The organism is Pseudomonas sp. IT-P12, from assembly GCF_949767465.1.
Lineage (GTDB): Bacteria > Pseudomonadota > Gammaproteobacteria > Pseudomonadales > Pseudomonadaceae > Aquipseudomonas.
Genome location: NZ_CATKPY010000024.1, coordinates 110,793 through 168,463, shown reverse-complemented (window position 1 = coordinate 168,463; position 57,671 = coordinate 110,793). Strand labels below are relative to the sequence as shown.

The 57,671-nt window shown below is 60.6% G+C and carries 50 protein-coding genes and 1 pseudogene (2 of these 51 cut by a window edge); 18 read left to right on the top strand and 33 right to left on the bottom strand.

Annotation, left to right across the window (positions count from 1 at the left end; genetic code table 11):
* Window positions 1–112: the final stretch of a His/Gly/Thr/Pro-type tRNA ligase C-terminal domain-containing protein gene (locus tag ACM6IM_RS21675; RefSeq protein WP_414866276.1), read on the top strand. 794 nt of this gene lie to the left of the window's left edge; only the last 112 of its 906 coding nucleotides appear in the window; its start codon lies off the left edge, out of view; it ends in the stop codon at window positions 110–112.
* Window positions 113–181: 69 nt separating this feature from the next.
* On the opposite strand, the gene ACM6IM_RS21670 is transcribed toward ACM6IM_RS21675, so the two are convergent.
* Complete coding sequence (locus ACM6IM_RS21670) at window positions 182–703, bottom strand: DUF3617 domain-containing protein (protein ID WP_192307208.1); 522 nt, start codon at window positions 701–703, stop codon at window positions 182–184.
* A gap of 131 nt (window positions 704–834) precedes the next feature.
* On the opposite strand from ACM6IM_RS21670, the gene cls reads away from it, so the two are divergent.
* A complete protein-coding gene (gene cls / locus ACM6IM_RS21665; protein WP_414866275.1) occupies window positions 835–2,274 on the top strand; it encodes a cardiolipin synthase in 1,440 nt (479 codons plus the stop codon).
* On the opposite strand, the gene cfaB is transcribed toward cls, so the two are convergent.
* The 5 genes from cfaB to hflK (ACM6IM_RS21640) form a co-directional block, all read right to left on the bottom strand.
* The gene (gene cfaB / locus ACM6IM_RS21660; protein WP_414866274.1) at window positions 2,271–3,458 is read right to left on the bottom strand and encodes a C17 cyclopropane fatty acid synthase CfaB; all 1,188 of its coding nucleotides are present in this window, start codon (window positions 3,456–3,458) and stop codon (window positions 2,271–2,273) included. The two genes, cls and cfaB, sit on opposite strands and share 4 nt — an antisense overlap.
* A 172-nt stretch (window positions 3,459–3,630) precedes the next feature.
* Window positions 3,631–5,556 (bottom strand): heavy metal translocating P-type ATPase, encoded by a 1,926-nt coding sequence (locus tag ACM6IM_RS21655; protein ID WP_414866273.1) that lies wholly within the window; start codon window positions 5,554–5,556, stop codon window positions 3,631–3,633.
* On the bottom strand, window positions 5,553–6,611 hold the full coding sequence (gene hflK, locus ACM6IM_RS21650; RefSeq protein WP_414866272.1) for a protease modulator HflK: 1,059 nt from the start codon (window positions 6,609–6,611) through the stop codon (window positions 5,553–5,555). The genes ACM6IM_RS21655 and hflK (ACM6IM_RS21650) overlap by 4 nt, the downstream gene beginning before the upstream one ends.
* On the bottom strand, window positions 6,608–7,651 hold the full coding sequence (gene hflC / locus ACM6IM_RS21645) for a protease modulator HflC (protein WP_414866271.1): 1,044 nt from the start codon (window positions 7,649–7,651) through the stop codon (window positions 6,608–6,610). The genes hflK (ACM6IM_RS21650) and hflC overlap by 4 nt, the downstream gene beginning before the upstream one ends.
* A complete protein-coding gene (gene hflK / locus ACM6IM_RS21640) occupies window positions 7,648–9,606 on the bottom strand; it encodes a protease modulator HflK (RefSeq protein ID WP_414866270.1) in 1,959 nt (652 codons plus the stop codon). The genes hflC and hflK (ACM6IM_RS21640) overlap by 4 nt, the downstream gene beginning before the upstream one ends.
* Before the next feature lie 227 nt (window positions 9,607–9,833).
* On the opposite strand from hflK (ACM6IM_RS21640), the gene lpdA reads away from it, so the two are divergent.
* On the top strand, window positions 9,834–11,234 hold the full coding sequence (gene lpdA / locus ACM6IM_RS21635; protein WP_414866269.1) for a dihydrolipoyl dehydrogenase: 1,401 nt from the start codon (window positions 9,834–9,836) through the stop codon (window positions 11,232–11,234).
* A gap of 107 nt (window positions 11,235–11,341) precedes the next feature.
* On the opposite strand, the gene ACM6IM_RS21630 is transcribed toward lpdA, so the two are convergent.
* Window positions 11,342–11,815, bottom strand: a complete 474-nt coding sequence (locus ACM6IM_RS21630; RefSeq protein ID WP_007969928.1) for an Lrp/AsnC family transcriptional regulator — start codon at window positions 11,813–11,815, stop codon at window positions 11,342–11,344.
* A gap of 146 nt (window positions 11,816–11,961) precedes the next feature.
* On the opposite strand from ACM6IM_RS21630, the gene ACM6IM_RS21625 reads away from it, so the two are divergent.
* Complete coding sequence (locus ACM6IM_RS21625) at window positions 11,962–12,591, top strand: LysE family translocator (protein WP_414866268.1); 630 nt, start codon at window positions 11,962–11,964, stop codon at window positions 12,589–12,591.
* Here the strand turns inward: ACM6IM_RS21625 and ACM6IM_RS21620 are convergent, their stop codons facing one another.
* The 4 genes from ACM6IM_RS21620 to ACM6IM_RS21605 form a co-directional block, all read right to left on the bottom strand.
* Window positions 12,592–14,712: a hypothetical protein gene (locus ACM6IM_RS21620; protein ID WP_414866267.1), complete on the bottom strand. Its 2,121-nt coding sequence runs from the start codon at window positions 14,710–14,712 to the stop codon at window positions 12,592–12,594.
* A complete protein-coding gene (locus tag ACM6IM_RS21615) occupies window positions 14,699–15,895 on the bottom strand; it encodes a DUF3142 domain-containing protein (protein ID WP_414866266.1) in 1,197 nt (398 codons plus the stop codon). The genes ACM6IM_RS21620 and ACM6IM_RS21615 overlap by 14 nt, the downstream gene beginning before the upstream one ends.
* A gap of 111 nt (window positions 15,896–16,006) precedes the next feature.
* On the bottom strand, window positions 16,007–16,633 hold the full coding sequence (locus tag ACM6IM_RS21610; protein WP_192307219.1) for a glutathione S-transferase family protein: 627 nt from the start codon (window positions 16,631–16,633) through the stop codon (window positions 16,007–16,009).
* A 130-nt stretch (window positions 16,634–16,763) separates the two neighbouring features.
* Window positions 16,764–17,666 carry a LysR family transcriptional regulator gene (locus ACM6IM_RS21605; RefSeq protein WP_192307220.1) on the bottom strand — a complete coding sequence of 301 codons (903 nt, stop codon included), beginning with the start codon at window positions 17,664–17,666 and terminating at the stop codon, window positions 16,764–16,766.
* A 263-nt stretch (window positions 17,667–17,929) separates the two neighbouring features.
* Between ACM6IM_RS21605 and ACM6IM_RS21600 the strand changes: the two are divergent.
* The 5 genes and pseudogenes from ACM6IM_RS21600 to ACM6IM_RS21580 all read left to right on the top strand — a co-directional run.
* Window positions 17,930–18,946 (top strand): annotated as a pseudogene (locus ACM6IM_RS21600) (methyl-accepting chemotaxis protein); the annotation flags it as partial.
* Between the two features lie 39 nt (window positions 18,947–18,985).
* A complete protein-coding gene (locus tag ACM6IM_RS21595) occupies window positions 18,986–19,849 on the top strand; it encodes a methyl-accepting chemotaxis protein (RefSeq protein ID WP_414866432.1) in 864 nt (287 codons plus the stop codon).
* A gap of 322 nt (window positions 19,850–20,171) precedes the next feature.
* Window positions 20,172–21,650: an APC family permease gene (locus tag ACM6IM_RS21590; protein ID WP_192307222.1), complete on the top strand. Its 1,479-nt coding sequence runs from the start codon at window positions 20,172–20,174 to the stop codon at window positions 21,648–21,650.
* Between the two features lie 56 nt (window positions 21,651–21,706).
* Window positions 21,707–22,900, top strand: a complete 1,194-nt coding sequence (locus ACM6IM_RS21585; protein ID WP_414866265.1) for an iron-containing alcohol dehydrogenase — start codon at window positions 21,707–21,709, stop codon at window positions 22,898–22,900.
* Complete coding sequence (locus ACM6IM_RS21580; RefSeq protein ID WP_414866264.1) at window positions 22,897–24,330, top strand: aldehyde dehydrogenase family protein; 1,434 nt, start codon at window positions 22,897–22,899, stop codon at window positions 24,328–24,330. The genes ACM6IM_RS21585 and ACM6IM_RS21580 overlap by 4 nt, the downstream gene beginning before the upstream one ends.
* Before the next feature lie 8 nt (window positions 24,331–24,338).
* On the opposite strand, the gene ACM6IM_RS21575 is transcribed toward ACM6IM_RS21580, so the two are convergent.
* The 17 genes from ACM6IM_RS21575 to mnmG form a co-directional block, all read right to left on the bottom strand.
* The gene (locus tag ACM6IM_RS21575) at window positions 24,339–25,235 is read right to left on the bottom strand and encodes a LysR family transcriptional regulator (protein WP_192307225.1); all 897 of its coding nucleotides are present in this window, start codon (window positions 25,233–25,235) and stop codon (window positions 24,339–24,341) included.
* Window positions 25,236–25,317: 82 nt separating this feature from the next.
* Window positions 25,318–27,150 (bottom strand): glutamine--fructose-6-phosphate transaminase (isomerizing), encoded by a 1,833-nt coding sequence (glmS, locus tag ACM6IM_RS21570; RefSeq protein WP_192307227.1) that lies wholly within the window; start codon window positions 27,148–27,150, stop codon window positions 25,318–25,320.
* Window position 27,151: 1 nt separating this feature from the next.
* Window positions 27,152–27,928 (bottom strand): DeoR/GlpR family DNA-binding transcription regulator, encoded by a 777-nt coding sequence (locus ACM6IM_RS21565; protein WP_192307228.1) that lies wholly within the window; start codon window positions 27,926–27,928, stop codon window positions 27,152–27,154.
* A gap of 236 nt (window positions 27,929–28,164) precedes the next feature.
* Window positions 28,165–29,532 (bottom strand): bifunctional UDP-N-acetylglucosamine diphosphorylase/glucosamine-1-phosphate N-acetyltransferase GlmU, encoded by a 1,368-nt coding sequence (glmU, locus tag ACM6IM_RS21560; protein WP_414866263.1) that lies wholly within the window; start codon window positions 29,530–29,532, stop codon window positions 28,165–28,167.
* A gap of 117 nt (window positions 29,533–29,649) precedes the next feature.
* Window positions 29,650–30,075 (bottom strand): F0F1 ATP synthase subunit epsilon, encoded by a 426-nt coding sequence (locus ACM6IM_RS21555; RefSeq protein WP_192307230.1) that lies wholly within the window; start codon window positions 30,073–30,075, stop codon window positions 29,650–29,652.
* A gap of 45 nt (window positions 30,076–30,120) precedes the next feature.
* Window positions 30,121–31,497, bottom strand: a complete 1,377-nt coding sequence (gene atpD, locus ACM6IM_RS21550) for a F0F1 ATP synthase subunit beta (protein ID WP_192307231.1) — start codon at window positions 31,495–31,497, stop codon at window positions 30,121–30,123.
* Window positions 31,498–31,524: 27 nt separating this feature from the next.
* Window positions 31,525–32,385: a F0F1 ATP synthase subunit gamma gene (gene atpG / locus ACM6IM_RS21545; RefSeq protein ID WP_192307232.1), complete on the bottom strand. Its 861-nt coding sequence runs from the start codon at window positions 32,383–32,385 to the stop codon at window positions 31,525–31,527.
* Window positions 32,386–32,435: 50 nt separating this feature from the next.
* Window positions 32,436–33,980, bottom strand: coding sequence for a F0F1 ATP synthase subunit alpha (atpA, locus tag ACM6IM_RS21540; RefSeq protein WP_192307233.1), 1,545 nt, complete (start codon window positions 33,978–33,980; stop codon window positions 32,436–32,438).
* Window positions 33,981–34,001: 21 nt separating this feature from the next.
* Window positions 34,002–34,538, bottom strand: a complete 537-nt coding sequence (locus tag ACM6IM_RS21535; protein WP_192307234.1) for a F0F1 ATP synthase subunit delta — start codon at window positions 34,536–34,538, stop codon at window positions 34,002–34,004.
* 12 nt (window positions 34,539–34,550) lie between these two features.
* Window positions 34,551–35,021, bottom strand: coding sequence for a F0F1 ATP synthase subunit B (locus ACM6IM_RS21530; protein WP_192307235.1), 471 nt, complete (start codon window positions 35,019–35,021; stop codon window positions 34,551–34,553).
* Between the two features lie 58 nt (window positions 35,022–35,079).
* Entirely contained in the window at window positions 35,080–35,337 is a 258-nt protein-coding gene (gene atpE, locus ACM6IM_RS21525) for a F0F1 ATP synthase subunit C (protein WP_003097235.1), read from the bottom strand.
* A gap of 133 nt (window positions 35,338–35,470) precedes the next feature.
* On the bottom strand, window positions 35,471–36,340 hold the full coding sequence (gene atpB / locus ACM6IM_RS21520; protein ID WP_192307236.1) for a F0F1 ATP synthase subunit A: 870 nt from the start codon (window positions 36,338–36,340) through the stop codon (window positions 35,471–35,473).
* A 16-nt stretch (window positions 36,341–36,356) separates the two neighbouring features.
* Entirely contained in the window at window positions 36,357–36,764 is a 408-nt protein-coding gene (locus ACM6IM_RS21515) for a F0F1 ATP synthase subunit I (protein WP_192307237.1), read from the bottom strand.
* 148 nt (window positions 36,765–36,912) lie between these two features.
* A complete protein-coding gene (locus tag ACM6IM_RS21510) occupies window positions 36,913–37,785 on the bottom strand; it encodes a ParB/RepB/Spo0J family partition protein (protein WP_192307238.1) in 873 nt (290 codons plus the stop codon).
* A 9-nt stretch (window positions 37,786–37,794) separates the two neighbouring features.
* A complete protein-coding gene (locus ACM6IM_RS21505) occupies window positions 37,795–38,592 on the bottom strand; it encodes a ParA family protein (protein ID WP_192307239.1) in 798 nt (265 codons plus the stop codon).
* A gap of 18 nt (window positions 38,593–38,610) precedes the next feature.
* Window positions 38,611–39,255, bottom strand: a complete 645-nt coding sequence (gene rsmG, locus ACM6IM_RS21500) for a 16S rRNA (guanine(527)-N(7))-methyltransferase RsmG (RefSeq protein WP_414866262.1) — start codon at window positions 39,253–39,255, stop codon at window positions 38,611–38,613.
* Window positions 39,252–41,144, bottom strand: coding sequence for a tRNA uridine-5-carboxymethylaminomethyl(34) synthesis enzyme MnmG (gene mnmG / locus ACM6IM_RS21495; RefSeq protein ID WP_192307241.1), 1,893 nt, complete (start codon window positions 41,142–41,144; stop codon window positions 39,252–39,254). The genes rsmG and mnmG overlap by 4 nt, the downstream gene beginning before the upstream one ends.
* Before the next feature lie 574 nt (window positions 41,145–41,718).
* On the opposite strand from mnmG, the gene ACM6IM_RS21490 reads away from it, so the two are divergent.
* The 3 genes from ACM6IM_RS21490 to ACM6IM_RS21480 all read left to right on the top strand — a co-directional run bounded on the left by ACM6IM_RS21490 (window position 41,719) and on the right by ACM6IM_RS21480 (window position 45,728).
* Window positions 41,719–42,225, top strand: a complete 507-nt coding sequence (locus ACM6IM_RS21490; RefSeq protein WP_414866261.1) for a sigma-70 family RNA polymerase sigma factor — start codon at window positions 41,719–41,721, stop codon at window positions 42,223–42,225.
* Window positions 42,225–43,172: a FecR domain-containing protein gene (locus tag ACM6IM_RS21485; RefSeq protein ID WP_414866260.1), complete on the top strand. Its 948-nt coding sequence runs from the start codon at window positions 42,225–42,227 to the stop codon at window positions 43,170–43,172. The genes ACM6IM_RS21490 and ACM6IM_RS21485 overlap by 1 nt, the downstream gene beginning before the upstream one ends.
* A 120-nt stretch (window positions 43,173–43,292) precedes the next feature.
* A complete protein-coding gene (locus ACM6IM_RS21480; protein WP_414866259.1) occupies window positions 43,293–45,728 on the top strand; it encodes a TonB-dependent siderophore receptor in 2,436 nt (811 codons plus the stop codon).
* Between the two features lie 42 nt (window positions 45,729–45,770).
* On the opposite strand, the gene mnmE is transcribed toward ACM6IM_RS21480, so the two are convergent.
* From mnmE to rpmH, 5 genes are all read right to left on the bottom strand, one after another.
* Window positions 45,771–47,141, bottom strand: coding sequence for a tRNA uridine-5-carboxymethylaminomethyl(34) synthesis GTPase MnmE (gene mnmE / locus ACM6IM_RS21475; RefSeq protein WP_414866258.1), 1,371 nt, complete (start codon window positions 47,139–47,141; stop codon window positions 45,771–45,773).
* Window positions 47,142–47,220: 79 nt separating this feature from the next.
* Window positions 47,221–48,900 carry a membrane protein insertase YidC gene (yidC, locus tag ACM6IM_RS21470; RefSeq protein ID WP_192307246.1) on the bottom strand — a complete coding sequence of 560 codons (1,680 nt, stop codon included), beginning with the start codon at window positions 48,898–48,900 and terminating at the stop codon, window positions 47,221–47,223.
* A gap of 2 nt (window positions 48,901–48,902) precedes the next feature.
* A complete protein-coding gene (gene yidD, locus ACM6IM_RS21465) occupies window positions 48,903–49,148 on the bottom strand; it encodes a membrane protein insertion efficiency factor YidD (protein ID WP_010207715.1) in 246 nt (81 codons plus the stop codon).
* Window positions 49,141–49,542: a ribonuclease P protein component gene (gene rnpA / locus ACM6IM_RS21460; RefSeq protein ID WP_003187205.1), complete on the bottom strand. Its 402-nt coding sequence runs from the start codon at window positions 49,540–49,542 to the stop codon at window positions 49,141–49,143. The genes yidD and rnpA overlap by 8 nt, the downstream gene beginning before the upstream one ends.
* Window positions 49,543–49,558: 16 nt before the next feature.
* Window positions 49,559–49,693: a 50S ribosomal protein L34 gene (gene rpmH, locus ACM6IM_RS21455; RefSeq protein ID WP_003213577.1), complete on the bottom strand. Its 135-nt coding sequence runs from the start codon at window positions 49,691–49,693 to the stop codon at window positions 49,559–49,561.
* Between the two features lie 565 nt (window positions 49,694–50,258).
* On the opposite strand from rpmH, the gene dnaA reads away from it, so the two are divergent.
* The 6 genes from dnaA to ddpX form a co-directional block, all read left to right on the top strand.
* Window positions 50,259–51,782 carry a chromosomal replication initiator protein DnaA gene (dnaA, locus tag ACM6IM_RS21450; RefSeq protein ID WP_414866257.1) on the top strand — a complete coding sequence of 508 codons (1,524 nt, stop codon included), beginning with the start codon at window positions 50,259–50,261 and terminating at the stop codon, window positions 51,780–51,782.
* 39 nt (window positions 51,783–51,821) lie between these two features.
* Complete coding sequence (gene dnaN, locus ACM6IM_RS21445; protein ID WP_192307249.1) at window positions 51,822–52,925, top strand: DNA polymerase III subunit beta; 1,104 nt, start codon at window positions 51,822–51,824, stop codon at window positions 52,923–52,925.
* A gap of 14 nt (window positions 52,926–52,939) precedes the next feature.
* Complete coding sequence (gene recF / locus ACM6IM_RS21440) at window positions 52,940–54,043, top strand: DNA replication/repair protein RecF (protein ID WP_192307250.1); 1,104 nt, start codon at window positions 52,940–52,942, stop codon at window positions 54,041–54,043.
* A 5-nt stretch (window positions 54,044–54,048) separates the two neighbouring features.
* Window positions 54,049–56,466 carry a DNA topoisomerase (ATP-hydrolyzing) subunit B gene (gene gyrB / locus ACM6IM_RS21435; RefSeq protein WP_414866256.1) on the top strand — a complete coding sequence of 806 codons (2,418 nt, stop codon included), beginning with the start codon at window positions 54,049–54,051 and terminating at the stop codon, window positions 56,464–56,466.
* A 186-nt stretch (window positions 56,467–56,652) separates the two neighbouring features.
* Window positions 56,653–57,513, top strand: a complete 861-nt coding sequence (locus ACM6IM_RS21430) for a MurR/RpiR family transcriptional regulator (protein WP_192307252.1) — start codon at window positions 56,653–56,655, stop codon at window positions 57,511–57,513.
* Window positions 57,514–57,534: 21 nt separating this feature from the next.
* A protein-coding gene (gene ddpX / locus ACM6IM_RS21425) for a D-alanyl-D-alanine dipeptidase (protein ID WP_201191268.1) crosses the window boundary here: on the top strand, window positions 57,535–57,671 show its start. 424 nt of this gene lie beyond the right edge of the window; 137 of the gene's 561 nt are visible here — the first part of the coding sequence; its start codon is at window positions 57,535–57,537; its stop codon lies off the right edge, out of view.

The window sequence follows — 57,671 nt, the reverse complement described above, 5'->3', positions numbered from 1 at the left end:
AAAACAAGGTGGGTTTGTCACGTTGCGCAGCCGGACCGGAGAGGACTTCGGCACGATGGCGGTTGAAGCGGTGTGCGCCTGGTTGCGGTCAACCGGGGCGGTGGTGGTGTGAACAGTTTGTCGCGAGTCTGCCCGCTTCCACGTTCGTTACCTTGTGGGAGCGGGCCTGCTCGCGATGCTGTCAGGCCCTGGGCTTCACCGTTCCACAATCCTGCCCCAACCAGACTGCACGGGTATCGAGGCTGCCCTTTTGCTGGATGCCCGTGGCGTTGAACGTGCCGTTCACCTTGGTGGTGAACTCGCGATCACTCAGGAACGTCGCCACCCCTGCGCCCTGCGCCTTGGGACAACTGAATCGGAACTTCCACTGATTGCCGGTACGCTCGGTGATTTCCTGGCGGCAGCCCGACTGAGGGTCCGTCAGAGGAATGTTGTCACTCTTGACCTGTTCCGGCGTCAGGCAGGCGCGAATTCCCTTGCCGCCCATGGTGATGCCCTGCTTCTCCAGCTGCGCGCGCTGCTCGGGCGTCATCTGGCTCTGAATCTGGCCCAGAATCAATTGCAGATCCGGCAGGTTCTGGTCATCCACCTTCATGTTGCTCGAGGTCAGCTCCCACAGGCCGGGCTGCAGCATCTGCGCCTGAGCGGCCACGGGAAGTGCCAAACCAAAAGCCACGGCCAAGCCCAGCAGACGAACGTTCATCGTGTCACTCCTGATCAGTAGTGGCCGTTAGACGTCAGCCAGGGGCTTCGGTTCAGGGGCCAATTAAATAGCGACATTCTGCACGGAACATGGTCTGTTAAGCATTGAATCTTCAGGAGCAAGGCTGTCCCATGGATTACTTTGGACCGCACCTTTTCGGTTATCTGATCGCGTTGTTGCATTCCCTGGGGCTGATCGCCGCCATCCATGCCGTGTTGACCGTAAGGACCGCCCAGGGATCCATCGCCTGGGCCTTGTCGTTGCTGTTCATGCCTTACCTCACGCTGATCCCGTACCTGGTCTTTGGCCGCAGCACATTCGATGGCTACATCAAGGCGCGACGACAGGCCAACGAGGAAATGCGCAAGGCCATTTCCGAGTTGAACTGGCGTCCCTGGGTGGAAGAAGCCCTGACAGCCCGCGCCTCCAACGCCTATGCATCATTGCGGGCGATGCCCAAGCTGGGACGCATGCCATGCCTTGCCAACAATGAAGTGCGGCTGTTGATCAACGGCCCGGCCACCTTCGAAGCGATTTTCGACGCCATCAGCCAGGCCCGGGAGGCGGTGCTGATCCAGTTCTTCATCATTCACGACGACCACCTCGGTCAACGCCTGCGAACACTGTTATTGAAGAAAGCCGCCGAAGGCGTCGCGGTCTATCTGCTGTACGACCGCATCGGCAGCCATTCCCTGCCCCACAGTTACGTGCAGTCATTGCGTGATGCGGGCGTCGAAGTCAAAGCCTTCGCAACGCGCAGCGGCTGGCTTAACCGCTTCCAGGTCAACTTTCGCAACCACCGCAAGATCGTGGTGGTCGATGGCGTGCTCGGATTCGTGGGCGGGCATAACGTCGGCGACGAATACATGGGCGAGAAGCCGCCTCTGGCACCCTGGCGCGACACCCATGTCGGGGTGCGCGGGCCCGTGGTGGCCTGCATGCAGGAGTCCTTCGCCGAAGACTGGTTCTGGGCGGCGCGATCGTTGCCACCCTTGATACTGCCGGATGTGTATCCGGACGACGGCGTGCTCTGCCAATTGCTGGCCAGCGGCCCGGCGGACCCCTACGAAACCTGCTCGCTGTTCTTCGTCGAAGCCATCCATGCGGCCTCCGAGCGCGTGTGGATCACCAGCCCGTATTTCATCCCTGACGAAGCCGTGTTCTCAGCGTTACGCCTGGCGGTGCTGCGCGGTGTCGATGTGCGGATTCTGCTGCCGTCGCGCCCCGACCACCGCATCGTCTACGCCGCGTCCAGCCTGTACGCCTTCGAGGCGGTACGCGCCGGCGTGCGGGTGTTCCGCTACGAACCGGGTTTCCTGCATCAGAAGGTGGTGTTGATCGACAGCGAAATCAGCGCCATCGGCAGCGCCAATCTGGACAACCGCTCGTTCAGGCTGAATTTTGAAGTGATGCTGTTGACGGTCGACAGCGCCTTTGCCGGCGAGGTCGAACAGATGCTCAACCAGGACTTCGCCCAGGCCCATGAAGTGGCCCAGCAGGAAAGCCGGGAGACCCATCGCCTGCAACAGGTCGGCATGCGGATCGCCCGGCTTATTTCGCCGATTCTTTAAGGCGTGTAGATGTCGTCGCGGGTCCAGGGCAGTTCATGGCTGCCATCGGGGTGGGCTTTCACGGCGAGGATCTGGTGCAGGTTGATCCAGCCCCTGGCGAACGCATAGGCGCATCCCGCCAGGTACAACCGCCAGATGCGCAACGCCTGCTCGGGCACCAGCTTGCCCGCCGCTTCCAGGTTGTCTTCCAGGCGCTCGCTCCAGTGGTCAAGCGTGCGCGCGTAATGCAGGCGCAGGCTCTCGACATCCACAACCTCCAGACCCGCCTCGCTGATTTCGGCGGAAATCATCGACAGGTGGGGCAGTTCGCCGTTGGGGAACACATACTTCTCGATGAAATCACCGGCACCGCGCCCCACCGGACGGCCGTCGGTGTGCTTGGCGGTGATGCCATGGTTCATCACCAGGCCACCCTCCTTCACCGCGCCAAACAGGGTCTTGCAGTACTCGGCGAGATTCGCGTGGCCGACGTGTTCGAACATCCCGACGCTGACGACCTTGTCGAACCGACCGTCCTGGGGCAGATCACGATAGTCGAGCAGCTGCAGTTCAATCTGGTCGTCCAGGCCTTCGGCGGTCACCCGTTCACGGGCCAGCGCCAGTTGCTCCTTGCTGAGGGTGATACCGAACACTTTCGCGCCGAATTCCCGCGCCGCATAACGCGCCAGACCGCCCCACCCACAACCGACGTCCAGCAGGTATTCACCGGGTTGCAGGCGCAGCTTGCGACACAGATGCCGGAACTTGGCCTGTTGCGCTTGTTCCAGGGTTTCGCTGCCGGTTTCGAAATAGGCGCAGGAGTACGCCATGTCACTGTCGAGCCACAGCTGATAGAACGCGTTGGACAGGTCGTAGTGATAGGAAATCGCCTTGGCGTCGGTTTCCTTGTCGTGCGCGACGCGCACCGGCTGGCTGTCTTCGTCCTCGCCCAACAGCGCCTGGCTCAAGTCATCGCAGACGCGAATCACGTCGCTCATCGAGCCTTCAAGCTCGAGCTTGCCTTCGACGAACGCCGCTCCGAGCGCGTCCAGGCTAGGATGGGTGAACTGGGAAACCATTTGTGGGTCCTTGACCACAATCGTGACGCTGGGCGTCGGTCCCAGATTGAATTCATGGCCGTCCCAGAGTCGCAGGCGTAATGGGAGCTGCAGATTCTGTAAGGCCGGTGGAAGTTGCGCGAGCATGGAATATCCCCCTGGTTTCAGACGTCTGAAATGAGGTTAGACCATCCTCGAAAAATAGCAGGCTATCGATTTGATAGCCCTTTTCTATGATCGGTCCGGGCTCAACTTTCGTCGTCAACGCAAAGAAGTGATGACCGTATCCAGATGACTGCGCAAATGTCCTACAGTTCGATCAGAGCGGTACGCTGTCGGACTCCCCTGCCAACTTGATTAACGGCTCCTGAAACCGCAGCAACCGCCCGGCATTGCCCAGCACCAGCAAAGTGCTCAGGTTGTGCAACAGCGCCGCGATCATCGCCCCGGCCGCACCCAGCCAGCCGAACGCGGCGAAGGCCACAATGGCCAGCGTCCAGCCCAGGCCTATGATCACGTTGATCTGCAAGGTGCGGCGGCACTGGCGACTCAGGCGCACGCAGGTGCCGAGGCGCCGCAAGTCACTGCCAATCAGCACGATGTCCGCCGACGCCAGGGCAATGTCAGCCCCGCCTGCCCCCATGGCGACGCCGACCACACCCGCCTTGAGGGCCAGCGAATCATTGATGCCGTCGCCGACCACCATCGGCCGAAAACCGCTGTCGATTTCCTTGAGGACCCGATTGAGCTTGTCCTCGGGCAAGGCCTGGGCGTGCACATTCGGCAGACCGACATCCCGAGCCAGGGCATCCGCCACCCCCTGACGATCTCCCGTGAGCAACCATTGCCGGCCCAGCCCAAGCTCGCGCAATTCGCTCAAGGCAAACCGTGCCTCGGGTTTGACGCTGTCCGCCAGCAACAGCCAGGCGAGAAATTGCCCGTTGAGCGCGAGCCCGGCAATCGGTCCATCGTGCTGCGGAACCGCGGAAGTCGGAATACCCAACTGCGCAAACAACTCGGGTCGACCCAGTGCGGCTTTGCCCTGCCCGGTCATGGCCACCACACCGAGTCCCTGACGTTCGTGAATGTCCGAGAGCGGCAGCAAGTCATCCTGAGCGGCCAGGCCGGCGAGCGCACGACTGACCGGATGGCTGCTGGCAGAACCGAGGCTGGAAGCAAGCCTCAGCAGCTGACTCTGGTTCTGCGGCGGGCCGTCGATGGCTTGCAGGCGCAACGTGCCAAAGGTCAGGGTTCCGGTCTTGTCGATCACCAGCGAGGTCAGGTCGGCCAGTTCTTCAAGAAAAGCCGAACTGCGAATCAGCATCCCGTGACGGGCAGCCACCGCAACACCGGCAATGGCCGTGGCGGGGGCCGACAACACCAATGCGCAGGGGCAGGCGGCCACCAACACCGCGAGCATCGCCTGGGCGTCGTTGGTGATAAACCAGGTGACAGCAGCCAACAGCAAGACCAACACCCTGTAGCTGCCGGCATAGCGCTCGAGCAGTCGGGTGATGGGCGGCTTCGAACGTTCGGCGCTTTGCATCAGCGCAATGACTTTGCCGAGGGTCGACTCGCTGCCCGTGCGGGTCACTTCAATGCGCAGCAAGCCGTCGAGGTTGATGGCCCCACCGAATACGGACATGCCGACGCCCGCCTCCACCGGCACCGACTCCCCGGTGATCGATGCCGTGTCGAGGCTGGCCTGGCCCGACAGCACACGGCCATCGGCGGGCACCCGATCCCCGGCGCGAACTTCTACGCAATCACCCGGCCTGAGCGCGCCGTTGTCCACCTCGAGGATGGAGCCATCGGCCTGGACCTTGCGCGCATGGCTGCGTGTCAATCGACCCAGCGCGTGGATGGCCTCTTGGGAGCCGATCACACTGCGCTCCTCCAGCACGTGGCCGAAGATCATGATGACCGGCAGCAGGGCGGCAGTCAGCAGATCGCCGGTCGCCCAGGCGCCGAGCATGGCCAGAGCAATCAACTGGTCGGTAATCCCGTGCAGGCTTGGATAGCGCAGGCTGAACCACGCCGAGCGCATCACCGGCACCGCGACCAGTAGCGAAGCGCCCCCCAGCAACAATTGGCTGACACCCGTCTGCTGCGGTGCCCACCAGCGCCAGGCCAGACCCAGCGTCAGCAAGCCCAGGGCAAGCATGGCCAACGTCAGTTGGCGCGCGGCGCTGCGTTGTTCGGCCGACGACAACAGGCTCGGTGCAGCGGCGGTCGATGCAGTCATTGGGCAGCTCCCTGAATGATCAGGCGGGAATCGTCGTTGGGGTTGACGGTGGTGACCGAACCGGCCTGCCCCATGATTGTTGGCAGGCGCTCGCGATAAATACGCAGCAGCATCTGTGGATCGGTGCCCTGCCGTTGCGCCTTGGCCAGACTCAACACGGTGGCGGTATCCGCCGACGCTTTGGCCAGTCGTTCGCTTGCCTGGGCCTGGGCGAGCTGCACGGTCCGGTCGGCACGTTCGTTGGCCGACTGCGTGAGTTTCTCGGCGTCGGTGCGCGCGTTTGCGACCGTTTTGTCGGCTTGCTGACTGGCTGTCAGGACGGCATTGAAGGCGTTGACCGCCGGCGCCGGAAGGCTCGACTGCACATCCACTCGCACCACCTCGATCCCCAAGCCCTGCCCGGTCGCGGCCAGTTCCACGAGGCGGCGATTGATGCCCTGCACCAGATCACCCCGCAAGCGCTCACGCCGTTCAGCGGCCTGACTGACGGCGCCAACCAGCTCCGGTCGCGCCACCAGAATGGTGTCCAGATCCCGGGCGGCGCTCAGGGCGACTGCACTGCGCGTCACGAGTCGATCCAGTGCCGGCAACACATGCTCGCCCTGCAGCACGAAGGCGTAAGGCTCGATGACTTTGTAAAAAACCCGCACATCCAATTGCACGACACCCGCATCCCCGGTCAACAAGTAACCGGAACCCGCCAGCGCATCACTCAGTGGAGTGGCAAAGGAAGCCAGTCGATCGGCCTGCAACGCCGCGTCGCTTCGCAGCAGATTGTCGATCCGCCGCTCGATCACCCGGTCAGCTGCCGGCAGCAAAATCACCTGCTCGAACGGTCGTGGCCACGCCCACAGCAGGCCGGCATTCTGAATGCGGTCCAGCGCGCCAAAGTGCAACACCACGGCTCGGTTCTGCGGATCAATCTGCCGAACATTGGAAAACGCCCACGCCACGGCGGCCAGCAGCGTCACCGCAAACAGTGCAAGAAAGGCCAATTGCCCGGCCTGAATCCAGGGACTGCTCGATTCATGTGTTCCACGTGGAACGCGGCTCATGGCTTCGACCTGGGCAAGTTGTCGAGAGTCGGCGGGCCGTCAACCAAGACCCTGAATGGCGCGGCATCCGTGCGCAGGACCAGTTTTGTTCCCGGGCCGACGATGGTGCCCAAGGTGTCGAGGGAGCGCAGCAGGTTGTACAACTGGGGCGACCCCGCGTAGGCACGACCGTATATCTGCGCGGCTTCCACCCGAGACTGGGCTTCGATGCCGGCCGCTTTCACGGTGGCATCCGCCTGAACGATCCGCGCATCCCGCTCGGCGACGGAGCGAATCTGCGCGGCCTCGCGTTTGCCTATGGCCGTGCGTTCGGTGGCAATTGTTTCACGCTCGGCGCGCATGCGATCGACCGTGGCATTCAAGGTCACTGACGGCAAGGTCAACCGTTCGATGCCGACCTGCAACACCCTGACGCCATAGGTGGCCAACAGCTGCTGCTCGATCTGCTGCCGAAGCTGCGTTTCAAAGTCGCCGATGCGCACCTGACTGGCATCGGTGTTCACCAGGCTGGCCAAGTCGAAACTGCTGGCCGTGGTTTCCAGTGCAGAGCCGACAAACGTGCGAATCTGCCGCGCGGCTTCATCCGGCTGATTCTGCACAGCCCGCATGAAACGCTGAACATTGCCCGCATCGCCCTGAACCTGCCACACCACGTAGGCCTGGACGATGATGCGCAGCCCGTCCCGCGTGCCCACGTCCTGCAAGCCACTGGAGGTGGTACGCAGGCGCAGATCCACGGGAATTGTCGCTTCGAAAGGCGCCGGCCAGCGCCAGCTCAACCCCGGCGTCAGCAGCACCCGCGACGGATCGCCAAACCGGGTGATCACCGTGGCCTCGCCGGAGCGCACTTGCACCAGGCTCGCCGCCGCTACGGCAAATGCCACCAGCAGCCCCGCCCACCCCATGCGTCGCCATGGAAAAGGACCTGCCGCCTGCGCGTCGCCGTGGTGATGATGGTGGTGGTGCCCAGGGTGATGCCCGCCATGGCCGTGATCGTGGCCGTTGTGGTCTGCGTGATCGTGAGTGTGTGACTGGCTCAATTGGCAGCTCCTGACTGAGCGGTTTTGGGCGATGGCGCCGGGTCAGCCGGCAAGGTGAAGGCGCGCAGATCAATGGTCGGCGCGTTGCCGCCGCGACCGAGGTGGTGATCCAGTACCAGCAATTGAGCACCGGCCAGGCCTTGGGAAAGCTGACTGAAATACCGCTCCAGCACGAACGCCTGACCGGCGCTGGCGTAGGCTTTTTGCTCGGCCGAAAAACCCAGATCCGCCGCCTGTGCAGCCGCATTGATTTCACGCGCGTTGGCCGTTGCCTGATCGAGGGCAATGCTGGCCTGCAATTGCGCCTGGTTGCTCGCCTCGGTGGCCGCGCCGCGTTCGCGTGAAATCAGCGCCTGCGCAGCGATCTGCGCGGCTTGCACGCCGTGATAGGCATTGGCCGCACCGGCCGGGGGGTGAATGGCCTCGACCACCGTGGCGAGAATTTCCACGCCGCTGTCGAGTGCCTGCAGATCCGTTTGTACGGCCCGGCCAATGTCCTCTGCGAGCCCTACCCTGTCTTCGCCGAGCAGACCGTCGAGGGTGCGTGAGGCGAAGTCATGAACAAGCACCCGACTGGCGGTGCTGCGGATCAATGCCGGCACGTCCGTGCTGTTATAGGTGGCGGCCAATGCCGCCTGATCGGTCAAACCGATGCGGTAGACAAATCGGACGTCCATGTTGACGATCTGGAAACCTTGCTTGTCCGCCCGGCTGCTGGCAATGACCTGGGATTTGTCATTCACGTGACTGGCGTCCCACAAGCGATTGGCGATGGCGGGCGCCAGACCTTCTGCCGGTTCAGCGACCATCGGCGCCGCCCCTTCGTCGACCCGGGTGGCCAGTTCGTGAACCACACCGTTCTCGACACTCAGCACCCGGCCCAACGGCCAGGGCAAACCGATGTGCAAACCCGGACCGAACACTTCCACCGGCTTGCCGAAGCGTTCATAGATACCACGCTCCTGCAGGGCCATTTCGTGAACACCGGTCAATGTCCAGCCGACCAGGGCGACCACCGCCGACACCGGCCAAAAGGCGCGGCGCATATATGAAAACGCCCAGATTTGCCGAAGATCGATGCCGAAGCGGTAATGCAATTCGTGCTGCAACGCCAGCAGGGGTTGCGGTGGCCAACGCAACAGCTCGGCGATGAAACTTCGGGCCAGCAGCGCAGGCTCACGCTGTTCGCGGCGGGGCGTAAACCATGAAAGGACCGCCCGCAACAACAGTTCGAGTGCCACGAGCCCCGGCAGTACACCGATCAACACCGCCAGCCGGGTCGGCCACACAGCCCCCTCCCCTGCAAACAACAGACACAAGGCGCTCAGCACCAGGCCGATGATCGCCACGCGGGTCAACTGAGACAGCGCTCCGGCTTCAGGCCACTGCGTCACGGGCTCCAGGGCAAATTGCCGCTCCAGCACCAACAGGCCGAACGCCAGCAACAACGACAATGCCGCACCGATGTTCGCTGAAAAAGTCGGCACGTTCGGTTGCAGGGTCAGGTTCCAGACCTGGTTGACGCAAAACAGCGTCAGCAACGCCCAGCCGCCAAGCCACAGCGTCGGGGCGCCAAGGGCGTTCAGTACGCGCCTGCAACGTTCGCTGATCCGTTCCAACAGCTGCTCGTACCCACTATCCGGCGTTTCAGTGGCGTCGGCTTGCAGCGGTATCTCGGCCGGTTTCAGCGCCGTGGCACGCCACTGCGTCACCCACCACGCCGATTGCAGCCCAGCGATCAGTACCAGCAAACCGGCGCACTGATTGACCAGTAACGTCGACCACAGCGATTGCGGCGCAAACAGCCCGACGAACATCGCCAGCACCAGCCCCAAGGCAACCATCACGCCAAGACCCAAGCCCCACCGACGCAACCGTCGGCCGTGAACAAGCGCCTGCTGGAAGCGCGGCAGCCCGGCGACAGCGGCGCCCTCAATATCGAGATCGACTTGCATAACACCCCAATGTTTCTTTGCCCAACGCACAGCTTGTTACGATATAACAAACCGCGTGAATTTTTTGTATTAAGACCTCCTATCTACGGGTGACTGACTGTCGCGTTGCTGAAGCCTTGACCGAAAGGCGTGGAAACATTCATATTACGCTCGTAATTTTTTTCGCGAGCTACGTTTACTCAGCCGGTTTACCCAGCCCGAATTTCATTCATTTCAGGAGTCAATCCATGAGCAGCTATGACGTCGTGATTCTGGGCGGAGGCCCCGGTGGATATAACGCAGCAATCCGCGCCGGACAGTTGGGTCTCAAAGCCGCTTGCGTCGAGGGGCGCGCCACACTCGGCGGCACCTGCCTGAACGTCGGTTGCATGCCGTCAAAGGCGTTGTTGCACGCCTCGGAACTCTACGACGCGGCCATGGGCGCGGAATTCGCCAACCTGGGGATCGAGGTCAAGCCCACGCTCAATCTCGCCCAGATGATGAAACAGAAAGATGAAAGCGTGACGGGACTGACCAAGGGCATCGAGTTTCTCTTTCGCAAGAACAAGGTCGACTGGATCAGGGGCTGGGGGCATATCGACGGTCCGGGCAAGGTCACGGTGACGGACAGCGAGGGCGGCAAAACCCAGCTGAGCGCCAAGGACATCATCATCGCCACCGGTTCCGAACCCACTCCCCTGCCGGGCGTCGACATCGATAACCAGCGCATCCTCGACTCCACCGGCGCGCTGTCGCTCGCCGAAGTGCCGAAGCACCTGGTGGTGATCGGTGCCGGCGTGATCGGCCTTGAGTTGGGCTCGGTCTGGCGGCGGTTGGGCGCACAGGTCACCGTCGTCGAGTTCCTCGACCGTATCTGCCCCGGTGTGGACGCTGAAGCGGGCAAAACCCTGCAGCGCTCGCTGAGCAAGCAAGGCATCCGTTTCAAGCTGAGTTCGAAAGTCACCCGCGCCACCTCCTCGGCCGATGGCGTGCAGCTCAGCGTTGAACCGGCCGCCGGAGGAGAGGCCGAGTTGCTGGAAGCCGACTACGTGCTGGTCGCCATTGGCCGCCGCCCCTACACCCAGGGCCTGGGCCTGGAAAACGTCGGCCTCACCACCGACAAGCGCGGCATGCTTGCCAACAAGGGACATCGCACCGAAGCATCCGGGGTCTGGGTGATTGGCGATGTCACGTCAGGGCCGATGCTCGCGCACAAGGCCGAAGATGAAGCCATGGCCTGCGTCGAGCAGATCGTCGGCAAGGCCGGTGAAGTCAATTACGCGCTGATCCCCAACGTCATCTACACCCGTCCGGAGCTGGCCAGCGTGGGCAAGACCGAAGAGCAGCTCAAGGCCGAAGGGCGGGCCTACAAGGTCGGCAAATTCCCGTTCACCGCCAACAGCCGGGCGAAGATCAACCACGAGACCGAAGGCTTCGCCAAGGTCATCGCCGATGAGCGCACCGACGAAATCCTTGGCGTGCACCTGGTGGGCCCGAGCGTCAGTGAGATGATTGGCGAATACTGCGTCGCGATGGAGTTCAGCGCCTCCGCAGAGGACATCGCCCTGACCTGCCACCCACACCCGACCCGCTCCGAGGCGTTGCGCCAGGCGGCGATGGATGTGGAAGGGATGGCCACGCAGATGTAGGTCTTTGCGCAGGCAGATCGAGCGCTTTCACGAGCAGGCTCGCTCCCACACGGAATGCGTGTCCCCAGTGTGGGAGCGAGCCTGCTCGCGATAGGGCACCACCCGGTCTAAAGCGGCAAATGCTCCAACGGCAACGCCCCTGGCGCCTTCACCGTATGAATCGCAAAGTTGCTGCGAATGTCGCTGACGCCGGGCAACTTCAGCAATCGCCCGGTCAGAAAGCGGTCGTAGGCACGCAGGTCCGGCACCACGACCTGCAGCAGGAAATCCGATTCCCCCGACACCAGAAACGCCGAGATCACCTCCGGCAACGCCGTCACGGCCAATCGGAAGGCTTCGGCCTGTTCGTCATTGTGGCGCTCGACCTTGACTCCGACAAACACCGTCAGCCCCAGCCCCACCTCATCACGATCCAGGTTGGCCTGATAACCGCGTATCACACCGGCTTCCTCGAGCATCCGCACCCGGCGCAGGCACGGCGACGCGGACAGACCGATCTCGTCAGCCAATTGCACGTTGCTCAAGCGACCGTCGCGTTGCAGGGCCGCGAGAATCTTGCGGTCGTAGGCATCCAGTTTCATTTTTGGCAGATCCTGAGCGTTTGAGCGTTTTGTAGTAGCAGGTTATGCCAATCACAGAGGCTTTAGAAGCAAACTACGCAACCACCTGCCCTGTCCTTCCGCCCTAGACTGGTGTCACCGGATCGACAACGTATTGGGGGGGCAACATGGCGGGAATATGGCTGTTTTTCATGGCGCTGACGGTGGTTTACCTGCTGCCGGGGCCGGACATGATCCTCCTGCTGCAAACCGGCGCACGCCAGGGCAGAGGCCCGGCACTGGCGACCGCGGTGGGCCTGGGCATTGCCCGGGGCTGTCATGTGGCATTGGCGGCGCTGGGTCTGGCGGCGTTGTTCAAGGCAGCCCCCTGGACCTTCGATGTGGTGCGCATGGCGGGAGCGGCGTACCTGTTGTGGATCGGCATCCAGTGCCTGCGCACCACGATGCTGCCGGACTTGAACGGGGTGCCAACGTCCTGCACAGCACCACGCTGGCGCCAGGCGATCCAGCGTGGCTTGCTGACCAACCTGCTCAACCCCAAGGCGCTGCTGTTTTGCTCGGTACTGTTGCCACAGTTCATCGACCCACAGGCCGGGGCCGTGTTGACGCAGTTCGCGACCCTGGGTGTGGTGCTGGTCAGCGTCGGTTTGCTGTTCGACAGCGCCTATGCGCTGGCCGGTGCCGCACTGGGCCGCTGGCTGCAACGCAGTCCCTCGGCCCAGCGCCTGCAGCAATGGCTGTTTGGCAGCCTGCTGATCGGCTTCGCAGTGCGCCTGGCCTTCGTTCAACAGGCCTGACTACGGGCGGACCCGCCGTTTACGGCGATTGATCAGCACCAGCGCGACCGCTGTAAAGGCTACGACAGCACCGATTTCAAGCCACTTTTTGTAAGGACGCAACGTCGCCCGCACCGGGCTCAGTGCCTGGGTGACGTAGCGTTTGTCGGCGTTCTGGAAATCCGGGTAGGGGCACTGCTCGCCGAAGAACACCGCCCAATCCACATAGGGTCCCTCTTTGACATAGCGTGTGTAGAACGCGCTTTTTTCGGCCTGGCCGGGGTTCCATCCCGTCGCTGCACACAGTACGGCGGCAAAGGCCTGGCTGGTGTGGGGCAAGTGATCGGCAGCACGACTGGCTAAATCGTTGGCAACGTAACGGTAGTGGTAACGAAGATCGGGTTGCGCGGCGCTGGCCTGCTGCCGTTTGACTTCTTCGTCCGCCACCAGCGGACCGACCTTGAGCTCAACGCTTTCCAGGCTGTAATTGCCGCCAAAAGTGGCGTAGTCCGGTGCCATTTCGTAACCCAGCAGGTCCATGCCATGGAAACGCGCCATCGTCGCGGCGTTGAAATAGGCGAAGGCGCGTTTGCTGGGCCACCATTTCGATTCGGCGTCGTGGCGCAGCTCCCCGTACCACTTGGCCTTTTGCTGCAAGGTTTCGCTGTCGAAGTACGCCACCGCCTCGTCGTAACGTTCCTCGCGCAGCAGGCGGCGGCCGAGCAAGTTACGCAGCTTCGCCGCCACCGACAACGGCACATAGTTGTCGCGATCCTGCTGACTCAGTGCTGGCGGCGCAGGCACTTGCGTATCGACGTACTGCTTGAGTTCATCGACGGTTAGTACACGCTCGGCGACGGTCGCGGCGTCGAACCAGTAGATGTCCTTGCTGCGATACAGCTGATCGAACGCCTGCAGGTAATCCCCGCGTTGCAGCGCCAGGATCGCACTTTCGCCTTCGACCCGGCACTTGGGGTCAAGCGTTTCGAAAGCCCAGTCAGGCGTGCGGCGCTCCCCCCAGGACTCATCCTGCGGGAAGGCACGGGCCGCTTTGGCGTAGGCCGCAGCGGCCGCCGACCTGTCACCGTCGCGCATCGCCAGTTTGGCCCGCAACCACCACGCCAGGCCACCGTCGCCGGCGTGTTCGAGGAACGCCCTGGCGCTGGCATAGTCGCCCTGCTGGTAATTCATGGCCGCCAGCCGATCGGCGTTATCCAGACTGCCACGGGTGCTGGCTTGTAATAACTTGATCAATTTTTGCTCAGCGGGAGGCTGATCACCAAATGACCAACCCAGCCGGCTGATCAAGGACGCCGTGATCAGTTGCTGTACCGGTTTGCCTTCGAGCAACGGCGTCAGTTGCGCCTCGGGCATCGCCGTCAGGTCGGCCACCAACAGTTTCAGCGAGGTGTAGCCGACGCCTGAACCGTGACGATTCTGCGTGGCATAGAGCTCGATGGCGCTGTTCCAGTCACCGGCAATGCGCGCCACACGGGCCTCTTCGCCCAGGCTGGCGACGCCCAGTTCCAGCGGGTCGCTGAACCCGTCGATGCTCAGTTGCCGAGCCTGCTCAAAGGCCTTGCGTGCCTGCGCCAGCAGGTCGGGGCTGGCGTTTGTTTCGGTACTCTGGGCAAACAGTGCCCGGCCCAGCGAATAGGCGGCCCAGGTGCTGCGCAAGCGACGCTGCTCGGCCGGCAAGGCCAGCACTTTGCGGAAATACTCGGCGGCCAACCCGTGGTCACCGGCACTGAACGCCACGGCGCCCGCCAGATACAGTACGAGCTCACTCGGCAGGCTCGCGCCCTGGGCTTGCACCTCATGGGCATCGGTCAATCCGCGCAGGCGCTTGACCAACTCCTGCTGTGGCGCCGTCAGGTCGGCCTGTTCGGCGTAATCCCGCTGCTCGGCATACTCGGCCGCATCGCCGCTGTGGAGGGCGTCATTGACCACCTTCAGACCCGCTATCGTCTGCCCGAGACGGCTGATCTCGAAACGGAAATTGCCTTCGGGCAGTTCCGCCAGCGACTGGCTGCGGTTGTCGAGCAGGCGCAGGGGAAAGTCCGGCCCGCAGGCCAGCGCCGACCCCAGTGGCAAGCTCAGGCTCAGGCAGAGCAAATGACGGGGCCAGTTACGGGTGAACATTCGAACCTCCTTGATCAATACGGGTACAGCGCGCCCAACCGATGGCTCGCTGTCCGCCGGCCGGCAGACGCCCGTCGCGCAGGCGGGTGAAGGTAAGCAGATCCGGACGCTGTTGCAACGTGTAGCCGGCCAGGGCGTCGGCGCCCTCACACCCGTGCACCACGAGCGTCAGACGTTCGGGCCAGGCACGGTCGAGGTTGCCCTGGTTGCTGACGCTGACGTCATAGAGGCCGTCCCGGGCCGAGAGTTGCAGTGTCAGGCGACTGTCGAGGGTCTCCCCCCGGGCGACCGCGCCCAAGGTCGTCAGGCTCCAGGCCCGGCGGTCATTCGCCAACGGCAAGCGGAACCAGATCAGCCCCGCCAAGTGGGCCGGTGGGGCGTTACGCAGTTCCAGCGCCAGGGTGCGCAGTTGTTGCGGATCGGCCAGCAACTCGCGGCGCTCACCGCCTCCTTGCACCGGCACTTCGCTTTCCACCACCGGGGCGCCGTCCACGGGTGGCAACAGCGCCACGCCGTAGGCCGGCAGTGCCAGGTAAAACGGTTTCGACGTGATGCGGCTCCAGGCCCTGGCCCAGGTTTTCGCCTGGCCAGGGTCAAACAGACCCCGTCGCGGATCGCTCACCGCGTGCACCTGCAACACGCTGCTGTCGACGACGGCCAACACCGCCGACAGTTCGGGACTGTCGAGCCAGGCGGGCAGCGCGGTAATGCTCAGCTTCAGAGAACCCGGCAGGTTCCCACGCAGGTCCGTGAGAAATTTCCGATACGCCGGTAGCCGAGCGACACCGGCATCGTGATCGATTTCCACGCCGGCAAGCACCAGCCCCTGTGCTTGCCAATCGCTGAGCACCTGCTGGATCCGCGCAGTGATCTGATCCTGGTCCAGCGACGGGAGCTGGCCATCCAAGCGAATGACCGCGATCAGCGGCCGGCCGTCTCGTTTGAGCAGCGCCGCATCGATGCGCGCCCGGCTCCAACCGGCCCGGGGAAATGCCTGCAAGGCCAGAACCCGCAGGGTCGTGAAGTCTGCACGGCTTGCCTCGAGGGCGGCCGCATGGGACGGCGTCCATTGGCGTTGCCAGATGTAGAGTTGCTGGTCGAGCGCCGGCCTGTCCTGCCGCTCGCACCCGTTGAGCAGCACCAGTGCCGCCAGCATGACCGCCAGCCGGGCGAAAAAAACCATGAGGCATCCTTTGTGGCTGCTCAAGGCAGCGTCCATCAGATGCTACAGGTCAAGCACTCACGGCTGCGAGCCCTGGAACCGACTCGCAGCCTGGTTTGCAGCGCACCGGCCTCAGGCAGTTTTTTGCAGACCGACGGCCGTACGCGGCATGCCGACAAAACCGGGGAGGGCTTCGATCCGCGCCAGCCAGGCGCGCACGTTGGCGTAGTCCTCGAGCGACACGTTGCCTTCAGGCGCATGGGCGATGTAGCTGTAGGCCGCGACGTCGGCGATGGTCGGTTCGTTGCCGACCAGATAGGCCGAATCCTGCAGCGCCTGATCGATCAGCTTGAGCCAGACGTGGGCGTAGGCGATGGTCTCTTCAGCGTTGTAAGGGGCGCCAAACACCGTGATCAGCCTGGCCCGACCCGGACCAAAAGCAATCGGCCCGGCCGCCACGGACAACCAGCGCTGAACATTCGCGGCGCCGACCGGATCGGCGGGCAACCAGCGACCGTTGCCGTATTTCTGCGCCAGGTAAACCAGGATGGCGTTTGAATCGGCCAGCACCACGCCCTGGTCATCAATGGCCGGCACTTGCCCGAACGGGTTGACCGCCAGGAACTCCGGTTGCTTGTGGGCACCGTTGGCCAGGTCGACCAGGATCAGCTCGGTCGGCAGTTGCAGCAGGGACAACATCAGTTCCACACGGTGTGCGTGGCCGGAACGCGGGAAGTTGTAGAGTTTGATCGCTTGCATGGTCGACTCCGCAGTGAAGTGGCGCCGCTCAGGAGTGATCAGCACCGATGGACGCTATCTTCCACCCAGCGCCAAAACAACAGAATAACCAGCAAACGCAATCAATTATTTCAAGCTGAGCAATAAACCCTCAGCGTTGCAGGTCCGGGTGTTCACGCAGCGCTTTCACGGTGAAGTCCACGAAACTGCGAATCCGCGCCGGTGCGTTGCGCCCGCCCTGATAAACGACGTGGATCGGCAACGGCGGCAGTTCGAAGTCGGCCAGGACAATTTCCAGTGCCCCGGAGGCTACCTGGCTGGCGACCTGGTAAGACAGGACGCGGGTGAAACCCAACCCCAGGCTGGCGGCGCGAATGGCGGCCTGATTCGAGGTCACGACCAGCCGCGGTTCGGTTCGCACACTGAGCAGTTCGCCGGCCTCATGAAAGGGCCAGCTGCGCTGCTGGCCGATGGCGGACGTGCCAATGACCGGCGCACGCGCCAGGTCCTGGGGATGCACCGGCCGGCCCTGGGCCTGCAGGAATGACGGCGACGCGCAGATCACCCGGCGTACCTCGCCGACACGGATCGCATGCTGGTTGCTGTCGGGCAGCTCGCCAATGCGCACGGCCACATCAACGCCCTCCTCGACCATGCTCACCACCCGGTCGACAATCAGGCCATTGATGATCACCTCGGGAAACTGGGCCAGGTAATTCACCATCACGGGCGTGACGAACAACTCGCCAAACAACACCGGAGCCGTGATCGTCAGTTGCCCACGGGGCTGAGCATGGCTGCCCGCCGCCGAATCCTCGGCTTCCTGCACCTCGGCCAGGATTCGGCGACAGTCGTCGAGATAACGCTGGCCGGCTTCACTCAAGTGCACACTGCGGGTGGTGCGCGTCAGCAGCGAGGTGCCGATGCGTTTTTCCAGCGCCGCCACCGCGCGGGTCACGCTGGCCGCCGACATGCCCAGGCGACGCGCCGCCGCCGAGAACCCCTGCTCCTGGGCCACCACCGAAAAGACCTGCATTTCCTGGAATCGGTCCACTGGACATTCCTTGATTCAGATAAAAAAACCACCATTGTCAGCGGCGCATTGAAACACAGCGTTAACACCGCTGAGCCCGGCCGATGCGGCGCAGTGGTCAGACGACTCACGATAACCGCTCTAGGCCGCAGCTTCCACAGGGCGACATATCGCCCCAAACGCTCTTCAGCTTCGGCCGAGGCGGCCGATCCAACTAGGGTTGGGTCCCGAAAATCAAGGCTCCAGCAACAAAGCGCCTCATACACATACGGCTGGAGGGACTCATGAATAACTGGTTCGCAAATCTTAGGGTGAATGTGAAACTCGGTCTGGGCTTCGGCGTGGTGCTAGTGCTCACGGGGGTTCTGGCGCTGACCGGCTGGACCAGTTTGGGCAGCGTCATCGACCGCAGCGACAGGATGGGAGAAATTACCCAGCTCAACAACGACCTGACCGCCCTGCGCGCCGCGCGCCTGGAATACATGTTGACCAGCGGCAACGATGCCAGCGCCAGCAACGTGCAGAACAAGCTGAACACCTTCATCGAGCAGCAGAAGGCGCTGATCAAGGTCTCAACCGCGCCGGAAAACGTCAAGCTGCTGCAGGCGCAAAGTCAGGCCACGCAAGAGTTTCAGGCGTCATTGAACAAGATGCGCGACAGCTATCGCATCATTCTTGCCGCCCGGGACGCGATGACCGTTGCGGCCGATCGCGCCATTGCACTGGTCGACACCATCAACCGTGACGCACAGTCCGCCTCCGGTGACAATGCCTCGCGCCTCGAGCAGTTCAAGGCGGCCACCGGCACCAAGGACCAGTTGATGCTGATTCGCCTGAAAGTCCGCGGCTACCTGGCCAACTTCACGCCGGAAACCGAGCGCGATGCCTTGCAGCAGTTCGACACAGCCCTGGCCGACATCGGCACCCTCGCCCAGCGTTTGCCCGCCGCAGCCACTCACGCCGAGCCACTGGACAAGGCGGTACGAGCCTACCGCGACGCCTTGCGCCAACTCATCAGCGCCACCGCTCAGGTCAATGCGGCCGGTGACGCCATGAAAGCCCAGGCTGTCGACATCGAAAAAACCAGCGACCGGCTTTATCAGGTACAGATCGAGTTTCGCGACCAGGAAAGCAACGTCGCCCGCACCCAGCAGATCATCAGTGCGCTGCTGGCATTACTCTTCGGCGCCTTGGCCGCCGTGATCATCACCCGTCAAATCACTCATCCGCTGCGCGAGACCCTGGCGGTCATCGAGAAGATCGCCGCAGGCGACCTGACCCATAGCGCGGTCGTGACCCGTCGCGATGAACTGGGCGAGGTGCAACAAGGCATCCAGCGCATGGGCGCGACCCTGCGTGACTTGATCACCAACATCCGCGACGGCGTCACCCAGATCGCCAGCGCTGCCGAAGAACTGTCCGCCGTGACCGAACAAACCAGCGCCGGCGTTAACAGCCAGAAGGTGGAGACCGATCAGGTGGCCACCGCCATGCACGAAATGACCGCTACGGTGCAGGAAGTTGCGCACAATGCCGAAGAGGCGTCCCAGGCTGCCGCTTCCGCCGACGTCGATGCCCGTGAAGGTGACAAGGTGGTGGGTGAAGCCATTGCCCAGATCGAAAAACTGGCCTCGGAGGTGGTGCGCTCAACCGAAGCGATGGCGGTGCTGCAGCAGGAAAGCGACAAGATCGGCAGCGTCATGGACGTGATCAAGGCCGTGGCCGAACAGACCAACCTGCTGGCGCTCAACGCCGCCATCGAAGCCGCTCGGGCCGGTGAGGCCGGTCGCGGGTTTGCCGTGGTGGCCGACGAAGTCCGCGGGCTGGCGCAACGGACCCAGAAATCCACCGAAGAGATCGAAGGCCTGGTCGCGGCGTTGCAGAACGGCACCCAACAAGTAGCCGTCGTGATGAACAACAGCCGCTCCCTGACCGACAGCAGCGTCGACCTGACCCGCAAGGCCGGCGCTTCACTGGATAAAATCACGCGCACCGTGTCGAACATCCAGTCGATGAACCAGCAGATCGCGGCGGCGGCCGAACAGCAGAGTGCCGTGGCCGAAGAGATCAGCCGCAGCGTCATCAACGTGCGCGACATTTCCGAACAGACGGCGGCGGCCAGCGAAGAAACCGCCGCCAGCAGCGTCGAGCTCGCGCGACTGGGCAACCAGTTGCAGATGATGGTCAGCCATTTCCGCGTTTAAGCGCGCAAGCCAGCAAGAAAAAGCCCCGCGAATGCGGGGTTTTTTGTGTGTGCTCACCCTCGGCGTGATCGCCTCGCCACCGCTCAAACATATGAAAATCCATAACCCAGCTTACGAACATATGAATTTTTCCCGATGTTTGGCTGAATTAAGCTCGGTCCACGCCTCATGAAGAAGGCGGTTTTGTCGGTACGCCTGAGCCAGGCGATCCTAAAAATAATCTGTCTGCCGACCAAGGAATTCCTATGTCCCCTACGCTTGCACGCAGCCGTGCCGGTCATTGCGCACCGATCGGCGCTCCCGCTTCTGTTGGAGGTGGGCAATGACCTCCCCACTCTCCCGGCAAAACACCGACGAATCGCTGTTGCACAGTCATGGCTATGCCCAGGAACTGCATCGCGGTCTGTCACTCTGGTCTTCATTTTCCGTTGGATTCGCCACGGTTTCCCCGGTGGTGGGCATTTACTCGGTGATGTCGCTGGGTGCCATGAACGCCGGTCCGTCCTGGGTCTGGATCGTCCCGCTGTGCCTGGCGTTGCAGTTGCTGGTGGCGCTGGTCTATGCCGAGCTGGCTTCGCAGTACCCGCTCGCCGGTGGCTGCTATCAATGGGTCAAGCGGCTGGCGGGCGACCGCTGGGCCTGGTTCACCGGGTTCATGTACCTGGCCTCCGCGCTGGCTTCGTTGACCACCGTGGCCTATCTGGGCGGTTTCTGGCTGTGGCTGTTCTTCACGGGTGAGCCCCCGGCGGCGAATGCCCAGGTGTTCAGCGGCGCCGTGCTCCTGTTGCTGGGCCTGGGCGTGAACCTGTTCGGCATCAACCCGCTCAAGTACTTCGTGAATGCCGGCATCATTGCCGAAGCAATCGCCTCCATCGGCATTGGCGTGTTGTTGCTGTTGTTTTTCCGCAATCACTCGCTGTCGCTGGTGTTCGAAGGCCTTACGTCAACCGCAGGCACCGACGGCTCATACCTGCCGGGCTTCCTCACGGCCATGGCGGTCGGTGGCTGGGCATTCCTGGGTTTCGACGCCTGCTCGCAGGTTTCCGAGGAAACCGCCGACGCCCGCACCTCCACACCCCGCGCCATCCTGCGCTCGATGATCCTGGTGGGCCTCACCGTGATGCTGACCGCATTCGCCGTCACCCTGTCGTACACCGACACTGCCGGCATGGTTTCGGGCCAGGTCATCGATCCGGTCACCCCCGCCGTCGTGGACGCTTTTGGCGCATGGTCCGAGCGACCGTTCGTGGGCGTGGTGCTGGTGGCCTTCATCGCCTGCATCGTCTCGATCCAGACCTACATTGGCCGCGCCGTGTTCGGCATGGCCCGGGACTCGATGCTGCCCGCCTCGGCGCTGTTGCGTCGGGTCGACAAGCGCAAGGTGCCTTTTGCCGCGATGGTCTTCAGCACGCTGTTCGCCAGCTTCGGCCTGGCACTGGGCCTGAATGCGACGGCCGTCGGCACGCTGATCGCCTTTGGCAGTGGCGGCTTCTTCGTGGTGTTCCTGATTGTCGTCAGTTGCGCCCTGCTCGCTCGCCTGCGCGGCCAATGGAAGGTCGAGCCCGGGACGTTCACCCTCGGTCGCTGGGGCCTGCCGGTCAATCTCGCCGCGTTCTTCTGGCTGGTGTTCGAAAGCATCAACGTCGCTTGGCCACGGGAGTCGCTGGCCCCACCGGGAGCACCCTGGTTCCAGGTCTGGGCGGTCATCCTGGTGTTCTCCGTCCTCGCGCTGCTGGGCCTGATCTACATGTTCCGCGCCAAACCCTACCTGCGTCGCCCCCTGCAATTGCGTCCCGAATAACCTCATCGGATTGTCGTGTGGGGCCCATCACCGGGCCTCGCTGATCTGGAGCTCAGATGTCCTCTCTTCACTATTGGAACTACCCCACGGAGATCTTCTGTGGGCCCGGCGCGCTGGATGTGCTGGCCGAACGCTGCGCCTTGCTGGGCATGACCCATCCCTTGCTGGTCACCGATCCGGGCATGCTGGACCTGGAGCCCATGGCGCTGGTCACCGACCATCTGCGCCAGGCCGGCATCCGCTTCGCCGTGTTCAGCGATATCGCCAGCAACCCGAGCCTGGATGACGTCGCCCGGGGCGTGGCCGCATTCAAGGCGGGCCAGCACGATGCACTGATCGCCCTGGGTGGCGGCAGCGCGATGGACGCCGCCAAGGGCATCAGCCTGGCGGCCGTCGACGCCCAAGGCCTCGACCAATACCAATGGTCGAATGTCATTGCCCACTACCCGAGCCTGGGGCACTTTGCGCACCTGGACCTTCCCCGCCTGATCGCCTTGCCCACGACCGCCGGTACCGGTTCGGAGCTGGGCCGCGAGGCGGTGCTGACCCTGAGCGAACAGAACATCAAGCGCGTGATCAGCCACCCTGAACTGCTGCCGGCCAGCGTGATCCTCGACCCGATCCTGACACGCGGCCTGCCACCGGCACTGACCGCCGCCACCGGCATGGACGCGCTGACCCACCACATCGAAGCCTTTTGTTCACCGCTGTATCACCCGATGTCCTCGGGCGTCGCGGTAGAAGGCATCCGCCTGATCCAGCAGCACCTGTGCAACGCCCACCACGATGGCCAGGACATGGTCGCGCGAGAAGGCATGCTGGTGGCCTCGGCCATGGCCGCCGTGGCCTTCCAGAAAGGCCTGGGTGGCGTGCACGCACTCGCCCACCCGCTGGGCGCGCGCTATCACAAGCATCACGGGTTGCTGAATGCGATCCTGCTGCCGTATGTGCTGGTCGCCAACCGGCAGGCGATCAGTCAGGACATTGCCCGGCTGGCGCGCTACCTGGAACTGCCACAGCCTGATTTCGAGGGCTTCCTCGACTGGGTCCTGCACATGCGTCAACGCCTTGGCATTGCGCACTCGCTGGGTGAAATCGGCATCGATACAGAGGCCGCGCAATGGGTCGGGGAACAGGCACTCGCCGACATTTCCTCTTCGGACACGAACGCCTGTGTCCTCAGCGCCGCCGATTACAGCCGGATTTTTCGTAACGCCGTGCACGGCGTCCTGCATGGAGCCAGCGCATGACCGCCGCCCAGTACATCGACGGCCGCTGGCTGAGCGGCGAAAGCGCCGAGCAGATCAGCGTCTACGACCCGTCCCTCGGCGAGCCTTTCGCCGAACTCATGGCCGCCAGTGCCGCGCAAGTGGACCAGGCCATCGCTGCAGCGCGCCAGGCCCTCCCCGCGTGGCGCAACCTGAGCGCCGCCACCCGGGCCGGTTTCCTGAGAGGCTTTGCCGAGCAGATCGACCAGCGCCGTGAAAGCCTGATCGCCCTGCAGATGCAGAACAACGGCAAGCCCCGTCATGAGGCGGTCGTCGATATCGACGATGCCGTGGCCACCTTCACTTACTACGCAGGCCTGGCCGAGGGCCTGGCGGATCGTTCGAACCTTGAAGTGCCGTTATCGGTGCCCGGTTTTACCGCGCACACCCGACTGGAGCCGGTCGGCGTCGTCGGCCTGATCGTACCGTGGAATTTCCCTTTGGTGACCAGCGCCTGGAAACTCGCCCCGGCCCTCGCCGCCGGCTGTACGGTGGTGCTCAAGCCTTCGGAAATCACCCCGCTGATCGAGCAGGCCTACGGTCAGATCGCCGAGACGCTGGGCTTGCCACCGGGCGTGCTCAACATCGTCTGCGGCAAGGCCCGCACCGGTGCGGCACTGAGCAACCATGCCGGTATCGACAAGCTGTCGTTCACTGGCAGCAACGCCGTGGGCAGCGAGGTGATGCGCAGCAGCGCCGCCCATTGCCGACCGGTGACCCTGGAGTTGGGCGGCAAGTCGGCGATTGTGGTGTTCGACGATTGCGACCTCGATCAGGCGGTTGAATGGATCGTCGCCGGCATTTGCTGGAATGCCGGGCAAATGTGCTCGGCCACTTCGCGCCTGCTGGTCCAGGACAGCATCGCCGACGCCCTGCTGCAACGCTTGAAAGTCGCGTTCGAAACCCTGCGTGTCGGCAACCCCCAGGATGAAGACGTCGACATGGGGCCCCTGACCAGCCAGGCGCAGTGGTCCAAGGTGGGCGAGTACTTCGCCATCGCCCGCGCCGAGGGTTTGCAATGCCTGGCCGGTGGCGAGGCCGTGCGGGATCCGGGCTGGTTCGTCTGCCCGACCCTCTACGCGGACGTGCCCCTGACCAGTCGGCTGTGGACCGAGGAAATTTTCGGCCCGGTGCTGTGCACTCATCGTTTCAGTTCGCAGGAGCAGGCTGTGGCGTTGGCCAACGACAGCCGGTTCGGCCTCGTGGCCACGGTGATCAGTGCCGACCTGGAGCGGGCGCAACAGGTTGCCGATGCACTGGACGTCGGGCACGTGTGGATCAACTCGATCCAGGCAGTGTTCGTGGAAACGTCCTGGGGTGGCACCAAGGGCAGCGGCATCGGCCGCGAACTCGGTCCCTGGGGTCTGTCAGCCTACCAATCGGTCAAACACGTCACACGATGCCTGGGTTGAGACCCGGTTCATAACCCGTGCTCGGCCAGCAGGTCAGCGATAAAGGCACGCACCGCTTCGCTTTGCGGGTGCCCCACATGCGTGATCATGCTGTGTTGCACCTCATAGCGCAGCGTCGCGGGATGCAGGGCGCGCATGTGTCCGCTCTGCAGCCACGGCCGGGCGTAATGCGCCGGGAGATAACCCAGGTGGGTCCCGGCCAGCACGCCATGGGCCACCGCTTCCATGTGGTGCGCCGTGGCTGACGTGCGGCCAGGCGCGATCGGCAGCACCTGGTCGGCCGGCAGGAAGCCATGGCGGATCCAGTCGCTGGCCATGAGCTGTTCCAGGCTCGGCGATTCGACCTCGAAAAGCGGGTTGGCCCGTCCACAGAAAATGCCGATCTCTTCCGTGTACAACGGCTGGTAGTTCAAGGTCGGCAGAGGACGGCTGAAATAGGAAATGGCCACGTCCAGTTGGCCGTCGATCACCGCCAATTCGAGTTCGGTGGGCGAGTTCACGAAAATGTGCAGGTGCATGTCGTGTTCACGCTGGTAGAAACGCGCGATGGCTGCATCGATCCGGGCCGTCGGCAAGGTCGCGATGTTGTCCGCCAGGCCCAGGTAGAGGTCGCCCACCAGCCGTCCGGCCAGATCCTGAGCCTCATTGCGAAACACATCCAGTGCACCGAACAGGGCCGATGACGCTTTGAGAATCCTCTGGCCCTTCTCGGTCAGGCGAAAACCGCCCTTGCCCCGCTCGCAGATCCGGTAACCCAGGCGTTTTTCCAGGCCGGAAATGTGCGCGCTGATGTTCGACTGGCTCATGTTCAGTTCGGCCTGGGCAGCCGTGAACCCACCGCATTTCACCACCATGGCAAAAATACGCAGCAGCTTTAAATCCATGTCCGTAACGTTTCTGAGCACGGGGCTTCTCGCCAGAGTCAGGCCTGGATGGGGCCGCTTCCCGAGGGAGGGAAGCGACTTCAACCACTGACCTGTGGATAACTTATTCCACCGTTACCGACTTCGCCAGGTTGCGCGGCTGGTCGACGTCCGTGCCCTTGAGCACGGCGACGTAGTACGACAGCAACTGCAGCGGGATGGTGTAGAGGATCGGCGACAGGATGTCGTGGATATGCGGCATGTGCACGACGTGGGTGCCTTCGCCGTTGGTCATGCCGGCCTTCTCGTCGGCGAACACGATCAGTTGGCCGCCACGGGCGCGGACTTCCTGCAGGTTGGACTTCAGCTTTTCCAGCAGTTCGTTGTTCGGCGCGACGGTGACCACCGGCATGTCGTTATCCACAAGCGCGAGCGGGCCGTGTTTCAGTTCACCGGCCGGGTAGGCTTCGGCGTGGATGTAGGAGATTTCCTTGAGCTTGAGCGCCCCTTCCATGGCCACCGGGAATTGCGCGCCACGGCCGAGGAACAGTGTGTGGTTCTTTTCGGCGAACAGTTCGGCGATTTTCTCGACGGTGCTGTCCATGGCCAAGGCTTCACCCAGGCGGGTTGGCAGGCGACGCAGCTCTTCGACCAGTGTGGCCTCGACACCTTTTGCAAGCGTGCCACGAACCTGGCCCAGGGACAGGGTGAGCAACAGCAGACCAACCAGCTGGGTGGTGAACGCCTTGGTCGAGGCGACGCCGATTTCGCGACCAGCCTGGGTCAGCAGCGTCAGGTCGGATTCGCGCACCAGCGAGCTGATACCGACGTTGCAGATGGCCAGGCTGGCGAGGAAGCCCAGTTCCTTGGCGTTACGCAGCGCGGCCAGGGTGTCGGCGGTTTCGCCGGACTGGGAGATGGTCACGAACAGCGTGTCCGGTTGCACCACCACCTTGCGGTAGCGGAATTCGCTGGCGACTTCGACCTGGCACGGGATCCCGGCCAGCTCTTCAAGCCAGTAACGGGCAACCATGCCGGCGTGGTAGCTGGTGCCGCACGCGACGATCTGCACGTTGCGCACTTTGGCGAACAGCTCGGCAGCCTGTGGACCAAACGCCTGGACCAGCACGCCATTCGGGCTCAAGCGGCCCTCGAGGGTGCGCTGCACCACGGCCGGTTGCTCGTGGATTTCCTTGAGCATGAAATGGCGGAACTCGCCCTTGTCGGCCGCTTCGGCACCGTCGCGGTACTGCACGGTTTCGCGCTCGACGGCCTGGCCGGTAATGTCCCAGATCTGCACGCTGTCACGGCGGATGTCGGCGATATCGCCTTCTTCCAGGTACATGAAGCGGTCGGTGACCTGGCGCAGGGCCAATTGGTCGGACGCCAGGAAGTTTTCCCCCAGACCCAGACCGATCACCAACGGGCTGCCGCTACGGGCGGCGACCAGGCGATCCGGTTGAGCAGCGCTGATCACCGCCAGGCCGTAGGCACCGTGCAGCTCTTTGACGGTGGCCTTGAGGGCCACGGTCAGGTCGCCCAGGTCCTTGAGTTTGTGGTTCAGCAGGTGGGCGATCACTTCGGTGTCGGTGTCCGAAGTGAACACGTAGCCCAGGGCTTTGAGTTGTTCGCGCAGGGCTTCGTGGTTTTCGATGATGCCGTTGTGCACCACCGCCAGGTCGCCGGAAAAATGTGGGTGAGCATTACGCTCGCACGGCGCACCGTGGGTGGCCCAACGTGTATGGGCAATGCCCAGGCGCCCTACCAGCGGCTCGGCGTCGAGCGCAGCTTCCAGCTCGCTGACCTTGCCCGGGCGACGCATGCGTTCGAGCCTGGCGTCGTTGGTCAGTACCGCCACACCGGCGCTGTCGTAGCCACGGTATTCCAGGCGCTTGAGGCCTTCGAGCAGGATGGCGGTGATATTACGTTCTGCAACTGCGCCGACAATTCCACACATGCTATTTCTCCTGACTGACAGCCGCGCAAATCAAATTGATGCCGCGGGCCTGAATCTGATCCCGTGCCTCGAGCGGCAGGCGATCATCCGTAATAAGGGTATGGACGCTGCTCCAGGGCAGCTCCAGGTTGGGAATCTTGCGGCCGATCTTATCGGCCTCGACCATCACAATGACTTCGCGGGCGACATCGGCCATGACGCGGCTCAGCCCCAACAGTTCATTGAAGGTGGTGGTGCCACGCACCAGGTCGATGCCGTCGGCACCGATGAACAACTGGTCGAAATCGTAGGAGCGTAGTACCTGCTCGGCGACCTGGCCCTGAAAGGATTCGGAATGGGGATCCCAGGTGCCGCCGGTCATCAACAGCACCGGTTCGTGCTCGAGTTCGCTGAGGGCATTGGCAACGTGCAGGGAATTGGTCATCACCACCAGGCCCGGTTGCTGGCCGAGTTCGGGGATCATCGCGGCGGTGGTGCTGCCACTGTCGATGATGATCCGCGCATGCTCGCGAATCCGCGTGACCGCCGCGCGGGCGATGGCCTGTTTATAAGTGGAGACTGGCTGGCCAATGTCGGCTACCAATTCCTGGGGCATGGTGATTGCCCCGCCGTAACGACGTAGTAACAGCCCGTTGCTTTCGAGGGCGGCCAGATCCTTGCGAATCGTAACTTCCGAGGTTTCGAAACGTTTGGCCAGCGCATCCACACTGACTTCACCCTGTTCGTTGAGCAGGGCAAGGATATTGTGGCGACGTTGGGGTGTATTGCGCTTCGACATGAGCTGGTAAGTTTCGATTCGAAAGATAACGGAAGCAATCAAAACCTATTGGCGAAACTTCGTCAAGCGGGCGGTGATAAAAAGAGCTGTGGATAATTTTCGCCGCCGGCCCCAGCGCTACGGAGGTATGAGCAGTCCCTCACCTGTGGGAGTGGACTGACTCCCACAGGAATATTGATTCAACCGATCTGCAACAGGGTCAACCCCGCGAAGACGTATCCGGCGTTGTGGATAACTTAGCTCTTCTTGACCTTCTCCGGCCGTTTCCAGCCGTCGATGTTCTTCTGGCGAGCACGACCGACCGCCAACTGGGCTTTATCCACATTCTGCGTGATGGTCGATCCGGCTGCGGTGGTCGCGCCGCTGGAGATATCCACAGGCGCCACCAGCGAATTGTTGGAACCGATGAACACGTCTTCACCCATCACGGTTTTCCACTTGTTCACACCGTCATAGTTGCAGGTGATGGTACCCGCACCGATGTTGGTCCGCGCACCGATCTCGGCATCCCCCAGATAACTCAGGTGGCCAGCCTTGGCCCCTTCGCCCAGATGCGCGTTTTTCAGTTCGACAAAGTTACCCACATGCGCGCGCGCTTCCAGCACGGTACCCGGACGCAGGCGGGCGAACGGCCCGGCATCGCTGCTTTCACCGAGCACCGCGCCATCGAGGTGGCTGTTGGCCTTGATCACAACGCCCTTGCGCAGGGTACTGTCCTTGATCACGCAATTCGGGCCGATCACCACATCGTCTTCAATGACCACCTTGCCTTCGAGGATCACGTTGATGTCGATCAGCACATCGCGGCCGACGCTGACTTCACCGCGCACATCGAAGCGTGCCGGATCACGCAGGGTCACCCCTTGCGCCATCAGGCGGCGTGCGGCACGCAGCTGATAATAACGCTCGAGCTCGGCCAGCTGCTTGCGATCGTTGGCGCCCTGCACTTCCATGGCATCGTGGGGTTGCTCGGTAGCCACCACCAGCCCATCGTTGACCGCCATGGCAATCACGTCGGTCAGGTAGTACTCGCCCTGGGCATTGTTATTGGACAGACGGCTCATCCAGCCGCTCATCTGTGCGAAAGGCAGCGCCAGAATGCCGGTGTTGCCTTCGGTGATCGCACGTTCGGCTTCGTTGGCGTCTTTCTGCTCGACGATGGCCGTGACCTTGCCCGCCGCATCGCGAACGATGCGGCCGTAACCGGTCGGGTCGTCCAGTTCCACGGTCAACAAACCCAGCTGTTGCGGCGCGACTTTCTCCAACAGGCGTTGAAGGGTCTCGACTTCGATCAACGGCACATCGCCATAGAGAATCAGCACGGTGTCGGCTTCGATGTACGGCACCGCTTGAGCAACCGCGTGACCCGTACCGAGTTGTTTGTCCTGCAGAACGAAATTCAGGTCATCCGCCGCCAGGCGATCACGCACGGCATCGGCACCATGGCCGATGACCACGTGGATGCGCTGTGGATCAAGTTGCCGCGCACTGTGGATAACATGGCCAAGCATCGAATTGCCGGCAATCGGGTGCAGGACCTTTGGCAGCGCCGAGCGCATACGAGTGCCCTGGCCAGCGGCGAGGATAACGATTTCAAGAGACATGACTGGCTACCAATCCTGGGTGGTCAGCGGCTGCGACCAACGTGATGAAAATCGGAAAAGAAAAAAGGGTAGCCGAGGCTACCCTTTTTAATCAATCGCGCAACAAGTGACAGCCTGTTAGTGGCCGAACTTCTTGCGGATCTGCTGGACGGTGCGCAGCTGGGCTGCGGCCTCGGCCAGACGTGCGGAAGCAGAACCGTAATCGAATTCCGCGCCCCGCTCATGCAGGGCTCTCTCGGCAGCCTTGACGGCTTCCTGAGCGGAGGCTTCGTCCAGGTCGCCAGCACGTTGCACGGTGTCGGCAAGAACCTTGACCATGTTCGGCTGAACCTCGAGGAAACCACCGGAGATGTAATACACCTCCTCTTCCCCGCCCTGCTTGACCAGGCGGATCGGACCTGGCTTGAGATTGGTGATCAGCGGCGCGTGACCCAGGGCGATACCAAGATCACCCAGTGCACCGTGCGCAATCACCATCTCGACCAGACCGGAAAAGATTTCTCCTTCCGCGCTGACGATATCGCAATGGACTGTCATAGCCATCTGATTGCCTCAACCTAAATTAGCGCCCGTTGCCGGGCGCCGGGATTACAGTTTCTTGGCTTTCTCGATCGCTTCTTCGATGCCGCCAACCATGTAGAACGCTTGTTCTGGCAGGTGGTCGTAGTCACCGTTGAGGATGCCTTTGAAGCCAGCAATGGTGTCTTTCAGGGAAACGTATTTACCCGAGGCACCGGTGAAGACTTCAGCCACGAAGAACGGCTGCGACAAGAAACGCTGGATCTTACGAGCGCGGGATACCAACTGCTTGTCGGCTTCCGACAGCTCGTCCATACCCAGGATCGCGATGATGTCCTTCAGTTCCTTGTAGCGCTGCAGCACGTACTGAACGCCGCGAGCGGTTTCGTAGTGCTCGTTGCCGATCACGTTCGGGTCCAGCTGACGCGAAGTCGAGTCCAGTGGGTCTACCGCCGGGTAGATACCCAGGGAAGCGATGTCACGGGACAGAACGACGGTGGCGTCCAAGTGGGCGAAGGTGGTCGCTGGCGACGGGTCAGTCAAGTCGTCCGCAGGTACGTATACGGCCTGGATCGACGTAATCGAACCTTGCTTGGTCGAAGTGATGCGCTCTTGCAGCACGCCCATCTCTTCAGCCAGGGTCGGCTGGTAGCCTACTGCCGAAGGCATACGGCCCAGCAGTGCGGATACTTCAGTACCGGCCAGGGTGTAACGATAGATGTTGTCGACGAACAGCAGAACGTCGTTACCTTCGTCACGGAACTTCTCGGCCATGGTCAGGCCGGTCAGGGCTACGCGCAGACGGTTTCCCGGCGGCTCGTTCATCTGACCGTAAACCAGTGCCACTTTGTCCAGAACGTTGGAGTCCTTCATCTCGTGGTAGAAGTCGTTACCCTCACGAGTACGCTCACCCACACCGGCGAACACGGAATAACCGCTGTGCTCGATGGCGATGTTACGGATCAGTTCCATCATGTTTACGGTTTTGCCTACACCGGCACCACCGAACAGACCGACTTTACCGCCCTTGGCGAACGGGCAAACCAGGTCGATAACCTTGATGCCGGTTTCCAGCAGGTCGTTGCCGCCTGCCTGCTCTGCGAACGACGGCGCAGCGCGGTGGATACCCCAACGCTCTTCGGTGTCGATCGGACCAGCTTCGTCGATCGGGTTGCCCAGTACGTCCATGATCCGGCCCAGGGTCGCTTTACCGACCGGTACGGAGATGGCGGCGCCGGTGTTGCTGACGTCCAGACCGCGCTTTAGGCCTTCGGTGGAGCCCATCGCAATGGTACGAACCACGCCGTCGCCCAGCTGCTGCTGAACTTCCAGAGTGGTTTCGGCGCCTTGAACCTTCAAGGCGTCGTAGATGCTCGGTACGCTGTCGCGTGGGAATTCCACGTCGATAACGGCGCCGATGATTTGAACGATACGTCCGCTACTCATAGCTGGATCCTCTGAATATTTGAACCGTTAAACCGCGGCAGCGCCGCCGACGATTTCCGAGATCTCTTGGGTGATCGCAGCCTGACGCGCCTTGTTGTAGATCAGCTGCAAATCGCTGATCAAATCACCGGCGTTGTCGGTAGCGTTCTTCATCGCGATCATCCGCGCAGCCTGTTCAGCCGCGTTGTTCTCGACCACCGCCTGGTAGACCTGCGACTCCACGTAGCGGACCATCAAGCCGTCAAGCAGCTCTTTGGCGTCCGGTTCGTACAGATAATCCCAGTGGTGCTTGAGTTCCTGATCCGGGGTTGCCACCAGTGGAATCAATTGCTCCACGGTAGGCAGTTGCGTCATGGTGTTGACGAACTTGTTGGACACCACGGACAGGCGATCGATACGGCCGTCCAGATAAGCATCCAGCATCACCTTGACGCTGCCGATCAGGTCATTGATCGACGGCTCTTCACCCAGGTGGCTGATAGCTGCAACGACGTTACCGCCGAAGTTGCGGAAGAAAGCCGCACCCTTGCTACCAACGACACACAGGTCGATCTCGACGCCGTTTTCGCGGTTTACCGCCATGTCCTTGACCAGAGCCTTGAACAGGTTGGTGTTCAAGCCACCACACAGACCACGGTCACTGCTCACCACGACATAACCCACGCGCTTGACTTCACGGTCGATCATGAACGGGTGGCGATATTCCGGGTTAGCGTTGGCCAGATGACCAATAACCTGGCGGATACGCTCCGCATAAGGACGGCTAGCAGCCATGCGCATTTGTGCCTTGCGCATTTTGCTGACCGCCACTTTTTCCATGGCGCTGGTAATTTTTTGCGTGCTTTTGATGCTCGCAATCTTACTGCGAATCTCTTTTGCGCCTGCCATGTAACACCTATCAGGTTAGCAAGCGGGAGCCTTGCGGCTCCCGCTGCGGCTTACCAGGTTTGGGTGGCCTTGAACTTCTCGATACCGGCTTTCAGGCCGCTATCGATTTCGTCATTGAAGTCACCCTTCACGTTGATCTTCGCCATCAAGTCGGCGTGATCGCGGTTGAAGAAAGCAATCAGCGCTTGTTCGAAGCTGCCGACCTTGGTGATTTCGACGTCAGTCAGGTACCCGCGCTCAGCGGCATACAGCGACAGCGACATGTCGGCGATCGACATTGGCGCGTATTGCTTCTGCTTCATCAGCTCGGTAACGCGCTGACCATGCTCAAGTTGCTTACGGGTCGCTTCGTCCAGGTCAGAAGCGAACTGGGCGAATGCCGCCAGTTCACGGTACTGAGCCAGAGCGGTACGGATACCACCGGACAGCTTCTTGATGATCTTGGTCTGAGCGGCACCACCCACACGGGATACCGAAACACCGGCGTTCACTGCAGGGCGGATGCCCGAGTTGAACATGGCCGATTCCAGGAAGATCTGACCGTCGGTGATGGAGATCACGTTGGTCGGAACGAACGCGGAAACGTCGCCAGCCTGGGTTTCGATGATCGGCAGTGCGGTCAGGGAACCGGTTTTGCCGGTCACTGCGCCTTTGGTGAACTTCTCTACGTACTCTTCCGAAACGCGGGAAGCGCGCTCCAGCAGACGGGAGTGGAGATAGAACACGTCGCCTGGGTAGGCTTCACGGCCTGGTGGACGGCGCAGCAGCAGGGAAATCTGGCGGTAAGCCACTGCTTGCTTGGACAGATCGTCATAAACGATCAGCGCGTCTTCACCGCGGTCGCGGAAGAATTCACCCATGGTGCAACCGGAGTACGGTGCCAGGAATTGCAGCGCAGGAGATTCCGAAGCACTGGCAGCCACGATGATCGTGTTGGCCAGAGCGCCGTTTTCTTCCAGCTTGCGAACCACGTTGGCGATGGTCGATTGTTTCTGACCGATGGCTACGTAGACGCAGAAAATGCCGCTGTCTTTCTGGTTGATGATCGCGTCGATCGCCAGAGCGGTTTTACCGATCTGACGGTCACCGATGATCAGCTCACGCTGGCCACGGCCGACAGGAATCATGGCATCGACAGCCTTGTAGCCAGTCTGTACAGGCTGGTCTACCGACTTACGCCAGATCACGCCTGGAGCAACTTTCTCGACCGCGTCGGTCTCGGTGTTGTTCAGCGGACCTTTGCCGTCAACTGGGTTACCCAGTGCGTCGACTACGCGACCCAGCAGTTCCTTACCCACCGGAACTTCCAGGATGCGGCCAGTGCACTTGGCGCTCATGCCTTCGGCCAGACTGGTGTATGCGCCCAGTACAACGGCACCTACGGAGTCTTGCTCCAGGTTGAGGGCCATACCGTAGACGCCGCCCGGAAACTCGATCATCTCGCCGTACATGACGTCGGCCAGACCGTGAATCCGCACGATACCGTCAGATACGCTGACGACAGTGCCTTCGTTACGGGCTTGGGAGGTCACATCGAGCTTGTCGATGCGGCCCTTGATAATTTCACTTATTTCGGAAGGATTGAGTTGCTGCATTGCTCTGCTGCCCCTTCAAACTCAAGATTTCAATGCTTCGGCAAGTTTCGCGATTTTGCCGCGAATCGAGCCATCGATAACCAGGTCGCCGGCGCGGATGACAACACCCCCAATAAGGGCCTTGTCTTCCTCGACTTGCAGGCGCACTTCCCGGTTGAGTCGTGCACTGAGAACCTTGGCGAGTTTGTCTTGCTGTTCTTGGTTCAATGCAAAAGCACTGGTCACTTCAACGTCTACCGACTTCTCTTGTTCGGCCTTGTACAGGTCGAACAGAGCAGAAATCTCCGGCAAAAGCGGGAGACGATCGTTTTCGGCAACGACGTGAATGAAATTCTGTGCCTTCACATCGAACTTGTCGCCACACACGTCAATGAACGTGGCGGCCTTTTCTGCGCTCGTCAGTCGCGGGGCCTTGAGCACGCGCAGCATGGTGTCGTCTTTCGACACCGCTGCTGCCAGGCCGAGCATGGCTGACCAATTGGCCAGTTGCTGGTGGGCCTGAGCGTGCTCGAAGGCCGCCTTAGCGTAAGGTCGGGCCAACGTGGTCAGTTCTGCCATGATCGCCCTCGCTTAGATTTCAGCAGCCAGTTGGTTAACCAGCTCTGCGTGCGCGTTTTGATCGATTGCCTTGCCCAGGATCTTCGAAGCACCGCCAACGGCCAGGCTACCCACTTGGGCGCGCAGCGCGTCTTTGACGCTGTTCAGTTCCTGTTCGATCTCGGCCTGAGCCTGAGCCTTCACACGGTCAGCTTCGACGCGAGCCTGTTCACGGGCTTCGTCGACAATCTGGGTACCGCGTTTCTTGGCTTGCTCGATGATTTCAGCTGCCTGAGCTTTCGCTTCGCGCAGTTGCTGACCCGCTTTCTCTTGGGCCAACTCCAGGTCGCGAGCTGCTCGGCTGGCAGCGTCCAGACCATCAGCGATCTTCTTTTGACGTTCGTGCAGTGCCGCGATGACCGGAGGCCATACGAACTTCATGCAGAACAGTACAAAAATCAGGAACGCAACGGACTGGCCAATCAGGGTCGCATTAATGTTCACGCCAACACCTCGCAGTTACGTTGTCCATCACACCAAATTACCCGGAAGATCCGAGTAATTAGCCAGCGATCTGACCAACGAACGGGTTCGCAAAGGTGAAGAACAGAGCGATACCAACACCGATCATGGTTACGGCGTCGAGCAGACCGGCAACGATGAACATTTTAACTTGCAGCATTGGAACCATTTCTGGCTGACGCGCAGCGCCTTCCAGGAATTTGCCGCCAAGCAGGCCGAAACCAATTGCGGTACCCAGTGCGCCCAGGCCGATCAACAGTGCAACAGCGATAGCGGTTAGACCAACTACAGTTTCCATCTTTCCTCCCGACTTTTACGTCGTATGGTTTAGGTTTTTTTAATTTAAAGCGGTAAAACAAATCGTTTCAGTGGCCCGGGAAGGACCCCCTCCCGTTTGACCGAGAGGGACATCAGACTAGTCGAAACTGGCCTTAATGGTTTTCTTCGTGCGCCATCGACAGGTAGACGATGGTCAGCATCATGAAGATGAACGCCTGCAGGGTGATGATCAGGATGTGGAACACCGCCCACGCCCACTGCAGAACAACGCCCAGGCCACTGAGCCAGAGCAGACCGCTGCCGAACATCACAGCAATCAGAATGAAGACCAGCTCACCGGCATACATGTTGCCGAACAGACGCAGCGCCAGGGAGATCGGCTTGGCGATCAGGGTCACGAATTCCAGCAGGAAGTTCACCGGGATCAGCAGGGCCTGAACGAAGATGTTCTTGCTGCCGAACGGGTGCAGGGTCAGCTCGCCGATGAAGCCGCCGAGGCCCTTGACCTTGATGCTGTAGAAAATGATCAGTGCGAAAACCGAGAACGCCATGCCCAGGGTCGCGTTCGGGTCGGTGGTCGACACGGCGCGGAACGGAATGTGCTGGTCGCCGGAGATCAGGATGGCCAGCTGAGGAATCCAGTCGACCGGTACCAGGTCGACGGCGTTCATCAGGAACACCCAGACGAAGATGGTCAGTGCCAGCGGTGCAATCACCGGGCTACGGCCATGGAAGCTGTCTTTCACGCTGCCATCGACGAATTCGACCAACACTTCAACGAAGTTCTGCAAAGCACCAGGCTGACCGGAAGTCGCTTTCTTTGCCGCCATGCGGAAAAGAAGTACGAAGATCAGACCCAAAGCGACCGACCAGCCGAGGGTATCGACGTGGAAAGCCCAGAAGCCCATTTCCTTGGCTTCTGCTGCGGTGTGGGCAAAGCCCCAGCCGCCGGTAGGGTGCTGACCGAAGGTCAGGTTCTGCAAGTGGTGCTGGATATAGCCCGAAGCGGTTGTTTCTGCCATGGTTGCCTCAAACGCCCTAAGGTCTCGAAAGTCTTGTTCTCATCAGCAGGGGAGCGAACCAGCTGACCGACTGGGTCAGCACGAAGGCACCGAAGACTGCAATCGGCGCCAATGGCTTCACACCTGCAAACACCAGTGCAAACAGCACTGCCGTCAAAATCAGTTTCCCTGCCTCGCCGGCATAAAACGACCGGACGATGGACTGGGCTGCTCGGGCGCCGGAAAACCGAAATGCCCTGTGAGCGAAATAAACATTGGGCAGCAAGGCTATCAGGCCTCCGCACAATCCCGAGTATCCGGCAACGACTCCGCGCCATTGCCAAAGCGCCAACGCGGCGACCAGCAGGACGACAAACTGAGCCATCAACACCGGAAAAACTGCCAGTCGATGGAACGGCAAGCGGTTTGGCGTGCGGCTTTCCATCACTCTTGCTCTCCAGTGGTCGGCTGCCAGAAATCAATAACTTGGCATAATTTGTGCCGCCAAAATGCGCGCAGAGTATAGGGGCGGTTCTGCCCCTATTCAACTGTCAGGTAGTGATTTCCGACTGCACGCTACATGAGGAAATGTTTCAGCGAATGTGTGCGAGCACACCCTGAAGCTCATCGAGGGAGTTGTACCCGATCACCAGCTGTCCTTTCCCCTTCTTTCCGTGCCTGATCTGCACCGCAGAGCCTAGCCGCTCGGCCAGGCGTTGCTCGAGTCGGGCGATATCCGGGTCCGGTTTGGCCGGTTCGGCAGGCTCCTGTTTGCCACTCAGCCACTGGCGTACCAGTGCCTCAGTCTGGCGCACGGTGAGCCCTCGTGCGACAACGTGTCGCGCCCCTTCAACCTGTTGATTTTCCGGCAAGCCGAGCAAAGCACGTGCATGACCCATTTCCAGGTCGCCGTGGGACAGCATGGTTTTGATGACTTCCGGCAACGCGATCAAGCGTAGCAGATTGGCCACGGTCACGCGGGACTTGCCCACGGCTTCGGCCACCTGTTGCTGGGTCAGCTGGAATTCCTGCTGCAAACGCTGCAGGGCGACCGCTTCTTCGATCGGATTGAGGTCTTCGCGCTGGATGTTCTCGATCAGCGCCATGGCGATGGCGGTTTCATCCGGCACATCGCGCACCATGGCCGGAATGGTTTCCTGGCCAGCCTGCTGGCTGGCGCGCCAGCGGCGTTCGCCGGCGATGATTTCGAAGCGTCCGCCGCCGATGGGGCGAACCACGATCGGCTGCATCACGCCCTGGGTCTTGATCGACTGCGCCAGTTCTTCCAGCGCCTGCGGGTCCATGTCCCGGCGCGGCTGGTACTTGCCGCGCTGGATCAGGTCCAGTGGCAGATGCTGAAGCTCGCGCTCATCGGCCTTCACCGCTTGTTCTTCCAGCGAGCTGACAGTCGGACCACTGAGCAATGCATCCAGTCCACGTCCGAGACCTCGTTTCTTGACGGCCATGGGGTTTCCTTAAATTGCCTGGGCAGCGGCGGTGCGTGGATTTTTGCGTTGACGGCGAACCATCTCGCCCGCCAGCGCCAGATAGGCAATGGCGCCCCGCGATGTCTTGTCGTACGCCAGCGCCGGCATGCCATAGCTGGGTGCTTCCGCCAGGCGGATGTTGCGCGGAATGACCGTGTCGTACAGTTGATCGCCGAAGTGTTCCTTCAGCTGGGCAGATACGTCGTTCATCAGGCTCAGGCGCGGGTCATACATGGTCCGCAACAGGCCTTCGACTTTCAGGTCCGGGTTCAGCAACTCGGCGATACGCTTGATGTTATCCACAAGGTCGCTCAAGCCTTCCAGCGCAAAGTATTCGCACTGCATGGGGATGATCACCCCGTCTGCGGCAACCAGCGCGTTCAACGTGAGCATCGACAACGACGGCGGGCAGTCGATCAAAATGTAGTCGTAATTCTCCCGCACGGGCGCCAGGGCACTGCGCAGGCGGCTTTCCTTCATCTGCATTTCCAGCAGGACCACTTCCGCCGCAGTCAGATCGCGGTTGGCCGGCAACAGCTGGTAACCGCCATGTTCCGAGAAATGCATGGCCTGGGTCAGGTCGCATTCGCCGATCAGCAGGTCGTAGACCGAGTTTTCCAAGCCGTGTTTATCCACACCGCTACCCATGGTGGCGTTGCCCTGTGGATCGAGATCGATCAACAGCACCCGGCGCTTGGTGGCGACCAGGGAAGCTGCGAGGTTGATGCAGGTGGTGGTTTTACCCACACCACCTTTCTGGTTCGCTATCGCGAATACCTTAGCCATTCTTGCTTGTGTTCCCAATCATGCCGTGCGGCGCAGTATCAGCAGATGGCGTTGGCCTTGGCAACCGGGTACGGCCAGGGCGTGTTCGCTATCGAGGTGGAAGTCTGCCGGCAATGCTACCAGCTCATCGGCCGGATGAACGCCCTTCATTGCCAGCCAGCGTGTATCGGTATCGCCGAGGTGACGTGTCCAGTTGGTGAAGTTTTCCATGCTGCTGAACGCCCGGGAAATGATCCCGTTGAATGGCTGGGCAGGCTGGAAGGCTTCGACGCGACTGTGGATAACTTGCAGGTTATCCAGCTGGAGTTCGAGTTTGACCTGGGTCAGGAAGCGGGTTTTCTTGCCGTTGCTGTCCAGGCAGGTCACCTGCGACTGCGAAAACAGGATGGCCAACGGAATGCCGGGCATGCCACCACCACTGCCAACGTCCAGCCAGCGGCCGTTCTCGATGAACGACATCACGCTCAAGCTATCGAGCAAATGACGCGAAACCATTTCGTCCGGATCACGCACGGCAGTCAGGTTGTAGGCCTTGTTCCACTTGATCAACAGGGCCAGGTAACCCAGCAGTTGGGTGTGCTGGGTTTGCGTCAATGCGACACCGAGCTGGCGAGCACCTGTGGATAACTCTTCGGCGTGTTGCGAGGTGACCAACGAACTCAAGCGCTTTGCTCCAACTGACGGCCCGCGCCGCGTTTTTTCAAATGAATCATCAACAGCGAAATGGCTGCCGGGGTGACCCCCGGGATACGTGACGCCTGACCCAGGGTTTCCGGGCGGGTTGCACCCAGCTTGCTCTGGATTTCCTTGGAAAGACCGGAAATGCCGGTGTAGTCGATATCCACAGGCAATTTCGTGTCTTCACTGGCGCGCAGACGGGCGATTTCATCCTGTTGACGGTCGATGTAGCCGGCGTACTTGGTCTTGATTTCCACCTGCTCGGCGACCTGTGGATCTTCTGCGCCACCGCCCGTCACTTCGATCAGGCCAGCGTAGTCGATTTCCGGACGGCTCAAGAGGTTGAGCAGGTTGTATTCGTGGGTCAGCGGAGTGCCGAATTTTTCGGCAATGGCGTCGCCTTGTTCGGTGCCCGGGCGAACCCAGGTGCTTTTCAGCCGCTGTTCTTCCTGCTCGATGCTTTCACGTTTCTTGCAGAAAGCTGCCCAGCGCACGTCATCGACCAGGCCCAGTTCGCGACCTTTTTCGGTCAGGCGCAGGTCGGCGTTGTCTTCGCGCAGGATCAGGCGATATTCGGCACGGGACGTGAACATCCGGTACGGCTCTTGGGTCCCGAGAGTAATCAGGTCGTCAACCAGTACGCCGATGTACGCTTCATCGCGGCGCGGGCACCAGGCTTCTTTGCCCTGGGCGCGCAGTGCGGCGTTGGCTCCGGCCAGCAGACCCTGGGCGCCGGCTTCTTCATAACCGGTGGTGCCGTTGATCTGCCCGGCGAAAAACAGACCGCCGATGACTTTGGTTTCGAGGCTGTATTTCAGGTCCCGCGGATCGAAGTAGTCATATTCAATGGCGTAGCCGGGACGAACGATGTGCGCGTTTTCCATGCCGCGGATCGACTGGACGATCTGCAATTGCACGTCGAAGGGCAGCGAGGTGGATATGCCGTTCGGGTACAGCTCGTTGGTCGTCAGGCCTTCCGGTTCGATGAAGACCTGATGGCTTTCCTTGTCGGCAAAGCGGTGGATCTTGTCTTCGATCGACGGGCAGTAACGCGGGCCAATGCCTTCGATCACCCCGGAATACATCGGCGACCGATCAAGGTTGGCCGCAATGATTTCGTGGGTACGGGCATTGGTGTGGGTGATCCAGCAACTGATCTGCCGTGGATGCAGCGCCTTGGAACCCATGAACGACATGACCGGGATCGGCGTGTCGCCGGCTTGCTCGGTCATCACCGAGAAATCCACGGATCGGGCGTCGATACGCGGCGGGGTGCCGGTTTTCAACCGACCGACGCGCAGAGGCAACTCGCGCAGACGATGTGCAAGGGCGATCGACGGTGGATCGCCGGCGCGACCGCCGGAGAAATTCTGCATGCCGATGTGGATAAGTCCACCGAGGAAAGTGCCAGTGGTCAAAACCACTGAGTCCGCGAAAAAGCGCAGGCCCATCTGAGTGACAACACCGCGCACCTGATCCTGCTCGACGATCAGGTCGTCGGCCGCCTGTTGAAATATCCACAGGTTCGGCTGGTTTTCCAGAATCTCGCGAACGGCGGCCTTGTAGAGAACCCGGTCAGCCTGGGCGCGGGTTGCGCGCACGGCAGGGCCCTTACGGCTGTTCAACACGCGGAACTGAATGCCGCCTTTATCGGTAGCCAGGGCCATCGCACCGCCGAGGGCGTCGATCTCCTTGACCAGATGGCTCTTGCCAATGCCACCGATGGCGGGGTTGCAGCTCATGGCACCGAGGGTTTCCACGTTATGCGTCAGCAGCAGGGTTTTCACCCCCATGCGTGCTGAGGCCAGTGCTGCCTCGGTACCGGCATGACCGCCGCCGATGACGATCACTTCAAAACGGGAAGGGAAATCCACCACGCACCTCGTGCCTGCTTAAGTAGGTAATTCAGGAATAGTTTGGGCTCAGGTTTTTGGACCTGGTCGACAAGTATAGGGACTTCGCCTGCTCTAAAGAACCCTTTGCACAAAATTTAACCAGCTGTGGAGAAGTCGGAGTTATAGAAATTAAAAAGAGAGAAATTTATTAAATCTTTGTTTTTATGTTTATTTCTAGTGCCCGACCTTTCTGTGGATAGATCTCTACAGGCCTTTATATTCAATATGTACAGAGATTCAAAACCCTGTGCCCATGTGCCAGGGAGCCCCTTGGATAACCGGTGTAAGCCTGTGGATTAAAGTGGCTGTTATCCACAGAGGCGGTTATGTCCAGGTTTGGAGCGCTGTTATCAACCGTGCTCAGACGCGGTTATTCACAGGGCTTAATCCACAGAAAACCGCTTGATAGGGAGAAATCCCAAGGGCGCGACTGCGCATCCGGTGTGCTGTCGTGAAGGAAATCGATCAAGAAGGGGTGAGGGGAGGGTATTGTGAGGAGCTGTAACAAAAGCTAATAATAGCCATTATCATTAAGCCATCGTCCCTCCTCTTTATGTCAATGCCATCTCACACCTCAGCAGTCGAGCGGATCTACGTGCAGCACCATTCGTGGCTGTATGGATGGTTAAAGGGAAAACTGCATGACGCCTGCGATGCGGCGGACGTGGCGCACGATACATTCGTGCGCATTCTGGGGTCCCGCGATGCGAGCCAGATCCGTGAACCCAAGGACTACCTGGTCACGGTGGCAAGGGGGCTGGTGATCGACCGTTATCGTCGCCGTGCCATTGAGGTGGCTTATCTGGAAACCCTGGCGGCGCGGCCCGAAGCCACGGCAATCAGTGAAGAAGACAAAGCGCTGATCATCGAAACCCTGATCGCTGTGGATAAAGCTCTGGCAGACCTCGGCGTACGGGCTCGGCGAATCTTCATGTTGTCGCAAATCGAAGGGCTGACTTATCAACAGATTGCGGAGCAGATGCAGGTGTCTCTGACCACGGTGAAGAAGCACATGATCCGCGCCCTGACCGAATGCTCGATGATCATGGCGGCGCTCTGATGTCCGCCGCTCCGGACCGTAAGGTTTTCGAGGCTGCCGCCACTTGGTACGTGCAGTTTCAGGCCGAACCGCCAACGGCTGCCCAACGACAGGCATGGCAGTATTGGATCGACAGCAGCCCTGCCCATCTGGCGGCCTGGAACCAGATGGAACAGGTCCAACGCCATCTCGGCGGATTACCCCGGGACCTGTCTCGACGCGCTCTGTCCCCGACTCAACAACGCCGCCAGGTGCTCAAACTGCTGCTGATCGTGGCCGGGACCGGCTATCTCGGCTGGAATGTTCAGCAGCACACCTCCCTGGGCAGTGTCTGGGCGGATTACCGGACCAGGGTGGGCCAGCGCCGCAAAATCGAACTGGCGGACGGCACGCGGATTCATCTCAATACCGGCACCGCCATCGATGTGCTGTTCGATGGCGAGCAACGATTGATACGGTTGCGCGAGGGGGAAATTCTGGTTCACACCGGCAAGCTCGGTGATCTGCGTCCGTTTTTCGTCGAAACCCGGGAAGGCCGGATAAGGGCCCTGGGCACGCGTTTCTCGGTTCGCCAGTTGTCCGGATCATCCCGAATCGGCGTGCTCGAAGACCGCGTCAGCGTGCAGCCGGGCGAGCAGCCCGAACATGCACGCGTGTTGCTGGCAGGCGAAGGCGCAGATTTCGACCGTCATGACGTCGGCACTGTTCACCCCTTTCGCTCGACTGAAACGGCCTGGATCAACGGCCAATTGATTGCCCTCGATGCGCAGCTTGGGCAGGTGATCAGTGAATTGGGCCGTTATCGCCCCGGGGTCTTGCACTGTGACCCGCTTGCGGCGCGCCTGCGTGTATCGGGAACCTTCCGGCTGGATTCAACGGATGCGGTGCTGGCCAACCTTCAGGCTTCGTTGCCGATCAATGTCAGTTATTTCACCCGTTACTGGGTGTCGATCAAACGGGTCGGTTGACTTGAATCCAGCCAGGCCAAAATAAAATGCTTCGGGGGGTTATCTTTTTTCTCCCTGTAACGGCCCTACAGGTAATCGCGGTTCAACGCGGCATTTGCCACCTTCAGGGCTTTCCTACTCATGCGACTTCCCCTCTTGCGTAAGTGTTTTACCCCCCATTGCATCGCCTGCGGTTTGCTGATGAGCAGCGCCGCCACGGGTGTCCTGATCGCGCCCCAGGTCATGGCCGCCGATGTGACGCAGCGTTACGCCATTGCCGCCGGCCCGCTGGACAAAGCCCTGAGTCAGTTTGCCTCCGTGGCCAATGTGATCCTTTCGTTCTCTCCCCAACAGACCGCCAGCCTGCGAACCCAGGGATTGTCCGGCAGTTACTCGGTGGAGCAGGGTTTTGCGATCCTGTTGCAAGGTTCCGGACTGCAAGCGGTGGCCGAAGCGCCCGGCAGCTACATCCTGCAATCAGTGCCCGATGCCGGGCCGTTGGTGCTTGGCACCACCAACATCAACGCTCAGCAGCCCAATGAAATGAACCTCGATTACGCGCAGGACACCGGTTACAAGGCGAACAACAGCCGGATCGGCACCAAAACCAGCACACCGCTGTCGGAAACGCCACGCTCGATATCGGTCGTCACTGCACAGCGTATGAAGGACCAGAAATCCCAGACCCTGACCGAGGTCCTGGGCTACGTGCCCGGAATCTTCGCCCCGCCATTTGCCGCGGGTGACAGCCTGGCCGGAGACCTGTTCTTCATCCGGGGTTTCAATGCGACAGACTATGGCTATGGTCTGCTGCGCGATGGCCTGCGTGTGCAAGGCAACCGATACGACACCACCACCGAGCCCTATGGCCTGGAGCGGGTTGAGGTCTTCCGCGGCCCCTCGTCGCTGCTCTACGGCGAAAATGCGCCCGGCGGGCTGGTCAACCTGGTGAGCAAGCGTCCGACCTCCGCTCCCCAGGGTGAGGTGCAGCTTGGATATGGTTCGAACAACCGGCGCCAGCTGGGCGTCGATGTCTCCGGGCCGTTGACCGACAACGACAACGTGCTCGGCCGGATCGTGATGCTGGGGCGCAATGCAGACACCCAGACCCGGCACGTGCCGGATGACCGTCTCTACATCGCCCCTTCCCTGACGCTGAATTTCGATGATTTCAACACGCTGACCCTGCTGGCCAATTACCAGAAGGACCATACCAACATGGAGCTCGGCCTGCCGGCGGCCGGCACCCTGTTGAAGAACCCCAATGGCAAGCTGTCCAAGGACACGATGCTGGGCGACCCGGACTGGAATACCTTTGAACGGGAAACCTGGAGCGCCGGTTACGAATACAGCCATAGCTTCAACGATGACTGGCAGTACCGGCAGAACTCGCGCTACATGCAGTCACGCATTACCCGTCATGAAACCTGGCCGGGCAACCTGAACAACGCCGGTTTCGGCACTCGCCTGAACATGACCGCTTATGATCGCTTCAACAAGGCGATGGTGTATTCGCTGGATAACCAGCTGGAAGGCAAATTCCAACTGGGTGAGCTGCAGAACACCGTGTTGTTCGGTGCCAGTTTTGATCGCACGTCGTTCAATCAGGACTGGGATGCCGGACTGGTCGGTCCCATTGATATCTACAACCCGGTTTACCTGGGGGATCCCCGGACCCCGATCGCCGTACAGAACACCCTGCTGGAACAGCAGATGAAAGGTGTTTATGCACAGATCCAGAGCAAATATGACCACTGGTTGTTCCTGCTGGGCGGGCGCCAGGACTGGGTCGACAGTGATTTCCGCGACAAGGTGGCCAGCGCCGGCAACATCAGCTCTCAGGACCGGAAGTTCACCTACCAGGGCGGCGTGATGTACCAGTTCGACAATGGACTGACCCCTTACGTCAGCTACTCCACGGCCTTCGTCCCGGTCCAGCAGATCTCCAATTCCGGACGGCCGCTGGACCCGATCACCAGCAGCCAATACGAAGTGGGCCTCAAGTACGAGCCCGTCGGTTGGGACACGGCGTTCACCGCGTCCGTGTATGACCTGCGCAAGCAGGACGACACCTATTTCGACGCCACCACTTCGACCTATCGTCAGGTGGGCGAAAGCCGTTCCAAAGGGGTGGAACTTGAACTCAACAGCAACCTGACGCCGAACCTGAATCTCACGGCGGCGTACACCTACACGGATGCGCGGATTACCAAGGACGCCGCCACCTCCCTGGTGAAGGATCACCAAATGACCGGCGTCCCGCGCAACCAGGCGTCGGTCTGGGCCAAGTATCGCTTCCTCGAAAGTCGCCTGAAAGGGCTCTACGTCGGCGGTGGCGTCCGCTACTTTGACAGTGCCTTCGCGTATACCGCACCAACCTTGTACGGAAAGCTCGATGCCGGCGATGTGACGTTGGTGGATGCAGCGATCGGCTACCAGATCGATCGCCACTGGAGTGTCGACCTGAATGCGAAAAACCTGTTCGACAAGGAATACGTATCAGGGTGTAACGATGCTGGCCGGTGCTACTGGGGCGAAGAGCGTAACCTTCTGGGCACGGTGTCCTACAACTGGTAGGGCGAAAGAGCGCTGTGGATAAGTTTTCCACAGCGCTCGCCGTTATTTACCGATGCAGAAACTGGAAAAGATTCTTCCGAGCAAGTCATCGGAGCTGAAGGCACCGGTGATTTCGCCCAGCGATTGCTGAGCCTGGCGCAGGTCCTCGGCCAGCAACTCTCCCGCCCCTGCCAACGTCAGTTGGGCACGACCGTGCTCGAGCGCATCACTGGCGTGACGCAGGGCCTCGAGGTGACGCCGGCGAGCACTGAAGCTGCTCTCCGACGTCTGCTCGTAGCCCATGCAGGCCTTGAGGTGTTCGCGCAGTAACTCCAGGCCCATCCCGGCAGACTTGGCACTGAGGCTGATCGTGACGTGGCCGTCTTCACTGACATCCAGGGCGATCGCTTCCCCGGTCAAATCGGCTTTGTTGCGGATCAGCGTGACTTTCGCCGGATCCGGACGGGTTTCGAGGAACTCCGGCCACAACGCGAAAGGATCCAGCGCTTCCGGCGCCGTGGCATCCACCACCAGCAGCACGCGATCGGCTTCACCAATGGCTTTCAGCGCGCGCTCGACACCGATCTTTTCCACATGGTCATCGGTATCGCGCAGACCGGCGGTATCGACCACGTGCAGTGGCATGCCATCGATGTGGATATGTTCACGCAGCACGTCCCGGGTCGTACCGGCGATTTCGGTGACGATGGCCGCCTCGCGGCCGGCCAGCGCGTTGAGCAAGCTCGATTTGCCGGCATTCGGCCGACCGGCGATCACCACGGTCATGCCATCGCGGAGCAAGGCGCCCTGCCCGGCTTCGCGCAGGACTGTGGATAACTCGTCGCGGACCTTGTCGAGCATGCTCAACACATGGCCATCGGCCAGAAAATCGATTTCCTCTTCCGGGAAATCGATCGCCGCCTCGACGTAGATGCGCAGGCCGATCAGTTGTTCGGTGAGGTGATGCACACGTGCCGAAAAAGCCCCCTGCAGCGAACGCAGCGCGTTGCGGGCAGCCTGTGCGGAGCTGGCCTCGATCAGGTCGGCGATGGCTTCGGCCTGGGCCAGGTCGAGCTTGTCGTTGAGGAACGCACGTTCGCTGAATTCCCCCGGCCGGGCCAGGCGGCAACCCAGTTGCAGGCTGCGCTGCAGCAGCATATCCAGAACGACTGGCCCGCCGTGCCCCTGCAATTCCAGTACGTCTTCGCCGGTAAACGAGTTCGGCCCCGGGAAATACAGCGCAATGCCCTGATCCAGAACCTCGTCGTTTTCACCGAGGAACGGTCCGTAGTGAGCGAAACGCGGCTTGAGTTCGCGGCCGCTGAAAGCCTTGGCCGCCACGCTGGCCAACGGCCCGGAAAGACGCACGATGCCGACACCGCCACGACCTTGAGCGGTGGCGACGGCGGCGATGGTTTCACGAGGAACGCTCATAAACCGGTATCCAGACAAAAGTGACAGATAGCAAAACGCCCCACTAGGGGGCGTTTTGAGTGGTTATCCACAGTGTAAATCAGGCAGCCGCTTTGGTAGCCGCTTCGATTTTACGTGTGATGTACCACTGTTGGGCGATCGACAGGCAGTTGTTCACTACCCAGTACAGCACCAGACCGGCCGGGAACCACAGGAAGAAGAAGGTGAAGATGATTGGCATCATTTTCATGACCTTGGCCTGCATCGGGTCCGGAGGTGTCGGGTTCAACTGCTGCTGGATGAACATGGTTGCACCCATGATGATCGGCAGGATGAAGAACGGATCCTTGATCGACAGGTCGGTAATCCACAGCATGAACGGCGCCTGACGCATTTCAACGCTTTCCAGCAGAACCCAGTACAACGAAAGGAATACCGGCATCTGCACGAGGATTGGCAAGCAACCACCCAGCGGATTGATCTTCTCTTTCTTGTACAGCTCCATCATGGCCTGCGACATTTTCTGCCGGTCGTCGCCATGCTGCTCTTTCAGGGCAGCCAGTTTCGGCGCGACGGCACGCATGCGGGCCATGGATTTGTAGCTGGCCGCCGACAGCGGGAAGAAGATCCCCTTGATCAGCATGGTCAGGAAGATAATCGACCAGCCCCAGTTACCCACAATCGCGTGGATGTGTTGCAGCAGCCAGAAGATCGGCTGGGCGATGAACCACAGAATGCCGTAGTCGACGGTCAGTTCCAGGCCTGGGGATAACTCTTTGAGGACCGCCTGGCTTTTCGGACCGGCGTAGAGGATGGCGCTGGTTTCAGCCTTGGCACCCGGAGCAACGGTCAGCGAAGGACCGGTGTAACCGATGATGTAGTTGCCTTTGCTGTCCTTGCGGGTCTGGACGACGTTGTTTTCGCCCTTCGCCGGGATCCACGCGGTCACGAAGTAGTGTTGCAACCAGGCAACCCAACCACCGCTGACGGTTTCTTTCAGCTGAGCCTTGTCCATGTCTTTCATCGACACTTTCTTGTACGGCTCGGAACTTGTCCACAGGGCGGCGCCCAGGTAAGTCGCGGTGCCGGTGGCAGTGCTGGAAGACGGATCGGAGCTGGCGTCACGCTTCAGCTGCGCGAACATCGCACCCGACCATGGCTGGGCGCTTTCGTTGTCGATCAGATACGTGACGGTGACGTCGTACAGGCCGCGTTTCAGGGTGAAACGCTTGATGTAGTTAACGCCGTCCTTGCTGAACTTCAGGTCCACGACCAATTGGTCCTGACCGTCAGCCAGTTGATAAACCTTCTTCTCCGACGAGTAAACCGGACGACCGGCAGGATTTGCGTCCGGGCCGTTGGTGCCGATCAGGCCGCTTTGAGCCAGGTAAGTCCGCTCGTTGCCGTTATCGAACAACTGGAACGGGATGTCCGGATGGTCCTGGCGACGTGGATACAGCGGCAGCGTCAACTGGGCAACATCGCCACCCTGTGGATCGATAGCCAGATTGAGCACATCCGTTTTGATCTGGATGAGATCCTTGCTGGCAGCCACTGGTGTTTCAGCGGGTGCACTGGTATCGCTTGCGGCGCGGGGAATGTCGTCACTGACAGAAGCATTATTGCCAGTGGCCGTATCCGGGAGGCCCGGTGCGGTCGTACTGGAAGCAACATTCTGAGTCGGCAGGGCAGCCTGGCCATAGTCCTGGTTCCATTTCAGAACCAAAACGTAGGACACGATTGCCAGGGCGACGATCAGGATCGTGCGTTTGATATCCATGATTACTCGGCCATCGAAGAAGAACGGGAGGTAGGGATAGGTGGAACCGGGTCATAACCACCGGGATTCCACGGATGACAGCGACCTAAACGACGAAAGGTCAGCCAGCCACCGCGCAGAAGGCCATGATTTTCGATGGCTTCCAACGCGTAGCAGGAACAACTGGGGTAGAAACGACAGTGACTGGCCATCAGGGGACTAATGGCGTAGCGATAAAACTGGATCGGAACGAGTGCCAGTTTACGCATCGGGACTGTCTACCCCTACAGTTTCGGTGTTGACTGCTGGTACTGGCTTGCTGCGTGCCAGACGCTTCCAGAGTTTGCCGAAATGCTGAATCAATTCGGGGTTTTCTACATCACCCAAACCTTTGCGCGCGACGATAACGATGTCCCAACCGACCAGGGAATCCTGATTCAGGCGGAACGATTCGCGCATCAGACGTTTGAGGCGATTGCGCTCAACAGAGAGCTTTACGCTCTTTTTCCCGATAACCAGCCCGAGACGGGGGTGATCAAGATCGTTGTTGCGCGCAAGGAGCAGGAGATTTTTCCCCGGAACCTTGCCGGTAGGGGAGTCAAAGACTGCCTTGAAATGCCGGGGTGTAAGCAGACGCTTTTCCCGACTGAAGTCCTGACTCACCTGCAGTGCCGGATTATCAAACTGCCAGACGCGCACGACCTTTGGCGCGACGACGCGACAGGACGGCACGACCGTTCTTGGTAGCCATGCGAGCACGGAAACCGTGGGTACGAGCGCGTTTGATAGTGCTTGGTTGGAAAGTACGTTTCATGTCGTGTTACCTGGTTCGTCCACAACGGGCCGGAATGGCCCCCGTTTTAAGAGACCGGGGATTCTAGAGAAAGCAAGCCTCTAGGTCAATTTCCAACCAGCGTTTCCTTATAAATAGATCTCCAGCGATTCCGCTCGCCTTCAACCCGGCGTAAATATAAAAATAAGAAAGGAAAGTATTTAAAGCTTTTCTGTAAAGCTTATAGAAGCTTAGGCGGCATTTATCTGTGGATAACTGGCACCAGGCCTTCTATGACGTGATGTACAGAGAATGACAACTACAGTGGAAAACCGTGTTCAGCCTGTGCCGCACTGTCGGATAAGCTGTGTGTGAAAGCGGTACTTATCCACAGGCTGGTTATCCACCGGGTTTTCCCTCGAGTTGTGCAACGATCTCAAGGGCGGTTATCCACAGTGCTTATGCACAGACCGCTGGTCGTCTTTTTTGCGTATAAAGCGTTGATTCTTCGTGTCCCGTGAACAACCTTCGTGTGGATAAGTCCGCGTCTGGTCGCTACAATGGCCGCTTGTTTTTGCCTCACCGGCTTTCAACTTAGGGGATATCCGTGTCAGTGGAACTTTGGCAGCAGTGCGTGGAGCTTTTGCGCGATGAGCTGCCTGCCCAACAATTCAACACTTGGATCCGTCCACTACAGGTCGAAGCCGAAGGCGACGAGTTGCGCGTCTATGCGCCGAATCGCTTTGTTCTCGACTGGGTCAATGAAAAGTACCTGGGCCGTGTCCTCGAGCTGCTGGATGAACACGGCAATGGCATGGCGCCTGCGCTTTCCTTATTAATAGGCAGCAAACGCAGTTCGGCTCCCCGTGCGGCACCGAATGCACCGCTGGCAGCCGCCGCGTCCCAGGCGCAGGCCGCGCAAGCGCCGTCCAGTGCTACGGCCCCCGTATCTGCCCCGGCAGCTACGCCAAAGCCAGCCACCCAGAATGTGGCGCACGTCGATGAAGAACCCTCGCGGGACAGCTTCGACCCAATGGCCGGCGCAAGTTCGCAACAGGCTCCGGTCCGGTCCGAACAGAGAACCGTGCAGGTTGAAGGTGCGCTCAAGCACACCAGCTACCTGAACCGCACGTTCACCTTCGAGAACTTCGTCGAGGGCAAGTCCAACCAACTGGCACGGGCAGCCGCCTGGCAGGTGGCCGATAACCCCAAGCATGGCTACAACCCGCTCTTCCTTTATGGCGGTGTCGGCCTGGGTAAAACCCACTTGATGCACGCGGTGGGTAATCACCTCCTGAAGAAGAACCCGAATGCCAAGGTCGTTTACCTGCACTCCGAGCGTTTCGTGGCTGACATGGTCAAGGCGCTGCAACTGAACGCCATCAACGAGTTCAAGCGCTTCTACCGTTCGGTGGATGCATTGCTGATCGATGACATTCAGTTCTTCGCCCGCAAGGAACGCTCCCAGGAAGAGTTCTTTCACACCTTCAATGCCCTTCTCGAAGGCGGCCAGCAGGTCATTCTGACCAGTGACCGCTACCCGAAAGAGATCGAGGGCCTGGAAGAGCGCCTGAAATCGCGCTTCGGCTGGGGTCTGACGGTGGCCGTCGAGCCGCCGGAGCTGGAAACCCGCGTCGCGATTCTGATGAAAAAGGCCGACCAGGCCAAAGTCGATCTGCCTCACGATGCGGCATTTTTCATCGCCCAGCGTATCCGTTCCAACGTCCGCGAGCTGGAGGGTGCGCTCAAACGCGTCATTGCCCACTCGCACTTCATGGGCCGCGACATCACCATCGAGCTGATTCGCGAATCCCTGAAAGACCTGTTGGCGTTGCAAGACAAGCTGGTCTCTGTGGATAACATTCAGCGCACCGTCGCCGAGTACTACAAGATCAAGATTTCCGACCTGCTGTCCAAGCGTCGCTCACGCTCGGTCGCACGTCCGCGTCAGGTTGCCATGGCGTTGTCCAAGGAGTTGACTAACCACAGCCTGCCGGAAATCGGCGATGTGTTTGGCGGCCGCGACCACACCACGGTTTTGCACGCCTGTCGCAAGATCAACGAGCTTAAGGAATCCGACGCGGACATCCGCGAGGACTACAAGAACCTGCTGCGTACACTGACCACTTGATGAACTCCAGCGCAGCTAATTAAGGCAAGGGACTAGACCATGCATTTCACCATTCAACGCGAAGCCCTGTTGAAACCCCTGCAACTGGTCGCAGGCGTCGTCGAGCGCCGCCAGACCTTGCCGGTGCTCTCCAACGTGCTGCTGGTTGTCGAAGGCCAGCAACTGTCGCTGACCGGTACCGACCTGGAAGTCGAGCTGGTCGGTCGTGTCGAACTCGAAGAGCCTGCTGATCCAGGCTCCATCACTGTGCCGGCGCGCAAGCTGATGGACATCTGCAAGAGCTTGCCGAACGACGCGCTGATCGACATCAAGGTTGATGAGCAGAAGCTGGTGGTCAAGGCTGGCCGTAGCCGCTTCACCCTGTCGACCCTGCCGGCCAACGACTTCCCGACGGTGGAAGAAGGTCCAGGCTCGTTGACCACCAGCCTGGAGCAGAGCAAGCTGCGCCGCTTGATCGAACGCACCAGCTTCGCGATGGCTCAGCAAGATGTGCGCTACTACCTCAATGGCATGTTGCTGGAAGTGTCCACCGACGTGATCCGCGCGGTAGCCACCGACGGCCACCGTCTGGCGATGTGCTCGATGCAGGCCGATATCGGTCAGCAGGAACGCCACCAGGTGATCGTGCCGCGCAAGGGTATCCTCGAGCTGGCGCGCCTTCTTACCGAACCGGATGGCATTGTCAGCATCGTGCTGGGCCAGCACCACATTCGCGCCACCACCAGCGAGTTCACCTTTACCTCGAAACTGGTAGACGGCAAGTTCCCGGATTACGAGCGTGTACTGCCCAAGGGTGGCGACAAGCTGGTACTGGGTGACCGCCAGGCACTGCGTGAAGCGTTCAGCCGTACCGCGATTCTGTCCAACGAAAAGTATCGCGGTATCCGCCTGCAACTGGCCAACGGTCAACTGAAAATCCAGGCCAACAACCCCGAGCAGGAAGAAGCGGAAGAAGAGGTTGGCGTTGAGTACAACGGCGGTAACCTGGAGATCGGTTTCAACGTTAGCTACTTGCTCGACGTATTGGGCGTGATGACCACCGAGCAGGTCCGCCTGATCCTGTCCGACTCCAACAGCAGTGCGCTGGTGCAAGAGTCCGACAACGATGACTCGGCCTACGTCGTCATGCCGATGCGTCTGTAATCAGCAGAAACTAGATGTCCTTAAGTCGCGTCTCGGTCACCGCGGTGCGCAATCTGCACCCGGTGACCTTCTCCCCCTCCCCCCGAATCAACATTCTTTACGGCGCCAACGGCAGCGGCAAAACCAGTGTTCTGGAAGCCATTCACCTGCTGGGGCTTGCCCGTTCATTTCGCAGCACCCGTCTGTTACCAGTGATCCAGTACGAGCAGCTGGCATGCACGGTGTTTGGCCAAGTCGAATTGGCCGAGGGTGGGCAGAGTGCGCTGGGGATTTCCCGGGATCGCCAAGGCGAATTCCAGATCCGCATTGACGGGCAGAATGCCCGCAGTGCCGCTCAGCTGGCAGAGATCCTGCCATTGCAGCTGATCAACCCGGACAGCTTCCGCTTGCTGGAAGGTGCGCCGAAGATTCGTCGACAGTTTCTCGACTGGGGTGTGTTCCACGTGGAACCGCGATTCATGTCGACCTGGCAACGCTTGCAGAAGGCCCTGCGTCAGAGAAACTCTTGGCTGCGACATGGTACACTTGACGCCGTTTCGCAAGCGGTTTGGGACAGGGAACTGTGCCAGGCCAGCGCTGAAATAGATGAATACCGCCGCGCCTATATCAAAGCCTTGAAACCAGTCTTTGAACAGACCTTGAGCGAATTGGTTGAGCTTGAGGGTTTGACGCTCAGCTATTACCGAGGCTGGGACAAAGACCGCGAGCTGAGTGCAGTGCTCTCCGGGTCCCTGCAGAGGGATCAGCAAATGGGTCACACCCAGGCCGGGCCACAGCGTGCTGATTTGCGCCTCAGATTGGGCGCGAACAACGCAGCGGACATATTGTCCCGCGGTCAGCAGAAGCTGGTGGTTTGTGCATTGCGGATTGCCCAGGGGCACCTGGTCAGCCAGGCCCGACGCGGACAGTGTATTTATCTGGTGGATGACTTGCCGTCCGAGCTGGACGAGCAGCACCGTCGCGCGCTTTGCCGCTTGTTGGAAGACTTACGCTGCCAGGTGTTCATCACCTGTGTAGATCACGAATTATTGAGGGACGGCTGGCAGACGGAAACGCCGGTCGCTCTGTTCCACGTGGAACAGGGCCGTATCACCCAGACCCACGACCATCGGGAGTGAAGGCATTGAGCGAAGAAAATACGTACGACTCATCGAGCATTAAAGTGCTGAAAGGCCTGGATGCCGTGCGCAAACGTCCCGGTATGTACATTGGTGACACTGACGATGGCAGCGGTCTTCACCACATGGTGTTCGAGGTGGTCGATAACTCGATCGACGAAGCTTTGGCCGGCCACTGTGACGACATCAGCATCATCATTCACCCGGATGAATCCATCACCGTTCGCGACAATGGTCGTGGCATCCCGGTAGACGTGCACAAAGAAGAAGGCGTATCGGCAGCCGAGGTCATCATGACCGTGCTGCACGCCGGCGGTAAGTTCGACGACAACTCCTACAAGGTCTCCGGCGGTCTGCACGGCGTAGGTGTGTCGGTCGTGAACGCCTTGTCCGAAGAACTGGTCCTGACCGTTCGCCGCAGCGGCAAGATCTGGGAACAGACCTACGTTCACGGTGTGCCACAGGCACCGATGGCCATCGTTGGCGACAGCGACACCACGGGCACCCAGATCCACTTCAAGGCTTCCAGCGAAACCTTCAAGAACATTCACTTCAGCTGGGACATCCTGGCCAAGCGAATCCGTGAGCTGTCCTTCCTCAACTCCGGTGTCGGCATCGTCCTCAAGGATGAGCGCTCGGGCAAGGAAGAGCTGTTCAAATACGAGGGCGGTTTGCGTGCGTTCGTTGAATACCTGAACACCAACAAGACTGCGGTCAACCAGGTGTTCCACTTCAACATCCAGCGTGAAGACGGCATCGGCGTGGAAATCGCCCTGCAGTGGAACGACAGCTTCAACGAGAACCTGTTGTGCTTCACCAACAACATCCCGCAGCGCGATGGCGGTACTCACCTGGTGGGTTTCCGTTCTGCCCTGACGCGTAACCTCAACACCTACATCGAAGCGGAAGGTCTGGCCAAGAAACACAAGGTCGCGACCACCGGTGACGATGCCCGTGAAGGCCTGACCGCGATCATCTCGGTGAAGGTGCCGGATCCGAAGTTCAGCTCCCAGACCAAAGACAAGCTGGTGTCTTCCGAAGTGAAGACCGCGGTCGAGCAGGAAATGGGCAAGTACTTCTCCGACTTCCTGTTGGAGAACCCGAACGAAGCCAAACTGGTCGTCGGCAAAATGATCGACGCAGCACGTGCCCGTGAAGCGGCACGTAAAGCACGCGAGATGACTCGCCGCAAAGGCGCGCTGGACATCGCTGGCCTGCCGGGCAAACTGGCCGACTGCCAGGAAAAGGACCCTGCCCTTTCCGAACTGTACCTGGTGGAAGGTGACTCTGCTGGCGGTTCCGCCAAGCAGGGTCGCAACCGCAGGACTCAGGCAATCCTGCCCCTCAAGGGCAAGATCCTGAACGTAGAGAAGGCGCGTTTCGACAAGATGATCTCTTCCCAGGAAGTGGGCACCTTGATCACTGCGCTGGGCTGCGGCATCGGTCGCGAAGAGTACAACATCGACAAGTTGCGTTATCACAACATCATCATCATGACCGATGCTGACGTCGACGGTTCGCACATCCGTACCCTGCTGCTGACTTTCTTCTTCCGTCAGTTGCCGGAGCTGATCGAGCGTGGCTATATCTACATCGCCCAGCCGCCGCTGTACAAGGTCAAGAAAGGCAAGCAGGAGCAATACATCAAAGACGACGACGCCATGGAAGAATACATGACGCAGTCGGCCCTGGAAGATGCGAGCCTGCACCTGAACGAAGACGCACCGGGCATCTCCGGCGAAGCGCTGGAACGTCTGGTGAACGACTTCCGCATGGTCATGAAGACCCTCAAGCGTCTGTCGCGCCTGTACCCGCAGGAGTTGACCGAGCACTTCATCTATCTGCCGGCCGTCAGCCTGGAAAAACTCGGCGATCACGCCGCGATGCAGGAGTGGCTGGCCCAGTACGAAGCGCGTCTGCGCCTGGTCGAGAAGTCTGGCCTGGTCTACAAGGCCAGCCTGCGTGAAGACCGCGAGCGTGGCGTGTGGCTGCCGGAAGTCGAACTGACCTCCCACGGCCTGTCGAGCTACGTCACCTTCAACCGCGACTTCTTCGGCAGCAATGACTACAAGACCGTCGTTTCGCTGGGGGCGCAGTTGAGCACCCTGTTGGATGAAGGGGCCTACGTCCAGCGTGGCGAGCGCAAGAAAGCCGTCACCGAGTTCAAGGAAGCCCTTGAATGGCTGATGACTGAAAGCACCAAGCGTCACACCATCCAGCGATACAAAGGTCTGGGCGAAATGAACCCGGATCAGCTGTGGGAAACCACCATGGACCCAAGCGTTCGCCGGATGCTCAAGGTGACCATCGAAGACGCCATTGGCGCGGATCAGATCTTCAACACCCTGATGGGTGATGCGGTCGAACCTCGTCGTGACTTCATTGAAAGCAATGCCTTGGCGGTGTCCAACCTGGACTTCTGATCAGCGGATCTGCCAAACAAAAAGCCAGCGCATTGCGCTGGCTTTTTTTTTCGGTTTTTTCGGCTCTCGGTGGCGACCAAAAAGCCCCAAAAAAACATGGTGTTGTCAGGAGAATAGATGTTATATATGTAACATAGATAAAGATAATGACATCGCAATAACAATACCTCGATCGGTGGCGCTGACATGTCGACAGAAAAGAACAGCTTTCTTCAGTTGCTCGAGCAGGAGTTCTCCAACCTGACCCCGACGGGCAAACGCATTGCCAGTTACCTGCTGGGTAATCCGGACCAGCTGCCGTTCGAGTCGGCCGACAGTATCGCGCAGCAGGCATCCACCACCGGGATTTCCGTGGGGCGCTTTTTCCGGTCGCTGGGCTATCAAAACATCGATGAGGTAAAACAGAGTTTGCGCGGCGAAGCGCCGGCGTCCTGGCTGATCACGGACCGTATCGGCGCCTTTCGCACCGAGAGCACTCGCGAAGACGCCCTCGACCGCTCCATGACTCGCGAGATCGAAGCCATCCGGCACGTTTATGCCCTGGCGCGCAGCAGTGTCTTCGACGATATCGTGCAGCGCATCTACGAAGCCGACGCGGTGTTCATTCTCGGTATTCAGTCGACCCGCGGGATTCTCACCGCATTTCACAGCCACCTTGAATACATCCGGCCCAAGGTCTACTACGTCGACGGCCTGTCCGGCATCTACGCCGAAACCCTGAACTCGGGTTTTGCCAATCCCTACGCCATCATTTCGGATTTCCGCGCCTATTCCAGTGTGACCCGGACGTTTTGCGACGCCGCCATCGATAACAACCTGCCCCTGGCCCTGATCACTGACCTGCAATGCCCATGGGCCCGTGACTACTCGCTGGACCTGCTGCAACTCAAGACCGATGTCGGACAGTTCTGGGACTCCCCTGCCCCGCTGGCCTGCCTGTTGAACCTGATGGTGTCGGCGGTCGCCGAGAAGTATGGCGACCGTCTCGATGAACGCCTGACCAAAAATCGTCAACTGCAAAAGGCTTTCGGCCAGTTCGAAGGCTAGCAATCCAACTGGAGTTTTTGCGTGAACAACAGCCCCCTTGTAGAGATTGATGCCGAGCGTTATCAGGTGCAAATCGATCTGATCTACGCCAGTGCCGACAATCTGGCTGGAAAGGTGATTTACCCGAGTGCCCGTTGCCTGCTGCATCGCCAGGCGGC

What these genes read in the sequence shown, in the direction of transcription:
- ACM6IM_RS21670 (WP_192307208.1), bottom strand. Translation starts at nt 703, where the DNA reads ATGAACGTTCGTCTGCTGGGCTTGGCCGTGGCTTTTGGTTTGGCACTT.
- cls (WP_414866275.1), top strand. Translation starts at nt 835, where the DNA reads ATGGATTACTTTGGACCGCACCTTTTCGGTTATCTGATCGCGTTGTTG.
- cfaB (WP_414866274.1), bottom strand. Translation starts at nt 3,458, where the DNA reads ATGCTCGCGCAACTTCCACCGGCCTTACAGAATCTGCAGCTCCCATTA.
- ACM6IM_RS21655 (WP_414866273.1), bottom strand. Translation starts at nt 5,556, where the DNA reads ATGACTGCATCGACCGCCGCTGCACCGAGCCTGTTGTCGTCGGCCGAA.
- hflK (WP_414866272.1), bottom strand. Translation starts at nt 6,611, where the DNA reads ATGAGCCGCGTTCCACGTGGAACACATGAATCGAGCAGTCCCTGGATT.
- hflK (WP_414866270.1), bottom strand. Translation starts at nt 9,606, where the DNA reads ATGCAAGTCGATCTCGATATTGAGGGCGCCGCTGTCGCCGGGCTGCCG.
- lpdA (WP_414866269.1), top strand. Translation starts at nt 9,834, where the DNA reads ATGAGCAGCTATGACGTCGTGATTCTGGGCGGAGGCCCCGGTGGATAT.
- ACM6IM_RS21630 (WP_007969928.1), bottom strand. Translation starts at nt 11,815, where the DNA reads ATGAAACTGGATGCCTACGACCGCAAGATTCTCGCGGCCCTGCAACGC.
- ACM6IM_RS21625 (WP_414866268.1), top strand. Translation starts at nt 11,962, where the DNA reads ATGGCGGGAATATGGCTGTTTTTCATGGCGCTGACGGTGGTTTACCTG.
- ACM6IM_RS21620 (WP_414866267.1), bottom strand. Translation starts at nt 14,712, where the DNA reads ATGTTCACCCGTAACTGGCCCCGTCATTTGCTCTGCCTGAGCCTGAGC.
- ACM6IM_RS21615 (WP_414866266.1), bottom strand. Translation starts at nt 15,895, where the DNA reads ATGGTTTTTTTCGCCCGGCTGGCGGTCATGCTGGCGGCACTGGTGCTG.
- ACM6IM_RS21610 (WP_192307219.1), bottom strand. Translation starts at nt 16,633, where the DNA reads ATGCAAGCGATCAAACTCTACAACTTCCCGCGTTCCGGCCACGCACAC.
- ACM6IM_RS21595 (WP_414866432.1), top strand. Translation starts at nt 18,986, where the DNA reads ATGGGCGCGACCCTGCGTGACTTGATCACCAACATCCGCGACGGCGTC.
- ACM6IM_RS21590 (WP_192307222.1), top strand. Translation starts at nt 20,172, where the DNA reads ATGACCTCCCCACTCTCCCGGCAAAACACCGACGAATCGCTGTTGCAC.
- ACM6IM_RS21585 (WP_414866265.1), top strand. Translation starts at nt 21,707, where the DNA reads ATGTCCTCTCTTCACTATTGGAACTACCCCACGGAGATCTTCTGTGGG.
- ACM6IM_RS21580 (WP_414866264.1), top strand. Translation starts at nt 22,897, where the DNA reads ATGACCGCCGCCCAGTACATCGACGGCCGCTGGCTGAGCGGCGAAAGC.
- glmS (WP_192307227.1), bottom strand. Translation starts at nt 27,150, where the DNA reads ATGTGTGGAATTGTCGGCGCAGTTGCAGAACGTAATATCACCGCCATC.
- ACM6IM_RS21565 (WP_192307228.1), bottom strand. Translation starts at nt 27,928, where the DNA reads ATGTCGAAGCGCAATACACCCCAACGTCGCCACAATATCCTTGCCCTG.
- glmU (WP_414866263.1), bottom strand. Translation starts at nt 29,532, where the DNA reads ATGTCTCTTGAAATCGTTATCCTCGCCGCTGGCCAGGGCACTCGTATG.
- ACM6IM_RS21555 (WP_192307230.1), bottom strand. Translation starts at nt 30,075, where the DNA reads ATGGCTATGACAGTCCATTGCGATATCGTCAGCGCGGAAGGAGAAATC.
- atpD (WP_192307231.1), bottom strand. Translation starts at nt 31,497, where the DNA reads ATGAGTAGCGGACGTATCGTTCAAATCATCGGCGCCGTTATCGACGTG.
- atpG (WP_192307232.1), bottom strand. Translation starts at nt 32,385, where the DNA reads ATGGCAGGCGCAAAAGAGATTCGCAGTAAGATTGCGAGCATCAAAAGC.
- atpA (WP_192307233.1), bottom strand. Translation starts at nt 33,980, where the DNA reads ATGCAGCAACTCAATCCTTCCGAAATAAGTGAAATTATCAAGGGCCGC.
- ACM6IM_RS21535 (WP_192307234.1), bottom strand. Translation starts at nt 34,538, where the DNA reads ATGGCAGAACTGACCACGTTGGCCCGACCTTACGCTAAGGCGGCCTTC.
- atpE (WP_003097235.1), bottom strand. Translation starts at nt 35,337, where the DNA reads ATGGAAACTGTAGTTGGTCTAACCGCTATCGCTGTTGCACTGTTGATC.
- atpB (WP_192307236.1), bottom strand. Translation starts at nt 36,340, where the DNA reads ATGGCAGAAACAACCGCTTCGGGCTATATCCAGCACCACTTGCAGAAC.
- ACM6IM_RS21515 (WP_192307237.1), bottom strand. Translation starts at nt 36,764, where the DNA reads ATGGAAAGCCGCACGCCAAACCGCTTGCCGTTCCATCGACTGGCAGTT.
- ACM6IM_RS21510 (WP_192307238.1), bottom strand. Translation starts at nt 37,785, where the DNA reads ATGGCCGTCAAGAAACGAGGTCTCGGACGTGGACTGGATGCATTGCTC.
- ACM6IM_RS21505 (WP_192307239.1), bottom strand. Translation starts at nt 38,592, where the DNA reads ATGGCTAAGGTATTCGCGATAGCGAACCAGAAAGGTGGTGTGGGTAAA.
- ACM6IM_RS21490 (WP_414866261.1), top strand. Translation starts at nt 41,719, where the DNA reads ATGTCAATGCCATCTCACACCTCAGCAGTCGAGCGGATCTACGTGCAG.
- ACM6IM_RS21485 (WP_414866260.1), top strand. Translation starts at nt 42,225, where the DNA reads ATGTCCGCCGCTCCGGACCGTAAGGTTTTCGAGGCTGCCGCCACTTGG.
- ACM6IM_RS21480 (WP_414866259.1), top strand. Translation starts at nt 43,293, where the DNA reads ATGCGACTTCCCCTCTTGCGTAAGTGTTTTACCCCCCATTGCATCGCC.
- mnmE (WP_414866258.1), bottom strand. Translation starts at nt 47,141, where the DNA reads ATGAGCGTTCCTCGTGAAACCATCGCCGCCGTCGCCACCGCTCAAGGT.
- yidC (WP_192307246.1), bottom strand. Translation starts at nt 48,900, where the DNA reads ATGGATATCAAACGCACGATCCTGATCGTCGCCCTGGCAATCGTGTCC.
- yidD (WP_010207715.1), bottom strand. Translation starts at nt 49,148, where the DNA reads ATGCGTAAACTGGCACTCGTTCCGATCCAGTTTTATCGCTACGCCATT.
- rpmH (WP_003213577.1), bottom strand. Translation starts at nt 49,693, where the DNA reads ATGAAACGTACTTTCCAACCAAGCACTATCAAACGCGCTCGTACCCAC.
- dnaN (WP_192307249.1), top strand. Translation starts at nt 51,822, where the DNA reads ATGCATTTCACCATTCAACGCGAAGCCCTGTTGAAACCCCTGCAACTG.
- recF (WP_192307250.1), top strand. Translation starts at nt 52,940, where the DNA reads ATGTCCTTAAGTCGCGTCTCGGTCACCGCGGTGCGCAATCTGCACCCG.
- ACM6IM_RS21430 (WP_192307252.1), top strand. Translation starts at nt 56,653, where the DNA reads ATGTCGACAGAAAAGAACAGCTTTCTTCAGTTGCTCGAGCAGGAGTTC.